This window comes from Wolbachia endosymbiont (group A) of Urophora cardui, assembly GCF_964028435.1.
Lineage (GTDB): Bacteria > Pseudomonadota > Alphaproteobacteria > Rickettsiales > Anaplasmataceae > Wolbachia.
This window is the reverse complement of sequence record NZ_OZ034774.1, coordinates 1,672,472-1,728,832: the sequence shown is the minus strand read 5'-3', so window position 1 is coordinate 1,728,832 and position 56,361 is coordinate 1,672,472. Positions and strand designations below refer to the sequence as shown.

The following is a 56,361-nucleotide window of genomic DNA, read 5'->3' as shown; positions in this document are numbered from 1 at the left end:
CATATCACTTCCATTTCCACCTCTAGCAAACATACTCCTTTGGTCAAAATTTATTATATCTTCTCCTGAAGAACCAAATACCATATGTTGGAATGCGCTATTGCTTTGTAGTTTTGCTCTAACAACACCAAAGACTTTATAGTCCTTATTATTAATGAGTATTTCCTTGTAATGATTTTCTGCAGCATCAAAGCTATCAAGAGAATGTTCTGTATGTAACTCGAACGAGTTAATTTTTGTAATGGATGATTCTAGTTTCTCAATTTTAGGAATAATATTACTACCATTTTTATCTATCAGCATAAAATTAGGTTGATTACTGCCTTGCTTAATATAATTTTTAATATCAAGGGTATATTGATTACCTTGACCCAGCCCTATTTTTAAAGATAAAGTATTATTAGTCGAGAAATAAGATATTTCATCACAATCATCTAGCAGATTAGTTTCCGGAAAGATTACAGTTCCCGTTCCTTTTACATCAATTTCTGAATATAAATCTTTAGCCTCGTAATCTGTGGTTTTTATATAAAAGGTATAATCATTTTCTGCACCTGTAACTTTAGTGTATGGCGCAATAGCTACTTTTTTACAATTATCAACTGTATCCTTCTCATTTTTGCTCAAACCTCCACCACTATTTATAAAGACGTCACGATTATCGTTTCTAGTAAGGCGCCTAGAATTATATGTACATAAAACATTATCTGTCTTATTTTGCCTTCCAATATAGCTATACCTGAAAGCATCGACATTGCTATCAACATAATCATTGATCAATCGATGAAGATTTGTTGTTAACCTTAAAAGACCGGGAGCGTTAGGTCTAAAACGATAGTCAATTTTTGCTTGTACAAAGTCGTATTCTGTTGATTGACTTAGGTCAAGTATATTAGTAGCATTACTTCCACCAATAATTTTACCCGAAAAACCTCCAGGTTTCACAAGAATAAATTTGTTAACAGTATTATTACCACCAGTTATTCCTGTGTTTCCTCTAAAAATCAAGAAGTAGTTATTTAATGTATTACTTCCAACAATGGTACCTTCATCTATGCTTTCTAAATTATAAAGAATTATTGTACCATTTTGCATTCTTCTTCTATCAGCAATAACCATTGTATTTTCACAGTGATGCACAGCTGTTGGAACTGATTTTTTAATACCTTTTTCATAAATTTCGCTAGTGACTTGTGGTAAGCAAATCATCGTAGCATTTTGAATTGGGTCAGGTATAACACGTGAAAGGTTTGTTGTATCAGCATCTGTTCTATTCATTAGAATCTTTCCATACCCTGCATGAAGAGATGGCGTGTCGCTATCCACCCCAAAACCAACTCCATAGGCAACTACATCATTAGGGCTATCACTTAAAGCTTTCCAGGCTCTTTTAGCTTGACTATTAACCATATTATTTCTGGCTGCAAGGTGTTCCAGATCATATGGCATAGATGAAAGTAAAAGCGTATGCAAAAAGATATCGAAATTCTCACCATGAGTTGTATCATACTTCTTTTCATACTCTATAATATTGCTAATACCACTATAAACTCCATGAGTTACCATGAGTCCAAATCCAACTCCAATACCAACTCCAGGCAGACTAGCTGCTGTAAGAGCAACACCAGAAACAAATGACACACCAGAAAAGGCTATAGAAGCTATATTATCTCTTATCTCCTTTTCTCCACATGGATTATTACTATCTTCTCTATTTTTACAGTCTACAAGGTTATTTGCTGATATGCCTATATCAATAATATCAAATATACCAGCTATAGCTCCTGCCGTGCCTTTCGCTATTTTACTTCCAAATTTTACTCCTGCAACTTGAACAACAAATTTTGTCTGCTTACCTAAAGTACCCGGTATAATCCTTCCTACAACTTTTTCAGCTGATGTTACAACTTTTGGAGCAATTTTAACCATTACATTCTCAATTGGTTGAGACGCAAAAGACCATCCTATTCCACCTAGATTTAATCCACAATCCGTTGCTGTTCCATCCTTGCAAGATACAATAGCACCATGAATTCCTCTTATTAATTGTATTCCACCTGCAGCATTCATTAATCTGCTTTTTAATTTCGGGTTTTTTGTTAAATCACTGTTTTGCTGTAAAACGTCACCATATAAATCCTTGATACGCTCATTCTGAATATAGCGCTCATACCCTTGGTCTCCAATCACCTTATCAACTAAATATTTATAGTCACCCTCAATATTTTTGTTTCCAATAAACTCTATTAGCTGAGCATTTTTCCCTTCATCTTGACTGCTTTTAACATAAGTTAGGAACTTTTCACTATCAATTATAACCTTACCTACATTATTTTTATCTACCCTTCCTTTACTAAACTTTTCCACATCATCCTTTGAAAATAAACATTTAATACTTCTCTTCTTTCTATTGCTTTGCTTTGCACAGCCATTAAGATTTAACTTATTCAAAGATTGTGTTGCTTCACCAGTAGGCAGCATATGAACTGAACTATGAACTACTTCAACAGGAATAAATCCTTCCTTGGTTGTCCTACTTGTTAAAATAAGTTTATTCGGATTATTAGATCCTTTATCGAAAACAACACCGATAAATTTTACCTCATCACCATCTGTAAGTGTTTTATAGGTAACACCTTCTTTGTACTCTTCATTTATTTGATCATTTGCTTCCCTCAATAAAGCTTGAGCCCCTTTACCCTGCCTTGATGCCTTAAGTTCTAACCCTATTGGAGTGTACTCCTCAGCATTTCCACCTTGAGCCACAAACTTAATACCATGAACTAGCATGTCAATACGTTCCCCTCTACCAGTTTGAAACTCAGTTAAAACTAATGCTCTAGTTTCTGGTGATTCCTGTAATTTTAAGTCACTATAATAACTAAACACTCCATTCAATATTCCCTGGAAATGAGCTTCTTTATTAACGAGACTCTTAAAAGGAAAGATTCCTTCTCCAATTTTTTCTAATAATCTACTATATCCTCTTATTGATAAGGATTGGATATCTAGTGCTTTATCAAATGTTTCTTTTAACTCATTAGGATAAGTAACTTCTTTAAAAGTACCTTGAAATCTATTATCTCCGTTGTTGTACTCTTGTAAAGAATTGTATTTTTCAGCCCAAATAGTAAGATATCTTTTAAAATCTGACTTGTATCTAGTATCAAAATTAAGACTTAATTCGATTATTTCCCTATTCCCTATTTCTCTATTTAATCTATCAAGAGGAAGAACTTCATTCAGCCCGTTCAAAACATCTTTTCTGTTAGCTTCAACAATATTCATCACATAAACCAACTTCTCTGTATTTTCTGGGATGAGCACCATTGTTACAACTGCATGGCTTGCATCAAGGTTAGCTGACAGTCTTTCTCTGGCTCTTTGAGCTGCCGGACGTCCAAGCCTACGAAGATTAGGATGCACTTCAGTAGGTATATTGTCTCCATAGATAAAAATATACTTTTTTAAACTTGTTCCTGAATCTTCACTTAATAATAATGATTGCCCTAGTAAAAACCTACTAAAATAATGATTATCTCCCTTCTCTGATGTACCAGGAAACGTATGATAAATACGTTCCATATTATCTTTTATCTGTTCTTTTAATTCTCTTTTACCAATCTCTTGCGTATCCCAATCATCAGAGGATTTTAACATATCTTGAAAAAGAGGAATTATTTCTTCTCCACGATTTGATACTTTAATATCAGAGATAGGAGACGGATTATCAAGGTTGACACCAACATATAAAATGTTATCTGCAGTAGTTAAAACTCGCTGAACATTTGGTTGGAAACCTTGTGCATACCTTTCTGCTTGCTGCAAAGCCTTATCTGGAGTAGCATTAGAACCTGCTCCCGCTTTTAATTCAATAATAATGGGAATAGAATCCAATGCACGATCAGGACCACGAGCCAGCAAGATAATATCTGCATAACCCCTTCCTGCAAATTGCTCTGGGTAAACTCTAAGATTATACCTATAGTGGAAATTCATGAAAACGCCTACCATAAATCCATGATGTGCTGCTTCACGTGCACTATTATCATAGACTACTGATCCTACATACTCAGAATGAACGTTATTAATTTTTTCAAGAACTTTTTTTAAAGACCTGCTAACTGTTTGCGCATCAGAATCAGATAGCTTCGCTATATCACCTTCCGGATTATTCCATATTCCTTTTTCTATTTCATAAAATTCCTTGCTAGTAGCAGAATCAAGTATCTCTTTAGCTTCCATATTAACAAAAATATCACCCTTTCCTTTATAGATCTGTACTAATCTAGATTTTATTCTATCTTGAATTTCATTCTTAATATTTAGGATCTCATTCTCAACATCCCGATCTCTAATCTTACTCCTATCTATATTCTTTCTTAATATGTTCTCCAACTCATTAACAGTAAACTGATGGCCACGCTTACCTTCTGAAATGGAAAATAAATCTATATTATTAATAGCATCTTCAGCATTTCCAATTTGACCATTTTTAACAATAGCTACTTTTAAAGTTTTTGAAGTATCAAAACTAAAATAAATCTTTTTAATATTTAACTTTTCTGCAATTTTTATATCTGGCAAAGTAGAAAAGCTCCCTAGGAAGAAGTGTGTAAAAAATCCTGCTTTTTCTACAGAGTGTAAATAAGATGGAATCTGATCCACAAATGACTGAAATCTCGGTTCAAAAGATTTAAAATCCTCATCTTGCTGGCTTATACCAACTTCTTTACTTGCTTCCTCTATCAATAACTGTATTAACTCAAAGTCTTGTGGTCTTACTTTACCCATGACTCTTTTTAAGCCTTTTGCAAGCTCTTTATCATTATCAATAATATTCCTTTCAAGACCAAAATTATAATGGTTTCGTTTACCTGGTGCACCAACATGAAATAACTGTATTTGAGTATTTCCATTACCATATTGAGTTTCAACCTCACCAGAAACACTAATCGTTGCGCTAAGCATTCCACTCATTGCTCTTATTTCAGGTTCACCTCCCCAAGTATCAGGGTTCCTCATGTTTTCCAAGTAACGCTCAAAATCACCTTCAACAAAATCTCTGAACTCATTTCTATAAGAACTTATGTGATCAACTACTCGATTACGAAATACGTTTCTTACTAAATTTGCAAATGTATCATCATAATTCGCAGCACCTAAATTCCGAACCAAACCTCTAATATGATCTAAATTTTGGGTTACAGTTCCATCATTTCCAAATAGTACTTCATACCTTTGTCGAAATAAAGCATCGTCGTTTCTGACGGGTATTAAGTAAGCCATAGTAACAGACCAAAATAAGCAACTACCGTCTCCTGGAACATCGATTCTCTTAACCTGACTTCCACTTTCGGAATCAACATCAGATCTACGATAACGCTTAAGTTGATAAAATTCTTTAGCTTGCTCTATATATTGTATTTGATCCGATAATTCGGTAATCTTTGAATTAACGCCTTCTTTTTTTAGCAGTTGTGTTAAAAGTCAATAGAGAAATGAAAAATACTGAAAAATAATTTTTACTTGGTGGGCTATAAAGCCAAAGATGCTTTTAACATATTTTACGTAATTTCGGAGGATTTATTGATGCAGGCAGCCAAGGCACGACAAAATATATAAACCTACAAAGCTAAAGCTATTCCGCGGACTATAGCAACTACAAATTCAGCGGAAAAAACAAAATTAATAACTTTATCAGCCAAAATTTCCAGGAGAAAAACATGTCTTGTATAACTGAACCAAATAATCTTGGTGACCTCTTAAAATATGAGGCATCAAATCTATACTCACGTGACCAAATTACTGTTGCTAAGGGACAAAACCTAAAGCTTGAAGCAGTGGTTAGCAAAAAGACAGATGATGGGGGCTTTATAAGAGCTCTAAATCCGCTAGGCACAGATGGTACTCAAACAGCAATAGGTGTGATTATAAACGATGTAAATAGTAAAGATGCAGATATTAAAGCAGTAATCATTACTCGCGTAGCTTTACTTGCTGATCATGCAATTGTCTGGCCAGCAAATATAACTGAAGAGCAAGAAACAGCAGCAATAAAACAACTTGAAGAGAGGGGTATTATTGTCCGTAAAGGAATCTGAATTTTATATTAATTTTTAATAGGAGCTAAACATTATGCAAAATCCACTTTCAAATCCAGCATTCAATATGATAGCATTAACTGGAGCTATTAATATTTTACCAATTAGTTTTGGTCGAACTGAAAGTTTAAAACTTTTTCCGAGTAAATCAGTAAGGTTTCGCCATATTGCCATTGAAGAACAAAACGGTTTTTTAGCACTACTTCCAACTCAAGTTCCAGGAGCACCAGCAACTGTTGGAAAAATAAGTTGTAATATTTGATTTAAATTCTTTTAAAAAGTGTGGATGTGGATAAGTGCTTTCAGTCTGTGTAAGCGCACTTATCCACATCCACACTAATCTGCTAGTGTTGGATCTAAGCAGACTTAGGGCTGTATTCCTCAGTAAAAACCCTGTCATCTCTTACTAAAGAGTTAGCAAGTAAAAGTAACTTTCTCATAGCAGCAGTGGAAGCAACTTTATATGGTTTTTTATATTGATTATGTAACCTATCAAAAAAAGTTTTTATGAAAGAATTCCATTTCCGCGCACTAAGAATACACATATACAAGACTGTTCTAATTTGTGACCTACCGCCTTGAATGCACCTTTTTCCTTTATTAAAACCACTGTCTCGATTAAAAGGTGCAACTCCGGCAATGCTAGATATTTGCTTTCTTTGAAGAGTTCCTAATTCTGGCAGATAACAAATAATAGTAATAGCTGTGATTTTACTTACACCTGGTATACTAGTTATTGATATGTATTTTTTTTTAAGCTCTTGACTTTGTTCAATCAACTCAATCATCTCATCTTCTAAAACTTGAATTTGATTCTGTAATATGACAAGTAGCTCTTCCATTTGTTTGATTATGGATATATCAGTTACTTGATGAGCTTGAGTTTTTTGTATTTTTGCCATTTCTACTAGTTGATTTCTACGAGATAGCTTTTGCCTCAAGAAGTCAACATTACTAACTTTTAAAGGAGTAACGCGCATATCTGTATTATTAATATAACGTGAGATAATGCTGCAGTCTATTTTATCAGTTTTAGTAGCAATACCAAGGCTTTTTGCATAGTCTCTCACCCATCTAGGTTGAATTACATATACTTCGAAACCATGGCTTAGTAAAGTATAAGCACATAATTTTTCGTACCCACCAGTTGCTTCAAGTCCAACTTTGATTACATTATGTAAATGCAGAAAGTCGAGTATTTGATCAATAGCTTGAACGTTATTTTCAAATACTTTATAATGTCCAAGTGGATGAATGTGGATATCTAGTTTATTTTTGCTAACATCAATGCCAGCAATGATATTTGATAAATTCATAATTCCTCCATAGAATAACATGTAATACTGCATTTTCCACCCTTATATACGAGCCTAAAAGCTCAATCAGTTGTTCGGAACTTTTCAGTAAATAATCAGGGAAGAGAACCTTGCTAAATTACGGTCCTTTATGACCAAGGCGATCTACGGTTCCTCTTCTCTGCATGTTCTTAATATTACCACTTTGTAATATTTATGAACTTGTTTTTAACATATAAGGTGATCTGTTAGATATTGTGTCTTAAACATAAAGCCCCCTTCATTACATTATACCAAATCCACTATTTATTATCAGAGATATCAACAATATAAGCTATTTTTACCTGCATACTAACTTGGATATATAACATTTATATTATAATGCAACGCCTTTTTGACAGAAGCTAAAGTAGTAACAAGAAACCATCACCTGTTTTATAGAATTGCCTTATAATACCTTAATTGCCCAACCCTAATTGCTCACATGCTTTGCTTAATTTAACCTCAGTCAAGCTAGTAAACCCTTCAGCTGTAGACTTACCGTATGATAAAAATTTATTTAATGAATCAATATCTCTTTGCTCTAACACAGATCGTATATACTCCGCTTGCCTAGAATCCATAAATTCTTTAATTTGATCAGAATTAGCCTTATCTAATATTGCCCATACCGGTTCCATGTAATTTTGATTTACCCAAGGTACTAATAAACTTGTAACAAGAAAGCAAGATCTATTACAAACTTCTTCCTTCAGCACATAAGTACGATGGCTATCAAATCCCTCCTTTCTCCACATATGCATGAAAAGCTTTGCACCTTCACCAGCATAATATGAGCTGTTTTCTGTTTTTATATAGTGTAGCCAGACAAGATATTTATCTTCTGAAACATTACTTGGTTTCAAATAGTCAAACAATGCTTGAAATTGATCAAAGCGAAGTGCACCCTGTAGCGTGTTTAGACTACCATAATAACCATTTTCAGCTAAGTCTCTTTTTAGAAGTTCTGGATATTTATCAGGACTTATTTGACTAAAATAAAACTCGAATATTTCAGGATAACTATTACAACGGTTCCCTGCTACATATACTGCTGTCTTCATCAAGATTTCATCCTTTTTCTGTTCGCTCATCTCACTTTCAGGTAATGATTTTATTTTATTCCAGAAGAATTCCACTGCCTGCTCTTGCTTAAGACTCACAGCACATTTAAGCCCGTACTCATATGGATGACAGCCATCTAAATTTAGTTTAGAGATGTAACCACTAACAAAATGTGACCAAAAAACTATTAAAAGGTTGCCTCCTAGAGTCTTAACTAAGTGACCATACTCCAACAGACTGCTCTTACCTTGAGCTGATAGTTTATTTTTTCTCTCTTCAAATAGAGCAATAATATCTTCTTCCAGGCAATAACGACAGGCAATCTCATATCTTTTATCAGTACTAAAAGGACTATTTGAATTTTGCACAATCAATTTTTTACCTACCATTTGCCTATCAAGCTTAACTCCGTGTAAATTGTCTACTTTTTTCCAACAATCCTCGCTAGACAATACCTGTGCAAGAAAATTACGTCCTTTCTTGCCACTTTTTTGGTGCAGACGCCAATTTGCATAGCACCAGCGTTCAATTTGAAAAAGCTTAGATGCTCTATGGGGATCATCCTCTTTAATAGACGAAAACAAAACTTTTGGAATATCTGAACGCAACATAGCCACTACCTTAATTAATTAGATTATCAATTACATTTTAATACCCCTGCAACAATGTTGCAACAAACATAAAACTAAAAAAAATAATTTCCCGGCAGCTTCTACTCAAAGAACGAGGAGTTGTTTTCACTTATAGAACCAACGATCAACTGACCATCTGTTTCGATGAGTGATATATGAACATATTTATATATTTTCAAGGAAAGCTCATGGGAAAAAAGAAACTGACTGTTCGTGTTAGCTATAGTTATGAACCTAATCGGTTAGCAGAATTGTACTTATTAGATGCATATAAAAAACTAGCATTAAATAAACAAGTAAATGGGAGCCAAAAGGAGAAAATTTTTGAATGTAACAATAGAATCAATTTAAGGGGGAGCAATGATAACTGTTAGTCTGTACGCGAGAGTTTCTTCAGGAAAACAAGTGCAAGGAGATACAATAGCAAGCCAAATTACTGCTATAGAGAATAAGATTAGTGCTGATGGACATAAATTACTAAGTGAATATAAATTTATTGATAATGGTTATAGTGGCTCTGATATAATACGTCCTAGTTTAGAAAAATTAAGAGATCAAATAGCAGAAGGTAATATTAATAAGGTTTATATTCATTCTCCTGATCGTTTGGCTCGCAAATATGTACATCAAATGTTATTAGTTGATGAATTTAAGAAATTGGGTGTAGAAACAGTTTTCTTGAATTGTCAAATTGACGATAATCCAGAATCTCAATTACTATTACAAATACAGGGTATGATAGCAGAATATGAACGTGCAAAAATTATGGAACGAAGTCGTAGAGGCAAGATTCACGCAGCCAATAAAGGCAGTATAAATGTAATGAGTGGAGCTCCTTATGGCTATCGTTATATAAATAAGCATATAGGAGGAGGACAAGCCTTTTTTGAAATTAATGAAGAGGAAGCTGAAGTCATTCGTAAAATGTTTTTTTGGGTGGGAAGGGGAAGAGTAAGCATTGGAGAAGTATGTCATAGATTAAGAGCTATGTCCATCGTAACACGAACAGGAAAAAGGTATTGGGATAGGAGTGTAGTCTGTCGTCTATTACAAAATCCTGCTTATAAAGGACAAGCAGCATTCGGTAAAAAAAAGCTAGGAGTAAAATTAAAACACGTAAGACCACAGAAACGCTCTTGTGAGCAACCGAAAGACAATTATTCTACTTTTCGTACTGATAAAGAAAATTGGATTTATATTCCTGTACCTAATATTATAAACGAAGATTTATTTGATATAGTTCAAGAACAGCTAACTGAAAATAAAAGAATAGCTAGGAGAAGACGAATGGGAGCAAATTACTTGTTGCAAGGTTTAACAGTATGTCAGCTTTGTCATTATGGATATCATGGTATTAGCACTTGCTCTAGCGCTCGTCGAACATATTATCGTTGTACTGGTACGGAGCGAGGTCACTTTGGTGGCAATAAAATGTGTAATAATAGAATGATTCGTACAGATGTATTAGACGTGGCTGTATGGGAAGAGGTAAAATACCTATTGAAAAATCCTACTCGGATATTAGAAGAATACAAGCGTAGACTTTCAGAGATTAAAAAATCACCATTAGATCAAAAAAGTGACTTTCTTGAGAAAAAAGAAGATCAATTAAACTGTGGCATTGCAAGGCTTATTGATGGCTATACTCAAGGATACATCAATGAAGAAGAGTTTAAACCAAGAATTAAAGCAATGAAACAAACCTTACAAATGATCGGAGAGCAAAAGAAAAAGATATTTGATCAAAAAAGACTTGAACAAGACCTAACTCTAGTGGTGACTACTTTAGAAGAGTTTTCTTCTAGCGTTAACTCAAGTCTTGATAACGCAGATTGGCTAACTAGACGTGATATCATTAGAACATTAGTTAAGCGAATTGAGATTAACCATGAAGACGTGCATATCGTGTTTCGAGTAAAAGAGCTGCCAGACTCTTTCACACACAGTGGAAAAGCGGACCAAAGTTTATTGCAACATTGTTGCAGGAGTCAAGTATAGTATTCTATCTTTAAAACTTGTCAATCATTATTGTAGAAAATTTTCTAACCCAAAGTAGTTTTAGGCAAAAGTCTCTTAAGAAGGTCGGTACGGGATTTTTCTTTACCTTCAAATTCTGTTTTCATTATGAGTTTGCCTTAAATTCCTCCTTAAGAAAATTAGTATTAATCTAACAACGTATTTTACTAATAGCTTAAATAATATAGCCATTTTCAGTGCTCAAAACCAGGGACGGTGAGAACAATTTTTCTTGGAATCAGTTGGTCTACCGCTTGTTCTGTGCGAACTTTTCTATATAATAATTCTACTATATCGTAAAATCAGCTATATTAGCCTATTTTTGTGATATTTAGGTGCGAACTAACGTACCTAGCTTTATTGCAAAAATTTCACACCTTTATTTGCACAACCCTATTTTTACCCAATAAGTTCTCACAAAGGTAGGTACTTTTTTGCAATTTTAGAAAAAGTCAATAATTAGATTTTTTGTGGTGCTAATTGACTTACATTTTTATTGAAAGTATTTTTTGAAAAAGGTAGTTGACTTACTAATCAATTTTGTTATACATAATAATTTTTATTTTAAGAGGAGGTTATATGTTTGGAGTGGATACTGCAGTTATTGCTGCTGGAGTTGCTGGTGCTGCAGTTGGTAGTGCTATTGGTGGTGTTAGGTGGTATTGTTGGTAGTGCTACTGGAAATCGAGCTATAGCTGAGAGAGATAATACTATAGCTACACTAGAGGATGTTGTAGCTGAGAAGGATAACGCTATAGCTGTGCAAAATAATACCATATCTCAGAAGGAAGAAATGATATCAAAATTAGAAGCTGAGAATAAGCAAATGTTAGAAAGTTTTGAGAAACAATTGACAGAAGTTAAAGAGGAGTGTAATTCTGCAATCGCAGCAATAAAACAAGAAAACAAAAATCTAACAGACAAACTTAATGAATCAATTAACAAATCTAAAGAGGAGAGAGAAAAGTCTACGGAGGAAAGAGAGAAGTTGCAAAAGGAAACAGAAAGGTTGCAAAAGCTGTTGAAAGAAGCAGTTAAAAAAGGGGAGGAAACAGGGGGAAGGAATCAAGCGTTGATTAATGAATTAGAACAAGGGATAAAAGATTTAATGAAGCAAGCGGAGGAAGATGAAAAAAGGTATAAAAAGGAAAGAGAGAATTCTAAAGTTGAACAAGAGAACTTAAAAGAGTTAATAAGAGAGATGTCTAAAGCAAAAAAAGAAGCGGAGACAAGACATCAAGAAGAGATGAATCAAATGAAGCAAGAAAGGAAAAGAGCAGAGGAAAGACATCAAGAAGGGATGAATCAAATGAAGCAAGACAAGGAAGATTTTAAAAAAGAGTTAATGGAGGGCCAAAAAGAGTTAATACAAGAGCTAATGAGACGATTTCAGGAGAATCAAGAAAAGAAAACTAATAAAGAAAGAAGTGAAAGTAGGTCAATTAATCATGATATACATGAATCTCAAGCCTCTAATTTAGTAGCTGAGTCTTCTGATGAATTGAATACTGGTCCAAGCTCGGGAGTGTTAAATAAACTGTGTCAAACCGAAAAAAAAGTAATAAATTGATATAAAAAAATGGAGGTTTGACAATGAGTCAGAAAGTAGTAAACAGAACTACCGGTTTGGTAGATTATAAAGAATTAGAAACAAATATCCTGTTGTCTATACGAGAAGGAAGACCGTTGACAGGAAGAGATGGAGCATTAACACCGTTTATAAAAAAGTTGCTGGAGGTAAGCCTGGAAGGTGAAATAGAAAACCACTTGTCGGCTGAAAGCGAAGAGAATAATCGAAGAAATGGGAGGAATGCAAAGACTTTACGTACAAGCGCAGGGTCATTTGAGCTTTTGACGCCAAGAGATAGGGAAGGAAGTTTCGAACCACAAATAGTCAAAAAAAGGCAAACAAACTTACATCCAGAGCTTGAAACGAAGATTTTGAGCACATTTGCCAGTGGTATGGGCTATAGAGATATAGTGTCACATGTTGAGGAAATTTATGATCACAAAATATCGGTGGCAGAGATATCAAGTATTACTGACAAATTGCTACCAGTAATCAACGAATGGCATAGTCGCCCGCTGCAGTCTGTATATCCGATAGTTTTCATGGTTTTTTAAAGTCAAAGAGGACGGGCATTGCGTAAGTAAATGCATGTATAACATATTAGGCATAGATCAAAATGGCAAAAAAGAAGTATTAGGTTTTTATTTGGCTGAAAGTGAAGGAGCTAACTTCTGGTTGGGAGTGCTAAATGACCTCAAAGAAAGAGGAGTAGAAGATATCCTTATTGCCTGCGTTGATGGGCTGAAAAGCTTTCCTGCAGCTATAAACAGTGTCTTTCCTAATGCGGAAGTGCAGATGTGTATAGTGCATCAGATACGCAACTCACTGAAGTATGTGGCCAGTAAAGATGCGAAGAGTTTTTTGAGCGATTTAAAGAAGGTATATCAAGCTTCAAGCAAGGAAATTGCCGAGAATTATCTGTTGGAATTAGATGAAAAATGGGACACAAAGTACCCTATGGTTATAAAATCTTGGCAGAATAATTGGGAAAACTTGTCTGGTTATTTTAAGTATTCTGGTCCAGTTAGGAGGATAATCTACACCACCAATCCCATAGAGGGGCTACATAGGCAAATTAGGAAATTCACTAAGACCAAAGGCTCATTTACCAGCATAAATGCCTTGTATAAGCAGGTATATTGTGCTATAAAGAAGGCAGAGGAAAAGTGGACGATGCCTGTACATGATTGGGCATTAACTATCTCTCAACTTGATGTTTTCTTTCCTGGCAGATTGAAAATTGAGTTGAACTAAAAATGCGGTTTGACACAGTTTATTTAATACTCCCTTAGTGAATATTTTTGACGCGGTGAAATGGGTAATTTATGGATAGTCTATTTCATTTTAACTCCTGGCACGCTTTAGTAATACTATCACATCCAATTTCTAATTGTTCCTGAGAGGTTGCATAAGAAATTCTGATAAAATTTTCTAGACCAAACGCAATTCCTGGAACCACAGCAACTAAATGATCCTCTAGCAGGTATTCAGTGAAATCAAGATCATTATTTATTACTTTACCACTTTTTGTACTCTTACTGAGCAATCCTTCACACGAGACAAATAAATAAAATGCGCCTTGCGGAATGGATGCTGATAATCCCGGAGCAGAATTTAGCTTTTTCACCATAAAATCTCTACGACTCTTAAAAATCCTTGTTCTTTCTTTCAAAAAACTATGGTCACCGTTTAATGCTGCTGCTGCTGCTGCTTGTGCTATCGAATTTGGGTTAGAAGTGCTCTGAGACTGCAGCGTAGAGATAGCTTTTACTACATCACTTCTACCTGCAATATACCCTATTCTCCAGCCTGTCATTGCATAGGCTTTTGACACTCCATTGACTACAAAAACTCTGTTGTAAAGCTTTGGCTCAACCTGAGTGATAGTAAAAAACTTTTCGTCGTATATTATATGCTCATAAATATCATCTGTAACGACATTCACATGTGGATATTCAAGCAATATTTGTGCTATGTCTTTCAATTCATCATATGTGTACACAACTCCTGCAGGATTGTTCGGTGAGTTAAGAATTAACCATTTAGTTTTTTTAGTTATCCTGCTTTTCAATAATTCCGCTGTCAGTTTAAAATTTTGTTTGCATTCCACTACAACTGGTAAGCCCCCAAAAAGATTTACCATATCAACATATGAAACCCAATAAGGAGCTGGAATAATAACTTCATCTCCAGAGTTAATTGTTGCCATAAACAAATTGAATAACACCTGCTTAGCGCCAGTACCAACACAGATTTGGTTAAACGTGTACTCGAGGTTATTATCCCTTCTTAACTTATTAATTATTGCTTCTTTCAGCTCACGCGTTCCATCAACAGCAGTATACTTAGTTTTACCTTCACTTATTGCTTGAATAGCTGCTTTTTTTATATGATCTGGAGTATCAAAATCCGGTTCTCCTGCAGCTAAAACACAGATCTTTTTTCCTTTATTTTTCAACTTATTTGCCTTATCAGTTACAGCAATCGTAGGTGATGGTTTTATTAGGGACATTCTTTTTGCAAGGTCTGACATATCTTACTGAAGCTAAATTCAAATGATAAACCCTGTACAGCAAAAAAGCTAGGAATTTTGTGTATTGTATTAGTAGCTTTTTACCAAATTCACCAACGCAGTGATATTTTCAACTGGAGTATCAGGGAGTACTCCATGTCCGAGATTAAATATGAAGGGTGAATCTCTAAAGCAATCTATTATACGTTTTGCTTCTTTTATTGCTTCCGTTTTATTATAGGCTAAAAGATTAGGATCAAGATTTCCTTGTAGAGGGATTTTTAGATTCGCTTTCGCCCATTCTATTGGGACATTATAATCTATACTTACTGCAGATACACCTGTTTGTTCGCAGTAATCCTTATAAAGATTTCCAGCAGACCTTGGAAATCCTATTATTGGAAAATCAGAAAATCTATCCTTTATTGCCAAGGTAATTCTCTTTGTTGGTTCGATAACATATTCTTTAAACAATGGTTCCGATAATGCACCAGCATTACTGTCAAATAGCTGAATAACATCTGCTCCAAATTCTATCTGTTTAATTAGATAAATAATCGTTGCTTCCGTTATTCGTTCAATTATTTCCTTCAAATACGAAGGGTAAAAATTTAATACTTTGGAAAAAGTTTTGCTGCTTCCACCTTCTATGATATATGAAGCTACTGTCCATGGGCCACCAGCAAATCCTATAAGAGACTTTTTTTTTGATAGCTGACTTCTGACTTTCTTTATAGCGTTTAGAATTGGTAAAATTTTAGCTTCAATGTCTTGTGGACTTTTCAATTCTTTAGGATTCTTTATAGGTTTTATTCTCGGGCCCACATTGCGCAGGAAATTCACGTCACAACCCAAAACATCAGCTATTATTAAAATGTCTGAAAAAATTATCGCCGCATCCACGTCAAATCTTGTCACTGGCTGTAACGTCAATTCTGTCACTAAATCTGTGTTGTAGCATATCTCCATAAAATTATTCATATTTTCCACTGCTTTGCGGTACTCAGGAAGAGACCTGCCAGCCTGACGCATTAGCCAAATAGGCACTCTTTCACCTGGCTCATTTTGTTTGATAACTTCTACTATTGTTGTTTTGCTGCTTTCCAATCTATTTTATCTATTTTTCTGTATACTAAAGTATAGTAGTAATAATAGTTCTATCAACAACTTGTTACTAACTTAAAATTCAGTAAAAATTGGCGTTGTTTAATTTGTGGATAAATATGTTAACAACTTCTATATGCTATTGATTTTCTGTTATGATTTATGTGTATAAGTAAGATGTTCAGAGTGTTAGTAATTTTCTTTTATGGAAAACATTTTACCATCATGCATTGTTACATAACTATGTATATGTCGTTGAAAAAACTGTTGATCAATTGTTGGTATTTTATATCAACAAATAATTCACAAATTAATTTGACATTATTCACATGCTTATTAAACATTTAATAACAGTTTTCTTGATAAATCTGATCTGAAAACGTTTTTGCCATTACAGGGAATAAATTGAGTAAAAAAGGAACCTTAGTAGAAAAAATAGCATATAGAATTTTTCTCTTCCTTTTCAAAAAAGCTTCTGTGTTGAAAAAGTGTGCGACTGAAGCATTAATGAAAGATCTGCCAGACCTTAATATATTTAATGGTCTATTAAAATTCCGCGATTGTGGTATAATGGATATAATGACTCCACGTACAGAGATATGCGCAGTAGACATTGAGTCAAGCGAGCGTGAAATAATAAAGAAGATAAAAAACACTTGCCACACTAAAATACCAATTTATAGAAATAACTTTGATAACGTAATAGGCTTTTTTTATGTAAAAGATGTTATTTTTAATAGGGATAAAAATTTTAATCTGAGAAATATTATACAAAGCGTAATATTTGTTCCGCCCTCGATGAAGACAACTAATCTTTTTGTTAGGATGAAATCTTCTAAGTCATACTTAGCTATTGTATTGGATGAATATGGTGGAACTGATGGTTTAATTTCAATGACCGATCTTATAGAGGAGCTAATACCAAACATTGATAGTGAGAACGAAATAAATTCAGAATATACCATTACTGAATTGTCTCAAAATAAGTTTGAAGTGTCAGCAAGGGTTCTTATAAAGGATATAGAAGAGGATCTAAAAATAGAATTACGTGACCCTGAAGAAGACTATGTTACACTTAGTGGTTTGATTCTTTCGATTGCTGGTAAAGTGCCTTCTGTAGATGAAGTCATTAAATATAAAAATGGTATGAAGTTTATCATCAAAGATGCAAATGAGCGCTACATTAATAAAATAGTACTAGACTTAAGTGATTACAAAAATTAGATTTGGTACCCCTTGTCGGGGAATGTCTTGCCTTGAAACGAAGAAAAAGTTGTAATAACCAAATATGCAACTCAAGGTATAGTTAAACCTATCTCCAGCAAATTATTTTCGCAAGTACAATGCATTTCAGTTTTATAGTACTCTAATAATAAAGAGGTCATATAGATATTAATATCTTTTGTATTTAAATTAGTGTCATTTTTTTTGATTAATTTGTCTACTAATGATTTGCTTATTGGTTTGTGTTCATTTAGAATTTTTATAGTTAATAGCATTTTATCTTCTGTTTGACTCAGTAAAACAGACACTAGTTCAACTTCCGCCACTGCGCTGGCTATAGTTAGCACCATATTAGAAATTATCTTATTTATCTTTTCAATTAAATCTTCCTTATTTTTTGCAGAGTATGCGTCTATTTTCCACGTAAGCTTTACTTTTTTTTTTAATAAATAATTTTCGATATTAGATTTGGTCTGATCAAAGCTGTAATTATCTGCTGAAGAAGAATATGCCTGCTTCATAACTTTATGTTTATATATTAAATCATCGGAGCTTTCTTTAAGAAACGACAATGCTTCCTTCTGCGCATCAGCATCGTTCTTATCTATTACTTCAAGCTCTTCTAAGCCAAACATTATTCCATTCATAGAGTTAGCAAAGTCATGAAGCAGCCGTCCTGATAGCAGCTCCGTTATTAACAGTATGTTTTTGATGTTTTTGTTCATTGGATAATTATAAATGATTTAAGTTACCCTATATTGGTAAACATATAATAGTCAATTAAGAGAAAGTTTCGTTGCACTTTTTATATCAAGGCATTAATATAGTATTAACAATTTTAAAATTTATAGAAGGATTATGAATACTTATATCAGATCAGGAATAGATCTTGAACTATATAATAAGTTAATAAAAGAAGTCAAGCCTATTGCTCAAGAAACTACTAGAGAAGAAGTAATCAGCGAAATAGGTTCATTTTCTGCGTTGTTTGATTTTGCTGCACTAAGTAAGAAATATGACCATCCAGTACTTGTTTCCTCAACTGATGGAGTAGGTACGAAACTATTGATAGCTCAAGAAGTGAATAGGCATGATACTATAGGTATAGATTTAGTTGCAATGTGTGTAAATGACTTACTTGCACAAGGAGCAACGCCTTTATTTTTCCTTGATTACTTTGCAACAGGTGTTTTGAGCAAGGACGTTTTATTATCTGTGGTCCAAGGCATTGCAAAGGGGTGCAAGCAAGCTAAAATAGCATTGGTTGGTGGGGAAACTGCAGAAATGCCTGGAATGTATGATAATAATCACTATGACCTTGCAGGGTTTGTGGTTGGTGTAGTTGATCGAAAGCAAATTCTTCCAAACTGTAGCATGATGAAAGTAGGTGATTATATAGTTGGCTTAGAGTCAGGTGGAATTCACTCAAATGGGTTTTCTTTGGTGCGCCATATTTTCAAAGGCTTAGGTATAAATTATAACGACTCATCTCCATGGAATAATCAGCTTTGGAAAGAAGTGTTGCTCGAACCAACAAAAATATATGTTGATTCTTTGTTGCCTATTATGCCAAAGGTAAAAGGCATTGCACATATAACAGGTGGTGGCTTGATAGATAATATTCCGCGGATTCTTCCAAAAAACTTATTTGCAAACATAGACATTAATTCCTGGAAATGGCCAGATATATTTTTATGGCTAACAAAGGAGGGTAAAATAGAGAAGAAAGAAATGCTAAAAACATTTAATTGTGGTATTGGCATGGTATTGATCGTAAGTCCTGAGAATATGCAAAACGTGAAAAATCATTTCCAAAAACGTGGAGAAAAAATTGAAATTATTGGAAAACTTGATGAGGCATGTAACCCTCCACTTGATAGAGTAGTATTTAGTTAGTCTAACTTTACTGACAGTCTTTTTGCAACTTCTAGGTACGCTTCCTTTAAATCTCCTAAATTCAAACGAAAGACGTCTTTATCTAGCTTTTTATAAGTATTTTTATCCCATAACCTGCAGTTATCAGGGCTGATTTCATCGGCTAAAATGATTTTAGTACTGTCATTTATTAATCTGCCAAATTCTAACTTGAGATCAACTAAATATATACTTGCATTTGAAAATAGGTGGACTAAGATTTCGTTGATTTTTAAAGTTGTAGTTTTAACTTCATCCATTTCTTTGCTAGATAGCCAATCAAAATACAGTATGTGATTTTCATTCACCATTGGGTCGGCTAGGTCATCATTTTTGTAAAAAAACTCGATTATAGGAGATGTAAGTGCCTCACCTTCTTTGATATTAAAACGTTTGCAAAAGCTGCCAGCTGCAACATTTCTAACTACCACCTCAAGAGGTATTATCTTGAGCTTTTTGACTAGCTGTTCTCTTTCGTTTAGAGTTTTTATAAAGTGCGTGCTAGTTCCTGCTTCTTCAAGCTTTTCCATGATAAAAGCACTAACATGATTATTAATTATTCCTTTGCCCTCAATAATTTCATATTTTTTCTTATTGAATGCTGTAACATCATCTTTAAAGTGCTGTATAACAGTTGATGAGTCTTCAGTTTCAATAATGGCTTTCGCTTTACCTTCGTATATTGTTTTATTCAGTGACATGCTTAATTTAACTATATATTATATCAATTTACTGTTCTTAGAGTATAGCTCCAAATAACTTAAAATAAACCTTAATGGCATTCAATGTTACAATATTAACCATATTTCCAGAAATGTTCCCCGGGTTTTTGAACTATTCTCTTGCCGGAAAAGCGTTAGAAAAAAAAATATGGAACCTTGAAGTAATAAATATTCGTTCTTTTGCGAAAGATAAACATTCAACTGTGGATGATGTTCCATATGGAGGTGGAGCAGGAATGGTTATGCGTTCTGATGTAGTTGGTGATGCAGTAGATAGTATGCTCTCTGTTCATAAAAACACTAAGTTTATTTACATGACTCCATCTGGAACTAAGTTTAATCAGAATATTGCCAGAGAATTATTAGAGTTTCCTCATATAACAATATTGTGTGGTCGATTTGAAGGTATTGACCAAAGGATAATTGATGCGTATACTCCTTATGAATTAAGTATCGGAGATTATATACTTTCAGGAGGTGAGCCAGCTGCGATGGTGGTTCTCGATGCATGCATTAGACTTCTTCCAGGTGTAGTAAATAATTCCGATAGTATTATTGAAGAAAGTTTTAGTTATGATGGTGGTATGCTTGAATATCCTCAATATACTAGACCTGAGCAGTGGAAGGGATATAAAGTACCTGAGGTTTTGTTATCTGGCAATCACAAAAAAATAAGTGATTGGAGGCAGAAGCAGTCTCATGTTATAACAAAAAAGCGTAGGCCTGAATTATTGAATGGAGAGATAAATGACAAATTTACTTAAAAAATTTAACGAACAGCAAATGCAAGTGTTAGCTAAAGAAATACCAGAATTTCGTCCTGGTGATGATTTAAAGGTCACTTTTAAAGTAGTTGACGGTGCAAGTGAACGTATACAGATATTTGGAGGTGTATGTATATCAAAAAGGAACCGCGGGTTGCATTCTTCTTTTGCAGTCAGAAAAGTGAGCCATGGAGAAAGTATAGTGTCTCAATTTTTTGTTTATTCTCCTGCACTGGTTTCAGTGCAAGTGACAAGAAAAGGAAAGGTTCGTAGAGCAAAACTGTATTATCTATGCAAACTATTTGGAAAAGCTGCAAGGATCAAAGAGCGTACTACTTATGTTAAAAAGAAATCTAAGTAGATACAATAGGGAGTGATGTCAATTGTGTCATCCCAGCACTTCCCCAGTGTCATCCAAGTAGCTGATACTGGGATCTACCTTATTCTATATCATGGATGTTATTTTTAGCATGGAGTCTGTTACCAATTGCCTGATTTGTAAATATTTTTATAACTGGATTCCAGTGTCAAGCACTGGAATGACATCAACGTTTATTAAACTGGACGTTTGTACAGCTGTGGGCTTGACGATAGGATCCAGGGAAAATAAATGAGTATAAAGAAAAAATTCCTTAAATTACTTCAGTCAAGGCGTGTACATGCTCGTATAAAAAGGAAAAATAAAAAGAACAGAGCGTTACGCTTTTGCTCTTTCACGGCACTAGTTATCTCACTTGGCTGTCCTGTGTGTATATTGTTGAGTATATTAGTTAACTCTTACAGTGCCTTAACAGTAACGAAAATTTTATTGCCAATTGAAATAAGTGCTGATCTTACTTTAACAAATAATCCTAGTGATTTGCGGTATAAGTCCATTGGCTTACTCAACGATTCTTTACGTAAGGTGTTTAAAGGAACTGATTTTAAAGACAGTGACGAAATTTTAAGTCGTAATTCTTACAAAGAACTAGAGAAATTTTTTCGTAAGAAAGTAAAAGATAGTGGTGAATATGAGATCTGGTTTACCGCGTCAAGTATAATTAATTCAATAAATAAAGATAAACATTTGAATGATCGTTATGCTAAATTACTTGATTGGCTAAAAGAAAAGAGGAGAGTGAAAAAATTTTTTAATAAGTCTTTATTCCTTAAATCTGACTCTCGTGAACCTGAGAATGCAGGGATTTTAGGGGCATTTATCGGTTCATTAATGACAATTATAGTGTGCCTAGCATTAGCATTACCAATAGGAATTATGTCGGGCATCTGTCTTTACGAATTTATGCCTAAAAATAGGCTAATGACTAATATTGTAGAAATTAGCATGAATAATCTTGCTGCAGTGCCTTCAATAATATTTGGTGTAGTGGGCTTAACTCTCTATCTTGGCATATTTGGGCTACCGCGCTCTTCACCACTTGTTGGTGGAATGACTCTTTCATTTATGATGTTACCTAATATTATAATTGCAACAAAAAATGCCTTTGCGAATGTTCCTATTACGATAAAAGATGCAGCGTTTGCGCTCGGTGCGCCTCACATCAAGGTGATATTAGATCACTCTTTACCGATTGCGTTACCAAGAATAATACATGGTACTGTGCTTGCAATTGCAAGGATTTTAGGTGAATCTTCCCCTTTACTTATGATAGGTATGGTGGCATTTATTGCTGATACACCTACGTCCTTTTTCGATCCGGCGACTGTTCTGCCTGTGCAAATATACATATGGTCAAGTAGTCCTGAAATTGCATTTATTGAACTTGCTGCTATTGCAATTATAGCTTTATTATTGGTGTTATTTGCGTTAAATTTAGTAGCAAATTTTGTAAAAAAGAAATTCGAATTTTTTAATTTTTAGCAATTCATGAAAATCACAGTCCTATCTGGTTATGGCTTAAATTGCGAAAAAGAAACCGCATTTGCATTTATGGAATGCAGCAGAAAACTTGGTATTAGTAATATTGAAGTAAAAATCGTTCACATTAATGATATCATAGATAATCCAAGTGAACTGAAATTAAGCAATATACTTGCAATTCCAGGAGGTTTTTCCTATGGTGATAACACTGGTGCTGGTAATGCGTTTGCTTTACGTATTAAAAACAACTTGTTGGATGAGTTTCAAGAGTTTTTATCTCAGGACAAGCTGATTATAGGAATATGTAATGGTTGTCAGATATTAGTAAAATTAATTCCAGAGTTCTCTAGTCTAGCTTTAATCCATAATGATATAGGCAATTATCAATGCCGTTGGATTAGAGTGGGAGTTAATCCGCAGAGTAATTCTGTTTGGCTACGGGGCCTGAGTGAACTATATCTCCCTATTGCTCATGGGGAAGGCAAATTTTTTATGGATCAAGATATTTTGAACCAATTGATTGAGAGCAATTCCACCGCATTACGTTACATTGATGAAAATGGCAACTATGCTAACCTACAATTTCCTTACAATCCGAACGGATCTACATACGACCTAGCAGCTTTATCAGATAAAAGTGGAAGAGTGCTAGCTTTAATGCCCCATCCAGAGAGGGGAATATTTTTTACTCAGCAAGATAATTGGCCTCTTGAAAAAGAAAAGAGCAAGCGTTTAGGTATTGCTGTGCCAAAATATGGTGATGGAATGCTTATATTTGAAAATGCACTAAAGTATTTTTGTTAAAATTTATTGGTAGGGGTTTATGGTCGAAATTATCCCCTGATATTGCAAAAAATTACTTTACAAGTTTCGCCAGTCCCCTTATTATGATAATAAGGGTATTTATGACTCAAAACTTGTTTTTGACCTGCAGGCTCAATGACAAAATTCAGTAAAAAACTCAGGGTATTTATTGGCGGATTACATAAAATTATAGCGGCTGCATGTCTTTTTTATTTTTTCTACATTCAGCCAAATCGCGCTTATTTTAAGCGTTAGCACATTATTACAGCGCCACTTACAGTAATATAGAGTCAAAACTCGCACCACGGGAGTTCTTTGCCTTTTTTTATTTGGTAAATTTCTTAATGTTTGTAGCTAAAGCAACTTAAGAGACCGAAAATGGTGTCATTCCAGCGCTTGACGCTGGAATCTAGTCTTTATTATGCAGCCACTTATTTAAAGTTAAGTTTTCTGGATCCAAGTAGTCAGGGCACTGGGATGACACCTTGACGATTTGAAGAATCGTCATCCCGCTACTTGTTAGCGGCTAAGAGATACCGCGGCGGTATGACGTAGGGACTCCGCCAACAATATTGGAAGAAATCTGAAACTTGAGAAAACTATTTCCCGAAAGCTTCTACAAAAAGAACAGAGAGTTGAATTTATTTATAGAGCTAGTGATCAAATAACCATATGTCTCGATGAATAATAAATGGGAGAGCTAATGGGCAACAAGAAATTAATAGTTTGTATTCGTTGTAGTTATGAAGTGAATAGATTAGCAGAGTTGTATCTATTAGATGCATATGAAAAATTAGTGTTAAGTAAACCAATAAAAGTGAGCAAAAAGGAAGAAAACTCTGAATGTAAGAAAGTAGATTTGAGGAGGGTTAAATGGTAACAGTTAGATTATATGCAAGAGTTTCTTCAGGGAGACAAGCACAAGAAGGTACAATAGCAAGTCAAATTGCTGCTATAGAGAATCAAATTAGTATGGACGGACATAAATTATTAAATGAATATAAATTTATTGATAATGGTTCTAATATAATCCGTCCTGGTTTAGAAAAATTACGTGATAAAATAGCAGAAGGTAGCATTGATAAGGTTTATATTCATTCTCCTGATCGTTTATCTCGCAAGTATGCATATCAGATGGTATTACTTGAAGAGTTCAAGAAACTAGGAGTAGAAGTCATTTTTTTTAATTAGCGATAATCCAGAATGGCTTTGTTGCATCGCTACTTATGAAAGGCTAACTATAGCTAGGATTATAAGCAACCTATTGAAAATCTTGTTTTTTTGCAATCAATCTGATCAAATTTAAGAATAGTAATTTATTATTTATATTAATAAACTTAATTCTATTGAAAATAGCTAAAGCATTGAAATTCTTGAATTTTAGCCGGATTAGTGAGTGGTAGTGAAATTTCTTTTACTCAAATTTAGGTATTCACTGACCGTTCTTGTTATAAATACCAGAATAATAAGCTACTGATATTCTCCATCTTTTTTATCTTTAATCCATCATAGCTAGCGATGCAACAAAGCCATCCAGAATCTCAATTACTATTACAAATGCAAGGTATGATAGCAGAATATGAACGTGCAAAAATCATGGAAGGAAGCTGCCGAGGAAAGATTTATGCAGCCAATAAGGATTATATAAGTGTAATGAGAGCTGCTCCTTATGGCTATCATTATATAAATAAAAATACAGAGACAGGACAAGCCTTATTTGAAATTTATGAAGAAGAAGCTGAAGTTGTGCGTAAAGTATTTTTTTGGGTAGGAAGAGAAAGAGCGAGTATAGGAGAAGTATGTCGTGGGCTAAGTGCTATGTCCGTTATGACGCGAACAGGAAAAGAATATTGGGATAGGGCTGTAGTTTTGAGTATGTTAAAAAACTCTGCTTATAGAGGACAAGCAGCTTTTGGTAAAACAAGGTTAGGCGTAAAATTAAAACATATAAGACCAAAAAAAACTCCTGCGAGCAACCAAAAGATAATTATTCTACTTATCCTGTTCCAAAAGAGGATTGGATTTATATTAAAGTACCTAGTATAGTAAACGAAGATTTATTTGATATAGTTCAAGAACAATTAGCAGAGAATAGAAAAATAGCAAGAACAAGACAAAGAGGAGCAAGATATTTATTGCAAGGTTTAGTAGTATGTAAGCTTTGTAATTATGCATATTATGGTACTAGCACTGCAAGGAATAAGGAGGGAAAAAAACTAATAATCAGGTGTATTATCGTTGTATTGGCACGCCGTTTTGGTGGTAATAAAATGTGTAACAACAAATTAATTCGTACAGATACATTAGACATAGCTGTGTGGGAAGAAGTAAAGCATCTATTAAAAAATCCGAATAGAATATTAGAGGAGTATAAACGAAGACTTTCAGAACTTACCACTAGATCAAAAAAGCGCTTTGCTTGAAGCACAAGAAGATAAATTAAAACGTGGTATTGCAAGGTTAATTGATAGTGATGCTCAAGAATATATTGATCAAGAAGAATTTGAGCCAAGAATTAAAGCAATGAAACAAAACTTAAAAATGGTTGAAGAACAAAAGAAAAAAACATTTGATCAGAAAAAACTCACACAAGAGTTCACTCTAGTAGTAACAAATTTAGAGGGATTTTCCTCTAGTATTAACTCAAGTCTTGATAATGCAGACTGGCTAACTAAACGTGATATTATTAGAACGTTAGTTAAGCGAATTGAGATTAATTTTGAGGATGTGAACATCGTGTTTAGAGTGAAAGAGCTTCCAGACTCTTCTCATGGGGAGAAAAATCAATACTTGCAATGTTGTTGTAGGGGTAGTCATCCCGCTACTTGTTAGCGGGATCTAGAGATACTGCGGCGGTATGACGTCTCGCTTGGGTCAGCTATACCTTTTTTCTACTTAGTTTGGGTTATGCAAGAAGTCTATTATAATCAGGCTTTAAGTGTGCGGAAGTAATTTTTTGCATTAGAGTAAAAAATTTTTTCTATAGCTAATCAAAGTGGGATCAAGAGAAACTTACCACTTTCTTTACAAAGGGTTTGATGTTACCATTTGATGAACTATTCTGAATTTATTGAATGAACATTAACATAAAGAATCTAGTTCATGCTTTTTCTAAATTGCCAAGTTTAGGACCATCATCATCACGCAGGTTGGTTATACATTTACTCCAAAACAAAGAGAAAGTTATGCTACCACTTGTATCTTTGATTAAAGAGCTAGCAGATCTTATAGTAGAATGTGAGATTTGCGGAAATCTAGATACTAAATCACCTTGTTCTATTTGTACTAACCCAAAACGTGACACTAAGTTACTGTGTGTAGTAGAAGAATTGGGTGATCTATGGGCGTTTGAAAAAGGAAATATATATTCAGGTTTATACCATGTTTTGGGGGGCAGATTGTCTGCAATAAACGGCATAGGTCCAAAAGAACTTAACCTTGATACTATTCTGGAAAGAGTGACAAAATCTAAAGTTGAAGAGATAATTATTGCAATTAATCCGACATTAGAGGGTCAAGTTACTGCACAATATATAATTGAATTGCTAAAAAATTTGGATGTGAAAATATCACGTCTTGCTTGCGGCATACCAATGGGCGGAGAAATTGACTATCTAGATGAAGGAACGTTAAAAGCAGCCCTCACTTCAAGACAAGAATATGAGTTAAATATAAAATAAGGTATGTGCTTAAAAAAACTTGCATCGTTAATAACGTTCAAGAAGAAAGAAACAGCGCCACCACTTCAAGTGGCGGCTTGGGAAAATGACCGTCTAAACTATAAGCAATTTTCAGGCAAATTCAACACTATAATTAAAACGATTGATCAGTTTTTTACAATAATATCTTTAGAAGGATATGACGGATGGGGTAAGACGTTTTTTCTGAAAGAGTGGGTAAAAGAGTTAAAACAGCAAAATGAAATTGCAGCTTACTATAACGCATGGGATATCAATGCACTGGATCAACCACTTCCTTCTTTTTTAAATTTTCTATTTGAAGATTTATTTGCATCGTATGAAGTAAAAAGAAGCGTTATACAACAGTTCAAGAACATAAACCAAGAACTATTTTCTCTAAACACACTAGGAAAGCTGATCAGTAAATCTCCACTTGCTATGCTTTCCGTATTGCTTGACGCTACAAAAGAGGCTGATAGGAAAGATATTGGTTCTGTACTGAGAGAGTTGAATACTCTTCAAAGAAGAGAAGAAAACATTAAGGATTTTAAAACACAATTGGCAAAAGTAGTTAATAGAATTAGAAAAGACAAAAACATTTATATAATGGTGGATAATCTTGATGTGTGCCGCCCTAAATTCGTTGTCGATTTTTTGGAATCTATAAAGTATATGCTTGATGTGGAGGGGCTGGTTTTCATTATTTCTGTAAGTAAAGATAAGAGCAATGTGCATAAAGCCATTAGCACGATACTTGGACCAAATTTTGACCTAAAATCTTTTACTGATCTCTCTTTACATTTACCGAAGCAACCGATAGAAAAATTTACAAAAGAACTATTTGAAAATATTAAATTACCGAAAAAGTCAAAAAATTTGATTGTAGATAGTTTTATATTTTATGCAGAAAGCCTTTTACTATCGTTAAAAACAATAGAATACTGCGTAAAAAAAATAAAGCTGTGTCTTCTGAATTACACAAGAGAAGAATTACCTGCTCCAAATTTGTTTTCGTTTTTGGTAATACTGCAATCAGTAAATACTGATTTGTATGAGGAGTTAGATTCCTCATGTCAAAGAGCATTGGAAAAAATTGAAAATGAATATAAATCTTTAATTCTAAATGGTCAAGAGGAATGGGAAAAACTTAAAACCTCTCTAGAAGCTGCTTTTGCAGAGAAGGAATCAAAAATTAACAAAGCTATAAAGGATATAATATTTTGAAAAGATACCCTACCTTTGCATATACAAAGATAGGGTAATATTTGATTAACGCCCCTTTACTATGTTATTACCTTGTTCAAACTTTCTGATTAATTCGCTTACGTTGACATTAGATAATTTTTTACCTGCAGATTTGTCATTATGTGAAGCATCAGGTTTACGAAGGTCTTCCTTACTGTTACTCCTAGTAATATTACATCTGACAATGTTTGAATTATTAGACTTATCGCTTATATCTGAAATATTGCTTTTTTCACTACATGAAGACGAATTACTCGACATATTGTCTAAGCTAAAGCGCTTTTTACCTTGATAGATTGGATTCCAATCAAGTGGATTGTAAGCTTTAGCTTTTTTATCAAGAGTACTGCTACTAACATCACTGATACCACTATCCCCTGAATCACGGCGTTGTTTGTTAGAAGTGCTATGAATATTGTCTTTCATGAGTTTTTGCATTGTTGGGCCAAATGTTCTTCCAAGATTGCTACTTACTGTTTTATTACTATCATTTGCTTGGGAATGAGATGCATTTCGCTCAAAAATCGCTTTTATTCCAGCAAATTTAGCTTGGGAAGATTTCGGAGGAACAGGTGGAGCAACTTTCTTAAGCTTTACTATTTTTTCTAACTCATTCTGCGACGATAACTTGGTCTCTGGTGCTCTTGGTGGTACCGGTGGGGCAACCATGCCTTTTGAGTTAATCTTTCCTTCATTTTTAGGAAAAATTTTTGGATTATTTTTTTCTACTGTAGTATTCATTTTTTTACCTCTAAGCCTATTAACTAGTAGAATTATAAACTTAGAGGTATTAATTTTGTAATAACGATGCTAATAGGTTTCAAATAAGCATCGCCAGAGGACTCTCTATATAATGCTTAAAGGCATTTAAAAATTTTGCTCCTAATGCTCCATCAACTGCTCTATGGTCAACAGAAAGTGTTACTGTCATTATTTCTGCTATCTCTATTTTCTCATTCATAACAATTGGTTGTTTTTTGGATGCACCAACTGCCATAATGCAAGATTGCGGCGGATTGATTATAGCACTGAAGGCTTTTATACCAAACATTCCTAAATTGGAAATAGTAAACCCACCTCCTTGAAATTCTTCTGGCCTTAATTTTCCAGATCTTGCTCTGCTTACTAAATCTTTCACTTCTTTTGATATAGATAAAATACCCTTTTTATCAGCATTTTTTACTATAGGAGTAATTAGCCCATCTTCAAGTGCCACAGCGATTGAAATGTCTACATTCGAGTATTTAAGTATTTTATTATCTATCCACGAAGAATTTATATCAGGAAATTTTTTCATGCTGAAAGCTGCAGCTTTTATGATTAGGTCATTAATTGTTACTTTGTTATTTTCATCTGCTGAGCTAATCTCGTTTTTTAACGATATTAACTTATCAACCTGGCAGTCTACAGTTAAATAAAAATGTGGAACATTCTGTTTGGATTCAGTTAAGCGCTGTGCTATCACTTGGCGCATATTGCTTACTTCAACCATGGTATCTTCCTCGGGCCTTTCACGACTTTCAATGCGTGTACCACTACCTAAAGACTCCAACACATCAGCCTTAATTATGCGACCATATGGTCCTGTACCTTTTAATTGCTGCACATTAACCCCTTCATTTTGAGCTATTTTCTTAGCTAATGGGCTTATTTTTATTCTACCTTCTACATAACCCTCTGTCATCTGAGTAGCTGACACTGGTTCTTTTCTTCTGGATTCCAGCGTCACGCGCTGGAATGACACCGAAGAATGACTTGTTGGCTTTCCGTTTAAATCTTGGTGTTCTGATTTTTGATTATCAACAGCACTTTTTGTCACTTCCTTTTTAACTGCACTATTGATGGAAGTTGAAGTATAGTTGTTAAGTGCACTTTCATCTTCTCCTTCTTCCAGCATTAAAGCTATTGGTTGATTTACAGGCACGCCACTTGTTCCTTCTGTTACTAAAATTTTTGCTAAAACTCCTTCATCTATAGATTCAAACTCCATTATGGCTTTATCAGTCTCTATCTCAGCAATTACGCCGCCTACTTCAACTTTGTCTTGTTCTTTTTTATGCCACTTGACAATTTTTCCTCCAGTTTTGCTCATTGTCGGTGAAAGAGCAGGCATTAATATTTCTATAGGCATTGATTTTGCATTTAAAGATCTATTCAATTTTTAATTTACTCTTTATCTTATGTCAATCTAATCGTGAATTATGATGAATAAGTCTGTTACACTATCCCTCACGTCATCCCAGTGCGTGACACTGGGATCTTGGTTCAGTACTATTATCCTATTGTTTTTATTATTTAGTCATAGCTTGTTTGCTAATAACTTTGTTTCAACAAAGTCAAACAAAATCAACATGAGAACAGGGCCAGGGTTTCACTATCCTGTAAAATGGATATACACTTGCAAAAATCTGCCCCTGAAAGTGATAGAAGAGTTTGAGAGTTGGAAAAAGGTCTGCGATATAGATGAAGACTGCGGATGGATAAAAGGCAATCTGCTTAGTGATAAGCACCACGCAATGATAAAAGAAGATACTTATGGATATCAAAAACAGAGTGTAGACAGCAAGATTACTATGAAAATAGACAAGTTCGTTGTAATGAAAATAGAAAAATGCAACGAAGAATGGTGCTTTCTTTCCACCCCAAAACGTAAAGCATGGGTACAAAAAAAACATATATATGGGGTTGATTAGGTTGATAAAGGATCTGGATTAACACTAGTTTCCGGACCTTCTGTAGCAGACTCTTCAGATGAAGCAGGAGTTGCACTAACTTCTTGAGGTTCTGGAGAATTATTTTGCCATATAGTGCTGTCACAAAAACTCTGTAACATCTCCTCAGCAGATGAGTTTAAAATTTGTACAATAGACTTTTCACTTTGTTCTCTTAGCGATTGATCCATTCTAGAAATCAACTTAAGAAACTCACTACCTGATTTTTCAGCTTCACTTTTTATTTTGCTTTCTATGCTTGCAATATTACCTTGATCAATTTCTTCTTTTGTTATGTTGAATGAATTTGCAACATCTTAATATCCAATCTTGCAATTTCCACAACCAATTATGCAAAAAGCAATAGAATTAGATATTTCATTTGCAGCCCACTTATGTATAGTGGTAGCCAAATAATTGTCATGGTATTTAATGCTAAATTGTTGTTCTATTAGCTCAGAAATTTTATTCTTTAGAGACATAAAGCACCCTCCTACATTCGTTATACCTTTTTGTTAAGATACACCATTTACTACATGCTTTACTTTAATTAATTATTAAAACGAGAGCATAATTTTCAGAGTTATATCTTTTTACCTTAACAATTCTTTTTTGATTTCCTCTTCAACTTTCTCTCTTATATTCACATTAAGGTCCTTCGTCGAAAAATCATTCATAGCTTCAAGATCATATAGATCTCTTGTCACTTTTTCAATAGCATCTTTTATTTCTTCTTTGTCAAATTCCTTTATAATAGGTCTAATCTTCACATACCCTGGAGAGCCTTTACCATAAATTTCTTTGCTTTTATAAATGCAACCACCTGCACCAGGTTTACTGCTTCTCAAACCACTTCCACACTCTATTATTTCATACTTGACTTGACCATCTTCTATATATGTTATTTTATTATCTTCAGTAGACTTCAATGCACTTGCTGGTATGACTGTTTTTTCTAACTCTAAACTCGGTTCATGAATTATTGTGTCCCGATAACTTGTACGTTCAGGACCATATGTTCTATACATACCTCCACCTGCAACAGTGATTAATGGCTTGCAATCTTGTTTGTCTGAACGACACATTTTTATAAAAATAGGTCCTCCGTCCTTATCTGAGGAGTTATTTTCCTGGTTACCCCCTCCCTCTGTAACTTTCACCTTAATTACAGGATAATTAGGGTCAATTTTCAGTTTAGCTTTAATATAATCGCCTGGCATTCCTGCTCTACTTTCAGTGGAACATACAGAAGATTCGCAGTTAATAGGTGTATCTTTTATATGACCTGCTTCACCACTTCCCCACGCTTCTATTTCAACACGATCAAATTTTATTGATAAGTCATCTGTATAAACATCTTTATTTTCATGATCATAGGATTTTTCATTATTTTTTTCAAGATCTGGTTTCTTATTTTTCAGCTGTTCCTTGATTATCTCTTTTAATTTTTCTTTTAATTTCTTTTTGAGACCTTCTAAATCGAACCTACACAATTTATCAGCGTAAAAGACCTCTGTTCTATCTGCTTTAATCAGTTGATCTTTTAATTGTGTACACTTTTGTACTTCATTTTTTTCATCTCTTAATACTTTACCATCCTTATCTTTACAATCCACTTCCTCATACCTTAAGTAGAATGGCTTATCATTTTCATTTTTATTCAAATATTGTTTTGAACGGCTGCATTTTCCATCAGAGCAGATGCAACCATCATCACCTTGATTACATTTTTCTCTATGCTCTACATCCGTCAATTTGTATACTACTTTCAGTCCTTTACCAGATTTAAATGCCTTGTCTATCTCATCATTTCTTTTTACACAGTAACTGCATTTCCCCTTTTCCTGTTTATTGTCGTCAGGGAAGAAAACATACCCTTGCTTATTAAATATTATTTTATCCAACTGATCTTGAAGTCTTTTTATTTTTAAGAGGTCGACTGTTTCCCTTTCCTTGCTTGGAAGATAATAGAACCGATTTGATTCCTTTGAATAAACAGCATTGTATTTAATATATTTTGTTCCCATTAATTTTAGTGGTATTATTTTATTTTCTCTTTCAAGAACAAACTCTTCTGGTTCTGGCTGCCATCCAGAAAGACAAAGCATTCTACTGTTAGAATTTTCTTTATATTTTATTTCTACTTCTGGTTGTCCTAAGCTGTTCAATTTGCATTTATTTCCTTGAAACTCTTTACATTCTGTTTCAATATCAGGAACATAGTCATATTCTTTCAGAACTTTAAATTGTTGCGGATTACTTTCTAATATACCTTCTATAATATTATCAATATAACTTTTTTCGTTATTACTATCAGTTGTTTTTTTAACTATTCTCGGTTTTACTACCTTTAAAGATAGAGGGCCAATGTTTGTAGAAGAACCAGCATTAACATTAAAAGTACATAAACCATTGCTGTAGGTTCCACGTGCTTCATAAGTACAAGTGTTCTCACTCATCTTCATTCTTATCTTTAACGTGTTACTCTGTTTTCCAGGCGTGTTACTTTTTACTATCTCTACTACTTCAGGCTCTGGAGTAGGTGGTACCGGGAAACAGCGGACGAACTGTGGATTTTTTTCATCTATACTTTGAGTTCCAAGGTATTCAGCGCAGAGCTTATCTTTTTCTCTATAAGTTTTGAAGTAGTACGTGATGCCATCTTTGTCTAAAATAGAGCGCCACTCAGCTTTATCTTCTCCATACCCTTTAGGGAAATCTAATTTTTCTCCAATCTCTCCGTCTCCTCCTTTCAGATCACCAATGATTACCTTAACTTTAGGGTTAAAGTAATCATTGTCTTCATCTGTTATAGGAACAATTCTAACTTGTGGAGGTGACATCGCAAGTTGCTCACAGAACGGAGGGGGGCCAGGTGCAAGTGGCACAGGGGCACATTTTACTTTTTCCTGATAGCAAGTATCACAAACATTTTCCATTTCTCCAGGGCGAAAGATATTTTCCCCTAAAAAAACTCTAGAAACCCATGCAGAAATACCTGATATACAAGCACCCTTTTGACTGCAAGCGCATATTTTAGGAGAGTTAGCGAATCTTCTTTTTTCCTCATCAGTAACACCATCTGCCCATTCCCACTCAAGACCCCGTGTCACCTGTCCATGAATTTTTCCACCATTCAGCATTTTATCCCCTTCCCAGTCAATAAAAGCTGCAGCAGAAACACCCCCACCTGTACTTTGTGTTCCATATATTTGGTGGCAGGATTCCCCGCTTTGTAAGTCATAACAATAACTTTTTCCATCATAAGCACATACTCTAATTTTAGGATTAAAATAGCCATCAACTCCTTGATCTTTTATTGCTTGTACTTTAATTTCTTTTACCCAATCTCCGCTAACTATTGCTTCGAACCAAGTATTACTCGTTACAAAATTCGGACAATCAGCATATCCTTGATACGAAAGACCAAGTATCAAAAAGAACATCAATAAGAAATTAAGCTTTACACTTCTCATAAAACACCGGTAACCACTCATTAACTTCTTCTCCTTTTTCCTTTATTGCCTCGTACATATACTTTATCGTCTCTTTGTTAGCTGAAAGTACATGTATTTCTTGCATATTCTTTAAATCTAAATTTAAAGTTACTAACCCTTTATACTGCTTTATCAAAAATAAACCTTCCTGTGTTGGCGTCTGCAGAATTATATTCAGCTCCTCTTTCGATAAAGAAAATGCTTTCATGTATAACCTATTTGCATTGACGTTTGGCATCAAGATCCTTGTATCAACATGTTTATCTAAATATTGAGTAAATTTGCTAGCAAATGCGAGGTTTAAGTTTTCAGTACTTAGGATTACTACAACATTTAGTTCCGTCATTCTTTGCATCCAGTTATCAAACTCTTTCTCTGTAGGAAAGATATTACTTATCTCCCATGCTTCATCCAAAACAAGTATTGCAGGCGAGCCATCACATTTTGCCTCAAAAGAATATAAAAAATAGTAAAGTATCACGGACATACATTCTTTTCGTTTTGTGAGGTTTGCGGTGTTGAGAGATATAATTTTTGTTTCCCAGTCAATATCTGATTCATTACCATCTTGAAATAAGTAAGCAAACTCACCACCGTCACACCATCTACTTATTTTACCCCCGAGGAGCAAAAGCACCTCAGAAATTTGCGCAATAGAACGTGACTCCTTGGGTATAGCAAATATAGAATCCACAATTTTTCTTATCTTTTCTTCTACGTCCACCAAGCTCGTATCGGCTACCATTCTTTTGATCAGTTCAACCAACATATTGCGATTGGAAGCACTATCTTCAATGTTTAGTGGATTAAATTTTAGGCTTTTGTCCTTATACTTCGGATCGATTATATAATATTTACCACTCACTGCTTTAGTAAAAATTATCGACTTTCCAGTGTTATCCAATATGACAATTCTTGGGTTAAACTTTCTTGATTCTGATAATAGGAAATTAATGAGTGAAGTTCTGCCTGAATTTGGAGCTCCAAGTATCGTAGTATGGCCATTATTTCTTTTTCCATAGAAATTAAAGAAGTAAGGATTTCCTTCTTTTGAGAAAAAAACTGTTACCGCTTCTTTCCACCTTCCTCCTTTTAATGTACCTGACGTAAAATCATGCAGCATAGCAAAACTGCAAGCATATTTTGCTAATATATTTTTCGGTTGTGTAATAAAGGTAAAATTGCCCGGAAGTTGTGCCCAAAAATGACTTTCCATATGTAGATCAGTTCTAAATATCATGAAGCCAATTAATGACATTATAGAAGATAAATCACTAATATTTTCGGCTAACTTATTCCTATCGTCTGCAAATATTGTAAAAATAATTTTCTGTTGGCAGAAGTCTAGACTAGAGGTCTTTTCAAGCTCTATTATTTCTTCAATTCCTGAGCTTTTAAGTAAGGTATTATCCTCACTAATTTGCAGCATGTTAATTTGTTTATTAAATTCTTTTATTGCCTTACTATTACTAGTAAATATCATTATTTCTGTAATGATAAATTCAGATTCAAGCTGCAAGCACCTATCTATATTGCCTAAGGAGATTTCTCGGTATTCCTTTATGCTGAAAACAGAGCCAAATTTCTGTTGATTTTCAAAGATTGTCTGAAACGTATTGAAACCAAAAGCTATTTTAAAATTTCTAATATATTGCGACAGGTCCCTTTCATGTATTGGATAATCTTTGTGCGTTAATGTAACAATATAGTGGAGAAATTCTATCATTTCAGAATATATTTTACCTTCACTAAATCTTAGACCCAGTTTTTTAGCTCCAAAAGGTCCTAAATCATCGTGAATTAAGTCAGTTATCTTTTGCAACTCCTGGTGGCTTTCTTGTAAAGACAGCTTATGCTTATTCTTTATTCTATTAAAAAAAAATGAATTATTAGTATGCTTACCAAAATCGCTAAACAATATTACAATATATAATTCATTTATATACTGTAATTTACTATCAGTGAGTTTATCAAACCACGCTGAATGTAGCTTATCAGAGAAGTCTTCAGTTTTATTCCATTTTAAGCTCAATTTATTGCGCTTTCGGACAGTATGAATCCAAACGGTAAAATATAGGCTATTAATATTTTTTGATATGCTTTTTCTAATTTCAGTTCTAAGGTCGCTGTAATTATCAACAGAAGAATAATCTTCTAACTTGATTATTTTTAACAACTCTCCCTGTTTTGTTAGTATAGTTTCTTCATTGTAATGACAAGCATAAGGAATGAAATCTAAATCAATGCTCTCTAGTAATGCTAAGTTGTTCTTTTTTTCAAACTTAGAGTTAATTGCTTGTACTTTTAGCTGCATATGCGTATTCAATAAAGATAATTAAAAAAGATAAAAATACTATCTTAATTTTTATCTTTTTTTTCGCTATCGGATTGTAATTTTATATCTTTTGCAAAATTAAATTTTTCTTTTAAGTAGTCTGTTGCCTTTTCTGTACTACCAAACATCATGATCAGTACACCAAACATTATCATAAAAAAGATTAGACCTCTGAACACTACTGCAAGTATCACCGCAGCTATACACAACCCTATGATTGTTGAAGGACTCATATTTTCTACAGTATCTTTAATTGAAAATGAAGAAATAAAATCTTTTACTGTTTCTTGTACATCCTTTAATTCATCACTCACCGAAGCTTCGCTAGAATATGATGCAAAAATGAAACTTAATAAGGCTATAAAAACCAAAACTTTATTCAATTGAATGCGCATCAACTAAATACCCTTTAAATATTCCTCAAATATAACAACTTTTATATCAATAGGCAAGAACTGAATTCACTTATCCACTATAAGTAACACATATTTAATTTTTACAGATGTGAACATGCTGTAAGCTTTTTATCATCAACAAGAGGTTCCACATTAATGGATGTTAATTTACTTGATAGGAAGTTTGAATGCAATTCAGCTACTGCTGCTATAGCAAACACTGCAGCCATAGCAAGTAGTCCTGCTCCTACCAGTCCTGATGTCATTGCTCCTGCAACAATGCACCCTATTGTAGAGAGAGCACAACCTGCTACAAGTGCAACGTGAAGATTTCTGTTATTGGGTTGTTTAAGTGGAGTATCTTCACCCTTTTTCTCATTCACAGGAGGTTTCTGCATGGTTGTAATGGTATTTTTTTTGTCCTTTTGTTCTTCAGATTTCACTGGCTGACTACCTGTCCTCTGAGTAGCCTGACCACTTGGGTCCATATTTTCTTTTTTTTTGGATCCCAGTGTCACGCACTGGTATGACACCTGAGCTGGCTTTTTTTCTGTGGTCTGTTCTAGCAGCACTTTATTTTCAGTTTCTGCTTTTTGTGGATTACTATCTTCTTCAGTAGAGCTTATACTGCTCCTTACTGGTAATTCCAAACTTTCTTCACTCTTTCTAGGTGAATCTATTCTACTATCTGAATCATTATCATTACTGAGTTCAGAAGTCTGCTTATGCTCCTTTATTTCTTCCACAACCTTGCTATCTTTTTCAAGTATTTCTTCTGTAATACCTAAATTACTAAGTATTTTATTATCACCACTTTTTTTCTCAGCTATATTCAAGGGTGTTTCTTGTGTGTTGTTTTGCTCTTCAATATGTCCTAGCTGCATTTGATCTTCAATATTTTCTTTAACAGCACTTGGTATTGAGCTTACACTGCTGCTCTTGCTAACAACATCTAAAGTTATTAGTTCCATAATTATTTTTTCTATTTCCGTTCTTTTTGCTGTAGTTAGTTTTTTTGAGTTTGTTATTTCTACTTCCAATGCTGGAAGAAATTTCTCGGTGTAATAATTATAGTATTTTTGATATTTTTCTTGCTCTCTCAGTGATTTTTCTAATTGAATTAATACGTTAGGGTCAGCTCCTTTGTTGAACAACTCTATGCATTTTGCGATAGTTCCATCTCCATTTTTTTTTGGACTTTGATTACTATGTGTTTTTTTTGTTACCTTTTTGTATATAGTGTCGCGCAATTGTTGGTTAATATCTTTTTTAGAACTTGGCATAGACTTCTCCATACATAATAAAATGTATAGATACCTTTTTAGCGTTAATTTTACATTAAAACTGGGCAATTATGCCGTATTATGGATAATTATTTGCTCTTCTACTTCTACATTTCAATATAATTGTTTGCCTGTTGAATTAATATGTCTATCACTTCTTTTACAGGCTTTTCCCTATCAACCATGCCAACACTTTGACCGGCCATTAAAGATCCCGTTTCAACATCTCCATCAATTACTGCTCTTCTTAAAGCTCCAGCCCAGAACTTTTCTATTTCAAGCTGCCCATCTTCTTTTGAGATCTGTCCCTTTTGGTATTCATCAATAACTTTTTTTTGATGCTTCATAAAATCATCACTTGCTTTGTTGGCTATAGCTCTTACTGGAATTACAGGAAAATCAGCACTTATCTGTACAGAAGGTATTGCATTACGTGCGGCTGATTTAATAAACACTTTCTTAAAATTTTTGTGGGCAATTGACTCATTAGTGCAGACAAATAATGTACCTATTTGACAGCCACTTGCCCCCATTTCTAAGTAATTAACTATCATTTCACCTCTTCCTATTCCACCTGCAACAAACACTGGTATTTGTTCATTTTTAAAATGAGGCAATATCTCTTGTGCGAGAACAGAAGTGCTAACTGGCCCTATGTGCCCGCCTGCTTCCATTCCCTCTATTATTAACGCATCTACTCCCATTTTTACTAACCTTTTCGCAAGGCTTAATGCTGGTGCAAAGCACATAACTTTAATGCCTGCACTCTTGATTTTTTCTATATTAGGCTTCGTTGGTAATCCGCCAGCAAGCACTATATGGCTCACTTTCGTTTCAATGCACACATCTATCAACTCACTCAACTTTGGGTGCATAGTAATTAGGTTTACACCAAATGATTTGTTAGTTAATTTCTGTGTCTCTATGATTTCTTTTTTCAATAGGTCTGGAAACATTGCACCACATGCAATTACACCAAAACCACCAGCGTTTGAGATTGCCGAAACCAAGTTTCTCTCTGAAACCCAGCTCATAGCACCACCCATTATCGCAAACTCACTACCAAGAAAATCTGTTCCTTTTTTCCAGAGGCTACTTAACATATAACCTATATCATACGTTTAAAAATGTTTTGCTTATCTATAAATGTGTGTTTCAAAGCGCCAAGTATATGCAAGATTATAAAGAGTACCATAAAACATGCAAGCATCGAATGTAGCTGATTAGCCGTGTTAGCTAGATCTTTGTTTTGATTAATCAACAAAGGGATATGAAAAAAATACTTGATCTTTTTGCCAGAAGCAGAAGACATAACATAGCCAGATAGTGGCATTAGCACCATTAAAGAATATAAACCAAAGTGTACTGTTTTACTTGCATTGATTACAAATCGAGAAAAATTTGCTGGAAGTCGTGGAACATAAGTAAAGACGCGAAAAAATATGCGTACTATGATTAGTCCAAGAATAGTGATACCGCAAGCCTTATGAATAGCGTATATGTTGAACTTAATCTCATTGCTAAGTGGTAAGCTTTTCATATAAAGTCCAGAGCAAAGCATACCAATAATAAAAACAGCCATCAACCAATGGATAACTCTTAAACCTAGGCTATATTTATCGTCTTCCATTTTGATTACCCTAAAGTAGCATTTATATAATAGAAAAACTATTTTTCAATCAAAATTATTAAAGCAATTTAGATTTACCGACAATGTAGCTATACAAATTCGACCCAGCCGGGAGTCAAGTAGCTGGCCGGCACCTAAGCCATAAACGGATTAAATGCAAAACTTCCTTGACAAACTCCGCCAACCCCCTTATTATAGTATTAAGGGTATTTCTGACTCAAAACTTGTTTTTGACCTGCAGGCTCAATGACAAAATTCAGTAAAAAACTTAGGGTATTTTTTGGCGGATTACATAAAATTATAGCGGCTGCATGTCTTTTAAATTTTTTCTACATTCAGCCAAATCGCGCTTATTTTAAGCGTTAGCACATTATTACAGCGCCACTTACAGTAATATAGAGTCAAAACTCGCACCACGGGGCTTCTTTTGCCTTTTTTTTCGTTTGGTAAATTTCTTAATGTTTGTAGCTAAAAGAGCCCAAGAGAGGTGTCATCCCGCTGCTTGTTAGCGGGATCTAGAGATACCGCGGCGGTATGACGTAGAGCTCGCGTTAGCTATGCTTTTATACTCACCAACTTAGTGTCCAATCTGGATCCCAGTGTCAAGCACTGGGATGACAGGAGAAGGAGGCTACTTTCATGACATCATAGAGGCGCTGGGATGACACCCTGACAATCGTCATCCCGCTGCTTGTTAGCGGGATCTAGAGATACCGCGGCGGTATGACGTAGAGCTCGCATTAGCTATGCTTTTATACTCACCAACTTAGTGTCCAATCTGGATCCCAGTGTATGGGCACTGGGATGACATTATAGAGAGGCGCTGGGATGACACCCTGACAATCGTCATCCCGCTGCTTGTTAGCGGGATCTAGAGATACCGTGGCGGTATGGCGTAGAGCTCGCGTTAGCTATGCTTTTATACTCACCAAATAAGTTTGCTTGCTTACAAGCAAACTTTCCTAGATTCCAGCGTCACGCGCTGGAATGACATTGTGGGGTGTTAGGTGTTATCCAAGTAGCGTGACTACTTGCTGTATTACCCAGTCCAATTAAGTGCAGCATCATCACTTGGTGGAATGTCAAAGGACGGTTGTGACATTTCCTCTTGCACAGCTTCTTTAAATTCTGGACTTTTTATATTTATCGCTGCTATATGCTTTTGTAAGGCTTGATCAGCAGCTATTTCAGCAGCTGATGGACTTGTTCCATCTTTACCATCTTTTCCTGGATCCCCTTTCTCTCCTTGTAGGCCTTTCTCTCCTTGTAGGCCTTTCTCTCCTTTCTCTCCTTTTGGGCCTTGAGCTCCATCTGCTCCTTGTAGCCCTTTACCTCCTAAGAACGCCTTTGCTGTTTGGTCATTTGTACCATCATACTTTGCTTTGTCTGAGCTACCAAGAAATTCTCCTAATGTACCCACTAGAACTGATTTATTATTATCTTTTGTACTAAGTAAACTTCCAAGAGCTGTTGCTAAACCATCTACCTTGTACTCTACTGCAGGTTTTTTATCTGGTGTATATTCCAATTTAAGATCATCTCCTGTTACGTCTAAAGTATATTTATTACCCTTCTTATCTGCTAAAGTTATAATTTTAACATGACTTAAATCTGTTGCTGCTGTTCCTACAGCGCTTTCAAATTTTAAACTAGCCGATATATCACCCTCCATTAATTACAAAAACCATAGCATGCATGAAAATAGTATAATTTTCGTTAATGCTAGATTTTACATAAGATTTCCTTGAAACTTTTCATTTTAGAATTCTTCTCTTGTCATCCCACTCCCCTCTCCTGTCATCCCAGTGCATGACACTGGGATCCATTTTTCCATCATCAGAAACGTTGTACTTTAATATAAAACGGCTACTTTTATGCTCATCAACTTAACTAGATCCCAGTGTCTGGGCACTGGGATGACACCGAAGGGGCTACTCGCATGACACCGAAGGGGCTACTTGGATGACAGCTAGCCTGACAACCGTCATCCCGCTACTTGTTAGCGGGATCTAGAGATACCGCTGCGGTATGACGGTTCGCGGTGGTATGACGTAGGACTGCTGTCATCCCGCTACTTGTTAGCGGCTAAGAGATACCGCGAATGAATCGCGGTATGACGTGTGGCTTTGTTGCATCGCTACTTATGAAAGGCTAACTATAGCTAGGATTATAAGCAACCTATTGAAAATCTTGTTTTTTTGCAATCAATCTGATCAAATTTAAGAATAGTAATTTATTATTTATATTAATAAACTTAATTCTATTGAAAATAGCTAAAGCATTGAAATTCTTGAATTTTAGCCGGATTAGTGAGTGGTAGTGAAATTTCTTTTACTCAAATTTAGGTATTCACTGACCGTTCTTGTTATAAATACCAGAATAATAAGCTACTGATATTCTCCATCTTTTTTATCTTTAATCCATCATAGCTAGCGATGCAACAAAGCCATGACGTGTTGCTTGGGTCAGCTATACTTGCCTCCTTGTATGTATTAGATGTAGGCTGAGTTGTGGTCGTGATAAATGTGGTCGCTTGTGTAATCAAACATTTTCACAAAGCCATTCTCTAGATAAAGATTATATTCGTGATGTTGATCTGATAATACAATATTATCTTGCTCCCCTAAATTGAAATGACTTGAATCTGACAGCAATTCGTAATTTGGATTATCTATTTTACTAATGCTGCTTATTACTTTGCCATTACCACTTGATATAGCTAAACTATAACTATCACCATCCTTCATTATTTTGATGGACACCTTATCTTCAGGTAACACTATAAGCTTCTTTGTGCCACTATCGTGGATTACGAATTTGCCTTTTTCAAAATAGTATTTGTCTTCCGGCAAAGCACCAACCTTATATCCTGATTCAGCCAATTTGTGCCAAAACTTTAACACAGATTGCTTTTCTGCTCCTTCCGCTCTATCATACAAGGCTTTCACATCATTATAATCTATGGTTACATTTGCCTTGTGCTTCCCTTCTGAGTCCTGCTCGCGACTCTTTTCTATTTTGAGAATTGTGTCTTTTAATACTACCTGTTCTTGCTCTTTCTCCTCCACTGAAGCTGTTCTTTTCGTTCTTGTTAAACTTTGTGATGGAATTGGCTGATCAGACTGCATTTCACTATTGTCGTTTGATACAGTTCTCTCTTCAGCAGCTTGTGCAATAACATTAGTAGTATTGTGACTTATGTGTGATGTATCAACTTCTGTCTTAGTTTCACTTACTTGCCCTTTTGGACTTTCGGTTTGTTTCTCTTTTGTGAATATTCTCTGATAGTCCGTGTAGCCTCTATTAGTGTCACCGATATCACCATCACCTTGATCGAAAGTTATTTTTTTACTTCCATTCCCCATGTCCTCAATTTCAACTTGAGGAGAAACAGATGCGAGGAAGTCGTTATAACTGTAGTTATAATCAGCAGAAAAGAATATTTTCCCTTTGAAGTTATGGAAATTATTAGATAACATTCCAATTTCTTCATCAGTATCACCATCAAATAGTTTTACTTTAGTGAAATATGCTTGATCTTTTATTCTAACTATTTCACCGCTAGAGTTTCTTTGTATTTGGTAATCATTTGGATCGTACTTTATAGCAAAAAGTTTGCCAGAGCCATATTTCTCTAAGTTTATAAGGCCCACATTTACATGTTTATGGGAATAATCTCTCTTCTCATATTCATGTGCAAATATTGGATCTATATATCTATATTCATCTGGTATGCCATTATACTCTCTCCCTTCAGAATCAGATGGTGCTAACTTATATTGTCCATCCTTTTGCACTAACTTTAGATGAGTAACTTTTTCAGGTAACTCATAGCGCACATTTTTTCCGTGATCATGAATGAACAAGTTACTTCCATTTGTAATTTCACCTCTTTCATTTTTCACCTCTTCGGTAATATAAAAGCCCATATTTTTGAATTCATGTAAGCGCTCGTCTCCTTGCTTTACAACCGCTTCGTATACATCGTCGTCTGTCCTATCTGTTCCCTTATTATCCAGTAATTTTCCTTTTTCCACGATTACTCCATTTGCCTTTTGCTCATCAGAATATTGTGCATGCTTTGAATCCTGATGATTCAAAATTTTGGTACCTCTAAGGAGCAGAGAATCTAAATCTTTTTGGATGTGTCCAGTGCTAGGATGCAACAATTCATTTTCATGTAAATGTGCTTCATCAAAGTATTCATCGCGTTCAACTGTTCTGCCATCTATCAGAGAAGCTTTATAATGACCATTTTCTTTTGTAACCGCCATATAAGCACCACCATCATATTGAACATTTAAGTTGTGCAATATGTCCTCAAAAACAAAAGTTTCTTTAGTTTGGCCTTCAACTTGCTTAAAAAATCCTGATTCGCTCAATAATTCTCCAAGCTTTGTATTTCCGTCATATATAGACAGTGCACCCATATCTCCTTGACCATGAGCTTGCATAGAAAAAATCTTACCTTCTTGTAGATTAATGTGAGTACCTCTGATTAAGTTTGGATCGATATTGATCATCTCTTCTAACATCTTTTCTACATCGATGTTCTTAGTCGCTTTTACTTGTTCTAAGCCAGTGTTTATGGTTTTATCAAGCAAGGTACTTTTTAAATTTTCATACTTATCTAGTATTGCATCTTTCAGTTGTGTATATTTGTCTTGTGTAGCACTATATAATCTCTTATCTTCATTACAATAATTAGTGCTGGCTGAATTGCATTTTTCTACAAATTTCTCATAAGAGATCTCTCCTCTTTTGTGTTGCTCGTATGCATCATGATGCTGTGTTTCTTCCTGTTCACGCAGGCCTTTCAACACATCATCATATTCTATATCCTTCTGCTTATCTAAGTCTTCTAGCTCGCTCGCACGTGTTTTTTCTAAGTCTTCTTTCCCATTAGAGTAAGATTTTCTTAGATCTTCACCATATTTTGATAGCATCCTTAAAGCTTGCATTTTATACTCTTGACTGTTTTGATATTCATTACCTTGTTGGTCAGAGTAAGTCAGCTTAACCTGCCCATCAGCAGTTTTTACTGCCTTTAAGAAATGATATTCCTTTGATATATCGAGGTTATCATTTGTTGCCCTATTAACAGCACGAGCATAATCATAAAACGACACATGTTCTACAGGAGAAAAACTTCCAACGTTTTCTCCATCTATTTTTTCTATATTTGCTTTATAGTAGGATATGTTTTTAATTTCTCCACCAACTATTTCTTGACCAGTTGCTATAAAATCTCCTTTTGTAACTTGTAGGGCATTAATTTCTTCCATAGCAGTTTCTGTATCATTCTCAGCAAGCCAACTTTTGAAGTCAGCATCATGTCCTTTTATGTCTTTCAAGAAACTTTTTGACTCATCTGAGTTACCTTGACGTAAAGCATCTAGGTAGTCTCTTAATAAACTAGGATCTTTTTCCTGTAAGTACATTATCAACGCATGACCTGTTTTATAAACCAGGCTATTTGCTTCGCTGTCCTTTGAATATTCTAAACTTAAAATTTTATCTAAATCCAAATTTGCAGCTTCAGTTTTATCGATACTTGATCCTTGAGAATTGAATTTATGATCTGAGTGATGCTCAAAGTAATCTGCAATTCCTTCCATTAATACTGTAGGTAGGTGCTTACCTCCTGTAGCCAAGTAAGTTAAACCATGTGCAAATTCATGCTGAAGGTTATGAACGCCACCTTGCTGATAGACATACATTTCAGCAAAAACATCAGCTTCCCCTTTGTAGTAACATTTACCACCCTCATCTCCAAGGTAAGAACCGAAACGCTCGCTTCCGCCAAGGTGAGTGTAATCATCCTTGTCATCAAACATATAAATTTTAAATGTTTGTTCTGAGTTGCTGTGTTCTAACTTGAATGTATCTTTAAAACTAGTAGCTGTTTCTTTTATCTCACTTTCAATTGTTGCAATTTTACTTGCTCTTAAATTATGAGAATAAACTTCTACTTTAATATTTAAATCTTTAACTTCTACAACATGTGGCGAATTAAACCCTTTGCCGTTATTGTTAAAGTATTCTTCTTTAGTTATATTTTTATTTATTTGTTGATTGATTGTCATAATTCTAACCTCTAATTTATTAACTCTTCAAATATAAGGTGATCTCTACTAAAAAAGTGTGAATTTTCATATTGGTATAATCTATATCTTAGTGAAGAAATATAAGTAATTAATTTAATATGAACAATATAAGATATAGCTATAACTAAAGCAATTTAGATTTACCGATAATTTGGTAAGCTATGAACTCGTCATTCCGCTACGTGTTAGCGGAATCTATGCTGAGATACCGCGAATGAATCGCGGTATGACGTAGGAAAACCTGACCTGCACTAGCTATAGGCTCTATAGCTTGACCACAAAAAAAATCTAAATTCTAACGTTACATTAGGATAGGGTAAGAATTTAAAAGCAAATTGACTTTCATTCCACCAAAGCACTATACTAAAACCACGATGGGTAATTAGCTCAGTTGGTAGAGCACTTGCTTGACGTGCAAGCGGTCGCTGGTTCGAACCCAGTGTTACCCACGTTTTTGTTCATGAAAAGATTTTATATGACAGCAGTGCATAACGGCAAACACTCAGCAGCACAGTCCAAGCGCTTAATCTATTCCATAATAATAGTTGCGATAACAATGTTTATGGAAATAGTAGGTGGAATAATTTCACATTCGCTTGCTCTACTATCAGATGCAGGGCATATGCTCACTGACCTCTTTGCCTTAGTTTTAAGCTGGTTAGCACACAAATTTTCAGCTAAGAAATCTGATTTGCAAAGATCATACGGGTATCATCGGTTGCAGATAATTGCAGCATTTGTTAATGGTTTAACTTTATTCTTCATTGCAGTAATCATTATAATTGAGTCAATAAAAAGATTTATTTTTCCGGTAAATGTTGAGTGGAAAGTAATGTTAGTAATTGCTACACTTGGCCTGATCTCTAATATTATAGTCTTTTTTATATTACATAGTAAATGCGAGAGCAATATAAACATAAAAAGTGCTGTACTACACGTTATAGGAGATATTTTAGGTTCTGTAGCTGCTATACTTGCATCCATAATTATCATGTTTACTGGATGGCAAATGGTGGATCCGATTTTATCGGTATTTGTCAGTATAATCATTTTGAATAGTGGCTACAAAATTCTAAAGAATTCTTGCCACATACTTCTTGAAGGCACACCTGAAGGGATATCTACTGAGGAAATAAAAAGTAAGATCACATCAGAATTATCTGAAGTGATAGATGTGCACCACATACATGCATGGTCACTGTCTGATAATTATTTTATAATTACCATGCATGCCAAAGTAAAGCAAGATGCACAACACACTGATATTTTGTATGAGATAAAAAAAATACTACTAAATAGGTTCGAGATAGCACACTCTACAGTCGAGATCGAATACGATGAGTGTGCGGATAATAAGATACTTAAACATTGACGTTTTAAATTACTATGCTATTACTAGAGCGTAATGATGTTGAAGGTAAGCTATGATAGGTATCTCTCAAATACAATTTCCTCGCAGTGGTTCCAGTAAAGTTAGAATTGCTCTCTATTTATCTTTTTATTATGCGTTAACTATAGTAACCATTCCTACTTCGATAATAGCTAGCTTAGTATCTACTCTATATGATACAGAAATTAAAACATTTCTTGGATATAAAAAAATAAAAGGTGGGGAAAAAATAAGTAATAAAGAATATTGGAAAATATTTGGTCAAGGTAACATAATCAAGTCAATCGCAGTTTCATGTATTGCTGGGCTAACAATTTATTATTTTTTCTCTAAGTCTTTAATATTAGCTTGGCTGCTGGCGCCGATACCGTTGGCAATTGGAATAATCCTATTGCAGCCCGAAACAAGGCCAGCAACACTTAACCCTATAGCCTTACTTAAAGCTTCATTAAAGCTACTTTCCGATGGTTTGTATGAGAATTTAGTTGGTACAAAAAATGTAATAAATGCTATGAAAGAACATATGATGCCTCATATGGCAAATGATAGCATTATTGACAGTATTAATACACTAAAAGATAAATATGGTGAGAAGATACCAGAACCTAATGGTGTTATACATAATGATGAATTTGTTAAGTTTATTAAGTTCGTAGAAGGGGAAAAAGAGCTTGGAAACAATAATAAAAAAGAATTTATTAACTTTCTTAATGAATGGTGCAATAATGATGAACAAGTTCATGTTTCTGGACTCATGGGGGGGGGGGCAAATTTTATATTTGGTTCTAAAGGCTTGTAATAGTGGAGATAGTGAATCAGTTGCAGTAAAAAGGCAAGAGTTAGTAAAGTCTTTAATGTATGCCATGAACTATGCTAAAGGAACAATTGTTCCTGAAACCTGCTTTACTGGTATTATTGGTGCAATGTTAAAGTCATTAGAAGGAATACACCCTGGTATTAGAGTAGAATACCTTGTAGAAGATAGAATTGGAATATGTGCAGAAGATGAGGCATGTGAGTTTATTAAGAAAGAGCTGCAAAAAAAGAAGAATCATAAAGAAATCCTCAATGCCTGGGATAAGTCAGATGATAGCAGTAACCAAATAACTTCTAATTTTATTCAAGAAATCAAGATACCTTTAATGAGAAATTTGTTTAGCTTGGATTGTAGTGAACAGAATGTAGTAGATACAATAGAAAATCTTGAATATATTAATCCAGGAAAATTAACCGACCCAAACATCGATAATATAAGAAGCAACAGGGTCAGCACATGAATTATAAAAATTTATGTTCCTTGCCTTGCAGAAGATTCATAATATTCTTGTAGTGCTTGAGAAAAACTAGTGTTCCTATAACTAGTAATGTTAAGAACAAATTCCTCTGAAAAAAAAAGGACCATGCTACAACCGTTGAAGTAGCAGTCAAAGAAGCAAGAGAAGAGTATCTAAAGATAAAAAATACCACTATCCAGGCAAATATAAACACTAATGCCACAGGTATGTTAAACGCTATCAACACTCCCAGAGTTGTTGCAACTCCTTTACCTCCTTTAAATTTTAGCCAAATAGGAAACATGTGCCCTAAAACTGCTAAAATTGCAGATACATATATATAAAAATCGTTATTATCACAAAATTGTTGTGCTATATAAACTGCGATGAATCCTTTTAAGGAATCCAGAAGTAATGCCAGAGCAGCAAGACATTTATTTCCTGTTCTTGCAACGTTTGTAGCGCCAATGTTTCCTGAACCTACTTCTCTTAAGTTTATCCCTTTTATTTTTGTAATGATTAAGCTAAACGGTATTGAACCTAATATGTAGGATAGTATAAGGACTACATGCTTTTCCATTATACCAAGAACCTAATTAATTTTATTATTCCTCAGCCTTTTTAGGTAGCACTGAACTTCATCGTTAATCTGATTACTAAACAGTATAAGCGCTGTCATATTGATGAGAGCTAAACAAGAGAACAAAGTTCCACCGATATTGGCAATAGCCATTATATCTTTAGAAAGAGCAGAAAAAAACGCTACAATTATTACTGCTATGCGATATATCACTATACTTTTTGCACCGAATAAATATAGCCACCCCATTTCACAACAATATACAAACGAAATTACTGAAGAAAATGCAAACAAAGGTGCAGCTATGGTTAAAAGTATAGGAAACCATGAAGAAACAGTTTCAAATGCCTTTTGAGTGATTAATATCCCTTCACCAACACTAGTCTGGTATGCACCTGTTATTACTATCGTTATTCCAGTTAAACAGCAAGTGAGCATTGTATCAAAACACGGTTCTATCATAGCAACAAGCCCAGTTCTTACTGGTTCTTCATCTTTAGTTGTTGCATGAGTAATTGCAGCAGAGCCGACACCAGCTTCGCTGGCAAAAATTGCTCTTTGAATTCCAGCAACAAATGCTCCTACCATCCCTCCGCCAACAGCATTAAAATCTATCATGCTGGAAAATAATATCTTAAATGTGTGACCAAGATTGTGGATATTAAATCCAATAATAATAAGGCAGCTACATATATATATGAGTGACATAATAGGCACTAGTGCAGAAGATACTCTAGCTATCCTTTTAATTCCGCCAATAATCACTAGAGCAAGCAGCGCAGAGATTATGGAAGAAAGAAACCAAGAGTGACCATCTACCCAACTTGAATAGCCAGATAATATTGAAACCATTTGGTTGGTTTGAAACGCTACACTTCCACCAAGACCTGATAATACAAAGAATACTGCATATATTGCAGCTAAAACAATACCAAGTTTTTTAAATCCAAATTCCTCCAGACCATTCCTTATATACTGAAAGGGACCACTAAACAATTGCTCCTGATCTTCTGTTCTATGTCTAAATGCTAAAGTCACTTCGGCAAATTTTGCTGACATACCAAAAAAACCTGTAATCATCATCCAAGGCACCGCTCCTGGCCCTCCCATTGAAACTGCAATTGCGACTCCAGCAACAGTTCCAAGGCCTACTGTGCTTGAAAGTGCAGTCATAAATGCCTGAAAATGCGTAATATGACCATCATGGTGATTCGTGTCATATTTTCCACATAAAATAGCAAACGCATGCTTAAACATTCTTATGTTGAGAAATCCAAAACGTAATGTTAGAAACACATAACCAAAAGCTAGTAGAAAGATTATAAATGGCACGTAAAGGATTTTGAAAAACAGCACTTCATTCATGAAGTTATTTATTCCATTCAACACAGCATCATAACTTTCATAAAAACCTGAAGCAGCGTACACATCATTAAACAATAGGCAAAATAACACCATACAAAGTAATCTATAAATCATGTTAATACCCTTTAGAATTGTAATAAGAATCTATTGTATTCAAAACTTCCCTTCTTAGTAGATATATTGCAACAGCATTTGGAATCATAAGGCACATGAACAAACTGTCGCCTAGGTAAGATATAAATTCTATATTTTTTGACATACAACTGATATATACTGAAACCACTATAAGAATTTGGAACGGTATCAGTATTTTTTTATTACCAAATAAATACAGCAGAGCAACTTCACAGTAGTAACAATAAGCTATTATTGTAGAAAATGCAAAGGAAAACATCATTAGCGGAAAAACTAACTTGCTGAACAAGGGCAAAACTGTTGAAAATACCGAACTAATTAGTGTAATATTACCCACGTTATCAGTGCTATGCATACCAGTAATAATTATCACGATACCAGTCAAAAATGAGATTAGTATTGTGTCTATAAGTGGTGCAATCATTGCAACGCATCCAACTTTAATTGGATCTTCTTCTTTTACAGCTGAATGTGCTATAGCTGCTGTTCCGGTACCTGCTTCGTTAGCAAACACTGATCTTCTCACTCCTGCTATTAATCCGCTCAATACTCCGCCTCCTATAGCTGATTTATTGAAGATGTCTTGGAATATTATGGATAGAGCATTCAGCAAATTACTTCTGTTTACATAAATTAAATATATACACATACCCATATATAGCACTATCATAATTGGTGCTAAGCTCGTTGAAACGAAAGCAATGCGCTTTATTCCTCCCAATATTACAATAAAGACAAGCAGGGATATAATAATAGATGCGTTGTATTCGAAGAGGTTATTTGACAATGCTGCTATCTGATTCGCTTGAAATGGTATACCGCCCAAAATCATTGCAATAAGTAGCATAATCGCGTAAGTAAAGGCAAGAAATCTACCAGTTTTTGCAAATCCAATTTTTGCAAGCCCGTACTTCATGTAATAAAAAGCCCCGCCAGTTGCATTTTCAGAGCGATAGGTGAATGCAAGCACCACCTCGGCAAACTTTATCGACATACCAAGTATTCCGGTAATTACCATCCAAAAAACTGCACTTGGGCCCCCTATTGTGATAGCTATTGCAACTCCTGATATTGTTCCAAGACCAACTGTTCCTGAAATTACTGTTGCAAACGCTTGAATATGAGTGATTATGCCATTGTTATTGTTATTACACTTTAGATTGAATAGCGTCTGTATTCCATGCTTGAACAATCTAAAGTTAGTGAATTTGAATTGGATGGTACAAAAAACCCCAGTTGCAATTACCCAAATAATTATAAATGGAATGTTGAATATCTTTATGTACAGAAATGAATTTAACAGTTCACTTATTTTTACAATCATGCTGCTCACTACTTTTTATTACAACTTATAGCTAACGAGCTTTATACGAGTAATATATATAAAGCCCAGTGCTTACTGGAATAGTAAGTACATACACTACACCTAAAATTGGTAGCGTCATCCAGGGCTTACTGATGAAAAATATAATAAGTACTCCAAAAAATGACACAAATATATAGGATAGGCTTTTGGGAACATAAATATATTTTGCAGAGAAGGTTGGAATGTGACTTATCGAAAAAAATGAAATGGCCAGAAAGTAACAAGCTACGTTTCTTGTGTTAAAAAATCGCTCTATGAGAAGTAAGTATTCACTCTCATGAGATTGAAAGGTAATAATTATTGGTAACAAAGAAAGTAAAGCACACACTGGAGCTGGAACACCAGAAAAGAAAAATTTTTCCCAGTGTGATTGTTCTGAGTGTAGCGAAACATTAAATCTTGCAAGTCTTATTGATATGCAGATTACGTATATCATTACTAAAATCCAACCTATGACTTTGATTTCGTTTAGCTTCCAAAAATACAAAAGAAATGCAGGCGCTGCACCAAAATTTAGAAAATCTGCAAAAGAATCAAGCTGGGCTCCAAAATCGCTAGTTGATTTTAGAATTCTAGCTATTCTGCCATCCATTCCATCTATTATTGCTGCAATGATGATAAAAATTACTGAGAATTCCCATTGTTCATTAAATGTAAATTTAAGTGAAGTGAGACCAGAACATAAACCCAATAAAGTTATAAAGTTTGGGAATAATTTAGTAATAGGTAAGAATCTACTGTTACTTCCATCGTTATTCATATAACGTCAAAAGTAAGCTTCTCTTGAACGTTTTCCTTATTTAAGTTTGCTATAATTGTTTCACCACCAATAACAGTTTGCCCTTCTGAAACTCTGACTTCTATATCAGCAGGAACATAAATATTCACTCTACTACCAAATCTTATAATTCCAAACCTTTCACCTGCTTTCACATTCTGGGATACTCCTAAATTACAAACGATACGACGTGCAATTAATCCAGCTATTTGCTCCACAATAATTTCTTTTCCCTTTTCGTATTCAATCACAATAACCTGCTTTTCATTTTCATTACTAGACCTATTGCTCATTGCGGATACAAACTTGCCTTTTTTATAATTCATTTCCTTTATCGTACCAGATATTGGTATACGGTTCACATGGACGTTCAAAACACTTAAAAATATGCTAACAAGCGTGAACTTCTTCTCTTCTCCATTTTCTGCCGATAAAGGATAATTAACTTCTTCAATTTTTGAAATCACACCATCAGCAGGACTTAATATAAGATCCTTGTTGTTTGGCACAGCTCTTGTTGGATCGCGAAAGAAATAAGTACACAATAATGTCGGAAACAAGCACGTAACACCAAACCCCCAAGATATAGAGAATGCTATACACGTTACTATAAAGGCAACGACTATAAATAAATAACCTTCCCTGTTTATATTAGGTAAACTAAAACACATAATCTTATTCACAATAACCTATTGTTAACAATTTATCATTTATAATTTCTCATGAAAAGCTTTTTTTAACTGCTTCAGCAAAGTCCTCTTGATACAAGGTAACATTACAGATTAGCACACACCGTCATACTGTAACAACCCATCCAACACAAACTAAGTTTAGATCAGAACACTGATTCTTCTAAAAGTTGCTCACTATCCTCGTCTATTATAATAGAATTATCATGATTTCTGAGTAAATCTCTGATTTTCATTTCTATTTCATTTGCGACTTCTTTGTTTGTTTTTAGGTAAGTTTTTACATTCTCTCTTCCTTGTCCAAGACGTGTATTGTTATATGAATAGTAAGCACCTGCTTTTTCAAGCACACCAAGCTTTGCTCCCATATCTATTATTTCTCCGAGTTTTGATATACCTTCATTGTACATTATATCAAATTTCGCTTCTCTAAATGGAGGAGCAACTTTATTTTTTACAACTTTAACTCTTGTTTCATTGCCTGTAATATTTTCTTTGTCTTTTATTACACCAACTTTTCTTATGTCAAGCCTTACAGAAGTATAGAATTTTAATGCATTTCCACCCGTGGTAGTTTCAGGATTTCCATACACTACTCCTATTTTCATACGAATTTGATTAATAAATATCAATATACAGTTCGCTTTTGAAACGGCAGAGGTTAGCTTTCGTAGCCCGTGACTTAGAAGCCTTGCTTGCAGCCCCATATGTTGATCACCCATATCACCTTCAATTTCAGCTCTTGGAGTTAACGCTGCAACAGAGTCAATAACTATCACATCAACCGCACCAGAACACACTAAGTACTCAACAATGTGTAATGCTTGTTCCCCAGTGTCTGGTTGCGAAATTACTAAATCATCAGTGCTTACCCCAAGTTTACGAGCATATAAGACATCCAATGCATGTTCTGCATCGATAAATGCGCATGATCCTCCTTTTTTTTGTGCTTCAGCAATCACGTGCAAGGCAAGAGTGGTTTTACCAGAACTCTCGGGACCAAATATTTCAATTATACGTCCTTTTGGCAGACCTCCAACACCTAGAGCCGAATCAAGCGCAATTGATCCTGTGGATATTGTGTCTATTTTCTCTACAGGGTTTTGCTTCAACTTCATTATTGCACCTTTACCAAATGCTTTTTCAATCTGGCTTATTGCGTTATCTAATGCTTTTTGCTTATCATTATTTCTTTCTTCTGAGTTGTTTGCCATGGATCATTTATTAACTTGTATAACTTCCATGATAATCAAACGTGAACAACCTGCCAAGGGTTTTTTAATAACGAAGAACGTTATCGTAGAAAAATTAGCTACCTAAATTATATTAAGATAGAAAGTTAGATAGACTCTGCAGTGCGATACAAAATAACGATAGAATACAATGGTAGTAGTTTCTCTGGCTGGCAGAAGCAGCAACATTCTGCTAATTCAATCCAGGAAGCCATAGAAAATGCTATATTTAATTTTAGTGGTGAGAAAGTTACTTTGTACTGCGGTGGCAGGACTGATGCAGGGGTTCATGCTTTAGGACAAATTGCTCATTTTGATATGGAAAAGGAATTTGAGCTTTATAGAATAAGAAACGCAATAAATTATCATTTAAAATCAATTCCCATAGTTGTACTGAATGCAGAAGTTGTAGATGATGCGTTTCACGCACGGTTTTCAGCAAAAAAAAGATATTACGAATACAGAATAGTTAATCGCTATGCTCCTGCCGCTCTGGAGACAGGTTATGTATGGCAAGTGTTTAACCCACTTGATGTAAATATTATGCGTGAAGCTGCTAAACATCTACTTGGAAAACATGACTTTTCAAGTTTTCGTTCAAAAGATTGTCAAGCCGCAAATCCGATGAGAACAATTGATGATATCGATATAATACAAAATGGGAATCATATACACATCAAAATATCTGCTATTTCCTTTTTACATAACCAAGTGAGGATCATTGTGGGTACTTTAGTTGAATTTGGAAAAAATAGAACTAATCCACAAGAAATGCTAAATATATTAAACCAATGCAAAAGAAATGCAGCTGGAGTTACTGCACCACCTTTTGGCTTATATTTGGTAAAGATAGATTACTAATTTAATAAAAAGTAACGTTCTTAGTGAAATAAGTGTCATACCGCCACGGTATCTCCAGATCCTGCTAACAAGAAGCGGGATGACAAGTTTAAGTTCTCATTGGCATCACTACATATAATACACTTGAATCGTCTTCATCAGTGATAATTGTAGCACTATTACCATCGGCTAAGCTAAACTTA

Annotated in this window: 46 protein-coding genes, 1 tRNA gene and 4 pseudogenes (1 of these 51 running past the window's edge); 25 read left to right on the top strand and 26 right to left on the bottom strand. The window is 34.5% G+C overall.

The features are described 5' to 3' along the window. Positions 1-5,289 (bottom strand): annotated as a pseudogene (locus tag ABWU38_RS08370) (hypothetical protein); the annotation flags it as partial. A 437-nt stretch (positions 5,290-5,726) separates the two neighbouring features. Here ABWU38_RS08370 and ABWU38_RS08365 point away from each other — a divergent pair. Both ABWU38_RS08365 and ABWU38_RS08360 read left to right on the top strand, forming a co-directional pair. Next, positions 5,727-6,104, top strand: a complete 378-nt coding sequence (locus ABWU38_RS08365; protein WP_353272463.1) for a head decoration protein — start codon at positions 5,727-5,729, stop codon at positions 6,102-6,104. Between the two features lie 34 nt (positions 6,105-6,138). Beyond that, positions 6,139-6,348: pseudogene (locus ABWU38_RS08360) on the top strand (major capsid protein); the annotation flags it as partial. 112 nt (positions 6,349-6,460) lie between these two features. On the opposite strand, the gene ABWU38_RS08355 reads toward ABWU38_RS08360, so the two are convergent. Continuing rightward, positions 6,461-7,420, bottom strand: coding sequence for an IS110 family transposase (locus tag ABWU38_RS08355; RefSeq protein WP_253308968.1), 960 nt, complete (start codon positions 7,418-7,420; stop codon positions 6,461-6,463). Between the two features lie 437 nt (positions 7,421-7,857). Further along, on the bottom strand, positions 7,858-9,114 hold the full coding sequence (locus ABWU38_RS08350) for a hypothetical protein (protein WP_264376371.1): 1,257 nt from the start codon (positions 9,112-9,114) through the stop codon (positions 7,858-7,860). A gap of 176 nt (positions 9,115-9,290) precedes the next feature. Here ABWU38_RS08350 and ABWU38_RS08345 point away from each other — a divergent pair, with 176 nt between their 5' ends. From ABWU38_RS08345 to ABWU38_RS08330, 4 genes and pseudogenes are all read left to right on the top strand, one after another. Then, positions 9,291-9,509, top strand: a complete 219-nt coding sequence (locus ABWU38_RS08345; protein ID WP_341819653.1) for a hypothetical protein — start codon at positions 9,291-9,293, stop codon at positions 9,507-9,509. Beyond that, positions 9,496-11,133: a recombinase family protein gene (locus ABWU38_RS08340; RefSeq protein ID WP_353272803.1), complete on the top strand. Its 1,638-nt coding sequence runs from the start codon at positions 9,496-9,498 to the stop codon at positions 11,131-11,133. Before ABWU38_RS08345 ends, ABWU38_RS08340 begins: the two co-directional genes overlap by 14 nt. A gap of 664 nt (positions 11,134-11,797) precedes the next feature. After that, positions 11,798-12,721 carry a hypothetical protein gene (locus tag ABWU38_RS08335; protein WP_265016761.1) on the top strand — a complete coding sequence of 308 codons (924 nt, stop codon included), beginning with the start codon at positions 11,798-11,800 and terminating at the stop codon, positions 12,719-12,721. A 23-nt stretch (positions 12,722-12,744) separates the two neighbouring features. Beyond that, positions 12,745-13,975 (top strand): annotated as a pseudogene (locus ABWU38_RS08330) (IS256 family transposase). Between the two features lie 85 nt (positions 13,976-14,060). On the opposite strand, the gene ABWU38_RS08325 reads toward ABWU38_RS08330, so the two are convergent. Both ABWU38_RS08325 and hemE read right to left on the bottom strand, forming a co-directional pair. After that, a complete protein-coding gene (locus ABWU38_RS08325; RefSeq protein WP_264687845.1) occupies positions 14,061-15,254 on the bottom strand; it encodes a pyridoxal phosphate-dependent aminotransferase in 1,194 nt (397 codons plus the stop codon). Positions 15,255-15,323: 69 nt separating this feature from the next. After that, complete coding sequence (hemE, locus tag ABWU38_RS08320) at positions 15,324-16,340, bottom strand: uroporphyrinogen decarboxylase (protein WP_264687846.1); 1,017 nt, start codon at positions 16,338-16,340, stop codon at positions 15,324-15,326. A 402-nt stretch (positions 16,341-16,742) separates the two neighbouring features. On the opposite strand from hemE, the gene ABWU38_RS08315 reads away from it, so the two are divergent. Beyond that, on the top strand, positions 16,743-17,561 hold the full coding sequence (locus ABWU38_RS08315) for a transporter associated domain-containing protein (protein ID WP_353272267.1): 819 nt from the start codon (positions 16,743-16,745) through the stop codon (positions 17,559-17,561). Between the two features lie 434 nt (positions 17,562-17,995). Here ABWU38_RS08315 and ABWU38_RS08450 read toward each other — a convergent pair. Next, a pseudogene (locus tag ABWU38_RS08450) lies at positions 17,996-18,286 on the bottom strand (hypothetical protein); the annotation flags it as partial. A 133-nt stretch (positions 18,287-18,419) separates the two neighbouring features. On the opposite strand from ABWU38_RS08450, the gene purM reads away from it, so the two are divergent. Then, a complete protein-coding gene (gene purM / locus ABWU38_RS08305; RefSeq protein WP_353272266.1) occupies positions 18,420-19,457 on the top strand; it encodes a phosphoribosylformylglycinamidine cyclo-ligase in 1,038 nt (345 codons plus the stop codon). Here purM and purC read toward each other — a convergent pair. After that, complete coding sequence (purC, locus tag ABWU38_RS08300; RefSeq protein ID WP_253307224.1) at positions 19,454-20,176, bottom strand: phosphoribosylaminoimidazolesuccinocarboxamide synthase; 723 nt, start codon at positions 20,174-20,176, stop codon at positions 19,454-19,456. The genes purM and purC overlap by 4 nt on opposite strands. Positions 20,177-20,250: 74 nt before the next feature. On the opposite strand from purC, the gene trmD reads away from it, so the two are divergent. From trmD to ABWU38_RS08245, 11 genes are all read left to right on the top strand, one after another. Beyond that, positions 20,251-20,961 carry a tRNA (guanosine(37)-N1)-methyltransferase TrmD gene (gene trmD, locus ABWU38_RS08295; RefSeq protein WP_264328690.1) on the top strand — a complete coding sequence of 237 codons (711 nt, stop codon included), beginning with the start codon at positions 20,251-20,253 and terminating at the stop codon, positions 20,959-20,961. Further along, positions 20,945-21,322, top strand: coding sequence for a 50S ribosomal protein L19 (rplS, locus tag ABWU38_RS08290; RefSeq protein ID WP_253307222.1), 378 nt, complete (start codon positions 20,945-20,947; stop codon positions 21,320-21,322). The genes trmD and rplS overlap by 17 nt, the downstream gene beginning before the upstream one ends. Positions 21,323-21,571: 249 nt before the next feature. Further along, positions 21,572-22,822, top strand: coding sequence for a PstA family ABC transporter permease (locus ABWU38_RS08285; RefSeq protein WP_253307221.1), 1,251 nt, complete (start codon positions 21,572-21,574; stop codon positions 22,820-22,822). Between the two features lie 6 nt (positions 22,823-22,828). Continuing rightward, positions 22,829-23,626: a phosphoribosylformylglycinamidine synthase subunit PurQ gene (locus tag ABWU38_RS08280; RefSeq protein ID WP_264687850.1), complete on the top strand. Its 798-nt coding sequence runs from the start codon at positions 22,829-22,831 to the stop codon at positions 23,624-23,626. 703 nt (positions 23,627-24,329) lie between these two features. Continuing rightward, the gene (locus ABWU38_RS08275; RefSeq protein ID WP_264687851.1) at positions 24,330-24,506 is read left to right on the top strand and encodes a hypothetical protein; all 177 of its coding nucleotides are present in this window, start codon (positions 24,330-24,332) and stop codon (positions 24,504-24,506) included. After that, complete coding sequence (locus tag ABWU38_RS08270) at positions 24,500-24,817, top strand: recombinase family protein (RefSeq protein WP_264687852.1); 318 nt, start codon at positions 24,500-24,502, stop codon at positions 24,815-24,817. The genes ABWU38_RS08275 and ABWU38_RS08270 overlap by 7 nt, the downstream gene beginning before the upstream one ends. 327 nt (positions 24,818-25,144) lie before the next feature. Next, positions 25,145-25,672 carry a recombinase family protein gene (locus ABWU38_RS08265; RefSeq protein WP_353272810.1) on the top strand — a complete coding sequence of 176 codons (528 nt, stop codon included), beginning with the start codon at positions 25,145-25,147 and terminating at the stop codon, positions 25,670-25,672. A gap of 89 nt (positions 25,673-25,761) precedes the next feature. Next, on the top strand, positions 25,762-26,049 hold the full coding sequence (locus tag ABWU38_RS08260; protein WP_253307215.1) for a zinc ribbon domain-containing protein: 288 nt from the start codon (positions 25,762-25,764) through the stop codon (positions 26,047-26,049). Continuing rightward, positions 26,042-26,458, top strand: coding sequence for a hypothetical protein (locus tag ABWU38_RS08255; RefSeq protein ID WP_253307214.1), 417 nt, complete (start codon positions 26,042-26,044; stop codon positions 26,456-26,458). The genes ABWU38_RS08260 and ABWU38_RS08255 overlap by 8 nt, the downstream gene beginning before the upstream one ends. A gap of 248 nt (positions 26,459-26,706) precedes the next feature. Beyond that, on the top strand, positions 26,707-27,306 hold the full coding sequence (gene recR, locus ABWU38_RS08250; protein WP_253310001.1) for a recombination mediator RecR: 600 nt from the start codon (positions 26,707-26,709) through the stop codon (positions 27,304-27,306). 3 nt (positions 27,307-27,309) lie between these two features. Then, positions 27,310-28,530, top strand: a complete 1,221-nt coding sequence (locus ABWU38_RS08245) for a P-loop NTPase fold protein (protein ID WP_253307213.1) — start codon at positions 27,310-27,312, stop codon at positions 28,528-28,530. A 45-nt stretch (positions 28,531-28,575) separates the two neighbouring features. On the opposite strand, the gene ABWU38_RS08240 is transcribed toward ABWU38_RS08245, so the two are convergent. Together ABWU38_RS08240 and ABWU38_RS08235 are read right to left on the bottom strand one after the other, a co-directional pair. Next, positions 28,576-29,292, bottom strand: a complete 717-nt coding sequence (locus tag ABWU38_RS08240) for a hypothetical protein (RefSeq protein WP_253307212.1) — start codon at positions 29,290-29,292, stop codon at positions 28,576-28,578. 79 nt (positions 29,293-29,371) lie between these two features. Next, positions 29,372-30,682: a pyruvate dehydrogenase complex dihydrolipoamide acetyltransferase gene (locus tag ABWU38_RS08235; RefSeq protein WP_353272842.1), complete on the bottom strand. Its 1,311-nt coding sequence runs from the start codon at positions 30,680-30,682 to the stop codon at positions 29,372-29,374. A 70-nt stretch (positions 30,683-30,752) separates the two neighbouring features. Between ABWU38_RS08235 and ABWU38_RS08230 the strand changes: the two genes are divergently transcribed. Further along, positions 30,753-31,244: an SH3 domain-containing protein gene (locus tag ABWU38_RS08230; protein WP_264687854.1), complete on the top strand. Its 492-nt coding sequence runs from the start codon at positions 30,753-30,755 to the stop codon at positions 31,242-31,244. Here the strand turns inward: ABWU38_RS08230 and ABWU38_RS08225 are convergent. From ABWU38_RS08225 to ABWU38_RS08180, 10 genes are all read right to left on the bottom strand, one after another. Continuing rightward, positions 31,241-31,453: a hypothetical protein gene (locus ABWU38_RS08225; RefSeq protein ID WP_253307210.1), complete on the bottom strand. Its 213-nt coding sequence runs from the start codon at positions 31,451-31,453 to the stop codon at positions 31,241-31,243. The genes ABWU38_RS08230 and ABWU38_RS08225 overlap by 4 nt on opposite strands. Positions 31,454-31,579: 126 nt before the next feature. Further along, on the bottom strand, positions 31,580-31,744 hold the full coding sequence (locus ABWU38_RS08220; RefSeq protein ID WP_265016560.1) for a hypothetical protein: 165 nt from the start codon (positions 31,742-31,744) through the stop codon (positions 31,580-31,582). A 111-nt stretch (positions 31,745-31,855) separates the two neighbouring features. Then, a complete protein-coding gene (locus ABWU38_RS08215; RefSeq protein WP_353272809.1) occupies positions 31,856-34,738 on the bottom strand; it encodes a hypothetical protein in 2,883 nt (960 codons plus the stop codon). After that, entirely contained in the window at positions 34,719-37,073 is a 2,355-nt protein-coding gene (locus ABWU38_RS08210) for a type VI secretion protein (protein ID WP_353272808.1), read from the bottom strand. Before ABWU38_RS08210 ends, ABWU38_RS08215 begins: the two co-directional genes overlap by 20 nt. Before the next feature lie 44 nt (positions 37,074-37,117). Continuing rightward, positions 37,118-37,489, bottom strand: coding sequence for a hypothetical protein (locus ABWU38_RS08205; protein WP_187297371.1), 372 nt, complete (start codon positions 37,487-37,489; stop codon positions 37,118-37,120). 101 nt (positions 37,490-37,590) lie between these two features. Next, the gene (locus tag ABWU38_RS08200) at positions 37,591-38,772 is read right to left on the bottom strand and encodes a hypothetical protein (protein ID WP_253307205.1); all 1,182 of its coding nucleotides are present in this window, start codon (positions 38,770-38,772) and stop codon (positions 37,591-37,593) included. 107 nt (positions 38,773-38,879) lie between these two features. Continuing rightward, positions 38,880-39,875 (bottom strand): NAD(P)H-dependent flavin oxidoreductase, encoded by a 996-nt coding sequence (locus tag ABWU38_RS08195; protein ID WP_253307206.1) that lies wholly within the window; start codon positions 39,873-39,875, stop codon positions 38,880-38,882. A 5-nt stretch (positions 39,876-39,880) separates the two neighbouring features. Beyond that, the gene (locus ABWU38_RS08190; RefSeq protein WP_253307207.1) at positions 39,881-40,402 is read right to left on the bottom strand and encodes a cytochrome b; all 522 of its coding nucleotides are present in this window, start codon (positions 40,400-40,402) and stop codon (positions 39,881-39,883) included. Positions 40,403-41,441: 1,039 nt separating this feature from the next. After that, a complete protein-coding gene (locus ABWU38_RS08185) occupies positions 41,442-42,074 on the bottom strand; it encodes a collagen-like protein (RefSeq protein WP_353272807.1) in 633 nt (210 codons plus the stop codon). Between the two features lie 820 nt (positions 42,075-42,894). After that, the gene (locus ABWU38_RS08180; protein ID WP_353272806.1) at positions 42,895-46,488 is read right to left on the bottom strand and encodes a peptidase M2; all 3,594 of its coding nucleotides are present in this window, start codon (positions 46,486-46,488) and stop codon (positions 42,895-42,897) included. Between the two features lie 397 nt (positions 46,489-46,885). Between ABWU38_RS08180 and ABWU38_RS08175 the strand changes: the two genes are divergently transcribed. The 4 genes from ABWU38_RS08175 to ABWU38_RS08160 all read left to right on the top strand — a co-directional run bounded on the left by ABWU38_RS08175 (position 46,886) and on the right by ABWU38_RS08160 (position 49,176). Next, positions 46,886-46,958: transfer RNA gene (locus tag ABWU38_RS08175), tRNA-Val, on the top strand. Positions 46,959-46,984: 26 nt separating this feature from the next. Then, the gene (locus ABWU38_RS08170; protein ID WP_264687861.1) at positions 46,985-47,881 is read left to right on the top strand and encodes a cation diffusion facilitator family transporter; all 897 of its coding nucleotides are present in this window, start codon (positions 46,985-46,987) and stop codon (positions 47,879-47,881) included. A gap of 52 nt (positions 47,882-47,933) precedes the next feature. Continuing rightward, positions 47,934-48,698 carry a hypothetical protein gene (locus tag ABWU38_RS08165; RefSeq protein ID WP_353272805.1) on the top strand — a complete coding sequence of 255 codons (765 nt, stop codon included), beginning with the start codon at positions 47,934-47,936 and terminating at the stop codon, positions 48,696-48,698. Beyond that, positions 48,679-49,176: a hypothetical protein gene (locus ABWU38_RS08160; RefSeq protein ID WP_265016554.1), complete on the top strand. Its 498-nt coding sequence runs from the start codon at positions 48,679-48,681 to the stop codon at positions 49,174-49,176. The genes ABWU38_RS08165 and ABWU38_RS08160 overlap by 20 nt, the downstream gene beginning before the upstream one ends. Before the next feature lies 1 nt (position 49,177). Here ABWU38_RS08160 and plsY read toward each other — a convergent pair whose 3' ends face one another. From plsY to recA, 6 genes are all read right to left on the bottom strand, one after another. Continuing rightward, entirely contained in the window at positions 49,178-49,753 is a 576-nt protein-coding gene (gene plsY / locus ABWU38_RS08155) for a glycerol-3-phosphate 1-O-acyltransferase PlsY (protein ID WP_253309423.1), read from the bottom strand. A gap of 12 nt (positions 49,754-49,765) precedes the next feature. Further along, the gene (locus ABWU38_RS08150) at positions 49,766-51,232 is read right to left on the bottom strand and encodes an alanine/glycine:cation symporter family protein (protein WP_253309422.1); all 1,467 of its coding nucleotides are present in this window, start codon (positions 51,230-51,232) and stop codon (positions 49,766-49,768) included. 1 nt (position 51,233) lies between these two features. After that, the gene (locus ABWU38_RS08145; protein WP_353272804.1) at positions 51,234-52,577 is read right to left on the bottom strand and encodes an alanine/glycine:cation symporter family protein; all 1,344 of its coding nucleotides are present in this window, start codon (positions 52,575-52,577) and stop codon (positions 51,234-51,236) included. Between the two features lie 31 nt (positions 52,578-52,608). After that, positions 52,609-53,379: a CDP-alcohol phosphatidyltransferase family protein gene (locus tag ABWU38_RS08140; protein ID WP_182183504.1), complete on the bottom strand. Its 771-nt coding sequence runs from the start codon at positions 53,377-53,379 to the stop codon at positions 52,609-52,611. Continuing rightward, positions 53,376-54,068: a phosphatidylserine decarboxylase gene (locus tag ABWU38_RS08135; RefSeq protein ID WP_253309960.1), complete on the bottom strand. Its 693-nt coding sequence runs from the start codon at positions 54,066-54,068 to the stop codon at positions 53,376-53,378. The genes ABWU38_RS08140 and ABWU38_RS08135 overlap by 4 nt, the downstream gene beginning before the upstream one ends. Positions 54,069-54,232: 164 nt before the next feature. After that, on the bottom strand, positions 54,233-55,300 hold the full coding sequence (gene recA / locus ABWU38_RS08130; RefSeq protein ID WP_264687864.1) for a recombinase RecA: 1,068 nt from the start codon (positions 55,298-55,300) through the stop codon (positions 54,233-54,235). 141 nt (positions 55,301-55,441) lie between these two features. On the opposite strand from recA, the gene truA reads away from it, so the two are divergent. Next, a complete protein-coding gene (gene truA / locus ABWU38_RS08125; RefSeq protein WP_096617503.1) occupies positions 55,442-56,179 on the top strand; it encodes a tRNA pseudouridine(38-40) synthase TruA in 738 nt (245 codons plus the stop codon). A gap of 88 nt (positions 56,180-56,267) precedes the next feature. On the opposite strand, the gene dnaN is transcribed toward truA, so the two are convergent. Continuing rightward, positions 56,268-56,361 carry the final stretch of a DNA polymerase III subunit beta gene (gene dnaN, locus ABWU38_RS08120; protein WP_353272261.1) on the bottom strand. It continues 1,061 nt past the right edge of the window, so only the last 94 of its 1,155 coding nucleotides appear in the window; the start codon falls outside the window, past its right edge; its stop codon occupies positions 56,268-56,270.

Excerpts from the sequence above, each read along its gene's own strand:
- purM (WP_353272266.1), top strand. The coding sequence starts at position 18,420 with ATGAATACTTATATCAGATCAGGAATAGATCTTGAACTATATAATAAG.
- ABWU38_RS08190 (WP_253307207.1), bottom strand. The coding sequence starts at position 40,402 with ATGGAAGACGATAAATATAGCCTAGGTTTAAGAGTTATCCATTGGTTG.
- ABWU38_RS08350 (WP_264376371.1), bottom strand. The coding sequence starts at position 9,114 with ATGTTGCGTTCAGATATTCCAAAAGTTTTGTTTTCGTCTATTAAAGAG.
- ABWU38_RS08285 (WP_253307221.1), top strand. The coding sequence starts at position 21,572 with ATGAGTATAAAGAAAAAATTCCTTAAATTACTTCAGTCAAGGCGTGTA.
- ABWU38_RS08365 (WP_353272463.1), top strand. The coding sequence starts at position 5,727 with ATGTCTTGTATAACTGAACCAAATAATCTTGGTGACCTCTTAAAATAT.
- rplS (WP_253307222.1), top strand. The coding sequence starts at position 20,945 with ATGACAAATTTACTTAAAAAATTTAACGAACAGCAAATGCAAGTGTTA.
- ABWU38_RS08210 (WP_353272808.1), bottom strand. The coding sequence starts at position 37,073 with ATGCAGCTAAAAGTACAAGCAATTAACTCTAAGTTTGAAAAAAAGAAC.
- ABWU38_RS08355 (WP_253308968.1), bottom strand. The coding sequence starts at position 7,420 with ATGAATTTATCAAATATCATTGCTGGCATTGATGTTAGCAAAAATAAA.
- plsY (WP_253309423.1), bottom strand. The coding sequence starts at position 49,753 with ATGGAAAAGCATGTAGTCCTTATACTATCCTACATATTAGGTTCAATA.
- ABWU38_RS08270 (WP_264687852.1), top strand. The coding sequence starts at position 24,500 with ATGGTAACAGTTAGATTATATGCAAGAGTTTCTTCAGGGAGACAAGCA.
- ABWU38_RS08180 (WP_353272806.1), bottom strand. The coding sequence starts at position 46,488 with ATGACAATCAATCAACAAATAAATAAAAATATAACTAAAGAAGAATAC.
- ABWU38_RS08245 (WP_253307213.1), top strand. The coding sequence starts at position 27,310 with ATGTGCTTAAAAAAACTTGCATCGTTAATAACGTTCAAGAAGAAAGAA.
- ABWU38_RS08230 (WP_264687854.1), top strand. The coding sequence starts at position 30,753 with ATGATGAATAAGTCTGTTACACTATCCCTCACGTCATCCCAGTGCGTG.
- ABWU38_RS08265 (WP_353272810.1), top strand. The coding sequence starts at position 25,145 with ATGCAACAAAGCCATCCAGAATCTCAATTACTATTACAAATGCAAGGT.
- ABWU38_RS08235 (WP_353272842.1), bottom strand. The coding sequence starts at position 30,682 with ATGCCTATAGAAATATTAATGCCTGCTCTTTCACCGACAATGAGCAAA.
- ABWU38_RS08140 (WP_182183504.1), bottom strand. The coding sequence starts at position 53,379 with ATGAATAACGATGGAAGTAACAGTAGATTCTTACCTATTACTAAATTA.
- ABWU38_RS08340 (WP_353272803.1), top strand. The coding sequence starts at position 9,496 with ATGATAACTGTTAGTCTGTACGCGAGAGTTTCTTCAGGAAAACAAGTG.
- ABWU38_RS08200 (WP_253307205.1), bottom strand. The coding sequence starts at position 38,772 with ATGCCAAGTTCTAAAAAAGATATTAACCAACAATTGCGCGACACTATA.
- ABWU38_RS08240 (WP_253307212.1), bottom strand. The coding sequence starts at position 29,292 with ATGAATACTACAGTAGAAAAAAATAATCCAAAAATTTTTCCTAAAAAT.
- trmD (WP_264328690.1), top strand. The coding sequence starts at position 20,251 with ATGGCATTCAATGTTACAATATTAACCATATTTCCAGAAATGTTCCCC.
- purC (WP_253307224.1), bottom strand. The coding sequence starts at position 20,176 with ATGTCACTGAATAAAACAATATACGAAGGTAAAGCGAAAGCCATTATT.
- ABWU38_RS08165 (WP_353272805.1), top strand. The coding sequence starts at position 47,934 with ATGATAGGTATCTCTCAAATACAATTTCCTCGCAGTGGTTCCAGTAAA.
- ABWU38_RS08325 (WP_264687845.1), bottom strand. The coding sequence starts at position 15,254 with ATGTCAGACCTTGCAAAAAGAATGTCCCTAATAAAACCATCACCTACG.
- ABWU38_RS08170 (WP_264687861.1), top strand. The coding sequence starts at position 46,985 with ATGACAGCAGTGCATAACGGCAAACACTCAGCAGCACAGTCCAAGCGC.
- ABWU38_RS08345 (WP_341819653.1), top strand. The coding sequence starts at position 9,291 with ATGAACATATTTATATATTTTCAAGGAAAGCTCATGGGAAAAAAGAAA.
- ABWU38_RS08225 (WP_253307210.1), bottom strand. The coding sequence starts at position 31,453 with ATGGATCAATCGCTAAGAGAACAAAGTGAAAAGTCTATTGTACAAATT.
- ABWU38_RS08150 (WP_253309422.1), bottom strand. The coding sequence starts at position 51,232 with ATGATTTATAGATTACTTTGTATGGTGTTATTTTGCCTATTGTTTAAT.
- ABWU38_RS08220 (WP_265016560.1), bottom strand. The coding sequence starts at position 31,744 with ATGTCTCTAAAGAATAAAATTTCTGAGCTAATAGAACAACAATTTAGC.
- recA (WP_264687864.1), bottom strand. The coding sequence starts at position 55,300 with ATGGCAAACAACTCAGAAGAAAGAAATAATGATAAGCAAAAAGCATTA.
- ABWU38_RS08195 (WP_253307206.1), bottom strand. The coding sequence starts at position 39,875 with ATGTTAAGTAGCCTCTGGAAAAAAGGAACAGATTTTCTTGGTAGTGAG.
- ABWU38_RS08135 (WP_253309960.1), bottom strand. The coding sequence starts at position 54,068 with ATGTGTTTTAGTTTACCTAATATAAACAGGGAAGGTTATTTATTTATA.
- ABWU38_RS08185 (WP_353272807.1), bottom strand. The coding sequence starts at position 42,074 with ATGGAGGGTGATATATCGGCTAGTTTAAAATTTGAAAGCGCTGTAGGA.
- ABWU38_RS08215 (WP_353272809.1), bottom strand. The coding sequence starts at position 34,738 with ATGAGAAGTGTAAAGCTTAATTTCTTATTGATGTTCTTTTTGATACTT.
- ABWU38_RS08280 (WP_264687850.1), top strand. The coding sequence starts at position 22,829 with ATGAAAATCACAGTCCTATCTGGTTATGGCTTAAATTGCGAAAAAGAA.
- ABWU38_RS08205 (WP_187297371.1), bottom strand. The coding sequence starts at position 37,489 with ATGCGCATTCAATTGAATAAAGTTTTGGTTTTTATAGCCTTATTAAGT.
- ABWU38_RS08275 (WP_264687851.1), top strand. The coding sequence starts at position 24,330 with ATGGGCAACAAGAAATTAATAGTTTGTATTCGTTGTAGTTATGAAGTG.
- ABWU38_RS08145 (WP_353272804.1), bottom strand. The coding sequence starts at position 52,577 with ATGATTGTAAAAATAAGTGAACTGTTAAATTCATTTCTGTACATAAAG.